General features: G+C 38.5%; 51 protein-coding genes (1 of these 51 cut by a window edge). 27 read left to right on the forward strand and 24 right to left on the reverse strand.

What is annotated here, in order from left to right; all coding sequences use genetic code 11:
- The first annotated feature begins 93 nt into the window (after positions 1 to 93).
- From ACYVFA_RS21495 to ACYVFA_RS21505, 3 genes are all read left to right on the forward strand, one after another.
- Positions 94 to 1,197 carry a vWA domain-containing protein gene (locus tag ACYVFA_RS21495; protein WP_460473924.1) on the forward strand — a complete coding sequence of 368 codons (1,104 nt, stop codon included), beginning with the start codon at positions 94 to 96 and terminating at the stop codon, positions 1,195 to 1,197.
- A gap of 101 nt (positions 1,198 to 1,298) precedes the next feature.
- A complete protein-coding gene (gene nth / locus ACYVFA_RS21500; protein WP_460473925.1) occupies positions 1,299 to 1,958 on the forward strand; it encodes an endonuclease III domain-containing protein in 660 nt (219 codons plus the stop codon).
- 28 nt (positions 1,959 to 1,986) lie between these two features.
- Positions 1,987 to 2,490, forward strand: coding sequence for an MOSC domain-containing protein (locus ACYVFA_RS21505; RefSeq protein WP_460473926.1), 504 nt, complete (start codon positions 1,987 to 1,989; stop codon positions 2,488 to 2,490).
- Here the strand turns inward: ACYVFA_RS21505 and ACYVFA_RS21510 are convergent.
- Together ACYVFA_RS21510 and ACYVFA_RS21515 are read right to left on the reverse strand one after the other, a co-directional pair.
- Positions 2,471 to 2,809 carry a translation initiation factor gene (locus ACYVFA_RS21510; RefSeq protein WP_460473927.1) on the reverse strand — a complete coding sequence of 113 codons (339 nt, stop codon included), beginning with the start codon at positions 2,807 to 2,809 and terminating at the stop codon, positions 2,471 to 2,473. The two genes, ACYVFA_RS21505 and ACYVFA_RS21510, sit on opposite strands and share 20 nt — an antisense overlap.
- Complete coding sequence (locus tag ACYVFA_RS21515) at positions 2,806 to 3,675, reverse strand: diacylglycerol/lipid kinase family protein (RefSeq protein WP_460473928.1); 870 nt, start codon at positions 3,673 to 3,675, stop codon at positions 2,806 to 2,808. The genes ACYVFA_RS21510 and ACYVFA_RS21515 overlap by 4 nt, the downstream gene beginning before the upstream one ends.
- 111 nt (positions 3,676 to 3,786) lie before the next feature.
- Here ACYVFA_RS21515 and ACYVFA_RS21520 point away from each other — a divergent pair, with 111 nt between their 5' ends.
- Positions 3,787 to 4,218: a YybH family protein gene (locus ACYVFA_RS21520; RefSeq protein WP_460473929.1), complete on the forward strand. Its 432-nt coding sequence runs from the start codon at positions 3,787 to 3,789 to the stop codon at positions 4,216 to 4,218.
- Here ACYVFA_RS21520 and ACYVFA_RS21525 read toward each other — a convergent pair whose 3' ends face one another.
- Positions 4,219 to 4,569: a LytR/AlgR family response regulator transcription factor gene (locus tag ACYVFA_RS21525; RefSeq protein WP_460473930.1), complete on the reverse strand. Its 351-nt coding sequence runs from the start codon at positions 4,567 to 4,569 to the stop codon at positions 4,219 to 4,221. It abuts the gene before it with no gap.
- 97 nt (positions 4,570 to 4,666) lie between these two features.
- Positions 4,667 to 7,243, reverse strand: coding sequence for a penicillin-binding protein 1A (locus ACYVFA_RS21530; RefSeq protein WP_460473931.1), 2,577 nt, complete (start codon positions 7,241 to 7,243; stop codon positions 4,667 to 4,669).
- A gap of 197 nt (positions 7,244 to 7,440) precedes the next feature.
- On the opposite strand from ACYVFA_RS21530, the gene ACYVFA_RS21535 reads away from it, so the two are divergent.
- From ACYVFA_RS21535 to ACYVFA_RS21545, 3 genes are all read left to right on the forward strand, one after another.
- On the forward strand, positions 7,441 to 7,869 hold the full coding sequence (locus ACYVFA_RS21535; RefSeq protein ID WP_460473932.1) for a hypothetical protein: 429 nt from the start codon (positions 7,441 to 7,443) through the stop codon (positions 7,867 to 7,869).
- An 832-nt stretch (positions 7,870 to 8,701) separates the two neighbouring features.
- A complete protein-coding gene (locus ACYVFA_RS21540) occupies positions 8,702 to 9,616 on the forward strand; it encodes an ABC transporter ATP-binding protein (protein WP_460473933.1) in 915 nt (304 codons plus the stop codon).
- Between the two features lie 38 nt (positions 9,617 to 9,654).
- Positions 9,655 to 10,995, forward strand: a complete 1,341-nt coding sequence (locus ACYVFA_RS21545) for an ABC transporter permease (protein ID WP_460473934.1) — start codon at positions 9,655 to 9,657, stop codon at positions 10,993 to 10,995.
- A 48-nt stretch (positions 10,996 to 11,043) separates the two neighbouring features.
- On the opposite strand, the gene ACYVFA_RS21550 is transcribed toward ACYVFA_RS21545, so the two are convergent.
- The gene (locus ACYVFA_RS21550; protein WP_460473935.1) at positions 11,044 to 11,670 is read right to left on the reverse strand and encodes a peptidoglycan DD-metalloendopeptidase family protein; all 627 of its coding nucleotides are present in this window, start codon (positions 11,668 to 11,670) and stop codon (positions 11,044 to 11,046) included.
- A gap of 147 nt (positions 11,671 to 11,817) precedes the next feature.
- Between ACYVFA_RS21550 and ACYVFA_RS21555 the strand changes: the two genes are divergently transcribed.
- On the forward strand, positions 11,818 to 13,602 hold the full coding sequence (locus tag ACYVFA_RS21555; protein ID WP_460473936.1) for an ABC transporter ATP-binding protein: 1,785 nt from the start codon (positions 11,818 to 11,820) through the stop codon (positions 13,600 to 13,602).
- 129 nt (positions 13,603 to 13,731) lie between these two features.
- On the opposite strand, the gene ACYVFA_RS21560 is transcribed toward ACYVFA_RS21555, so the two are convergent.
- The 4 genes from ACYVFA_RS21560 to ACYVFA_RS21575 form a co-directional block, all read right to left on the reverse strand.
- Positions 13,732 to 15,582, reverse strand: a complete 1,851-nt coding sequence (locus tag ACYVFA_RS21560; RefSeq protein ID WP_460473937.1) for a M56 family metallopeptidase — start codon at positions 15,580 to 15,582, stop codon at positions 13,732 to 13,734.
- A complete protein-coding gene (locus tag ACYVFA_RS21565; protein WP_460473938.1) occupies positions 15,582 to 15,992 on the reverse strand; it encodes an energy transducer TonB in 411 nt (136 codons plus the stop codon). The genes ACYVFA_RS21560 and ACYVFA_RS21565 overlap by 1 nt, the downstream gene beginning before the upstream one ends.
- A 36-nt stretch (positions 15,993 to 16,028) precedes the next feature.
- Entirely contained in the window at positions 16,029 to 17,639 is a 1,611-nt protein-coding gene (locus ACYVFA_RS21570) for a M56 family metallopeptidase (protein ID WP_460473939.1), read from the reverse strand.
- An 88-nt stretch (positions 17,640 to 17,727) separates the two neighbouring features.
- On the reverse strand, positions 17,728 to 18,099 hold the full coding sequence (locus ACYVFA_RS21575) for a BlaI/MecI/CopY family transcriptional regulator (protein ID WP_460473940.1): 372 nt from the start codon (positions 18,097 to 18,099) through the stop codon (positions 17,728 to 17,730).
- A 203-nt stretch (positions 18,100 to 18,302) separates the two neighbouring features.
- Here ACYVFA_RS21575 and ACYVFA_RS21580 point away from each other — a divergent pair, with 203 nt between their 5' ends.
- Together ACYVFA_RS21580 and ACYVFA_RS21585 are read left to right on the forward strand one after the other, a co-directional pair.
- On the forward strand, positions 18,303 to 18,647 hold the full coding sequence (locus tag ACYVFA_RS21580) for a transposase (protein ID WP_460473941.1): 345 nt from the start codon (positions 18,303 to 18,305) through the stop codon (positions 18,645 to 18,647).
- 215 nt (positions 18,648 to 18,862) lie between these two features.
- Positions 18,863 to 19,267, forward strand: a complete 405-nt coding sequence (locus ACYVFA_RS21585) for a DDE-type integrase/transposase/recombinase (RefSeq protein ID WP_460473942.1) — start codon at positions 18,863 to 18,865, stop codon at positions 19,265 to 19,267.
- 62 nt (positions 19,268 to 19,329) lie between these two features.
- On the opposite strand, the gene ACYVFA_RS21590 is transcribed toward ACYVFA_RS21585, so the two are convergent.
- From ACYVFA_RS21590 to ACYVFA_RS21600, 3 genes are all read right to left on the reverse strand, one after another.
- Positions 19,330 to 19,842: a photosynthetic reaction center cytochrome c subunit family protein gene (locus tag ACYVFA_RS21590; RefSeq protein ID WP_460473943.1), complete on the reverse strand. Its 513-nt coding sequence runs from the start codon at positions 19,840 to 19,842 to the stop codon at positions 19,330 to 19,332.
- Between the two features lie 79 nt (positions 19,843 to 19,921).
- Positions 19,922 to 20,803 carry a dienelactone hydrolase family protein gene (locus ACYVFA_RS21595; RefSeq protein ID WP_460473944.1) on the reverse strand — a complete coding sequence of 294 codons (882 nt, stop codon included), beginning with the start codon at positions 20,801 to 20,803 and terminating at the stop codon, positions 19,922 to 19,924.
- Positions 20,804 to 20,880: 77 nt separating this feature from the next.
- Entirely contained in the window at positions 20,881 to 21,339 is a 459-nt protein-coding gene (locus ACYVFA_RS21600) for a hypothetical protein (protein WP_460473945.1), read from the reverse strand.
- A 645-nt stretch (positions 21,340 to 21,984) separates the two neighbouring features.
- Here ACYVFA_RS21600 and ACYVFA_RS21605 point away from each other — a divergent pair.
- The 9 genes from ACYVFA_RS21605 to ACYVFA_RS21645 all read left to right on the forward strand — a co-directional run bounded on the left by ACYVFA_RS21605 (position 21,985) and on the right by ACYVFA_RS21645 (position 32,231).
- Positions 21,985 to 23,463: a peptide MFS transporter gene (locus tag ACYVFA_RS21605; RefSeq protein WP_460473946.1), complete on the forward strand. Its 1,479-nt coding sequence runs from the start codon at positions 21,985 to 21,987 to the stop codon at positions 23,461 to 23,463.
- Between the two features lie 101 nt (positions 23,464 to 23,564).
- Positions 23,565 to 24,341, forward strand: a complete 777-nt coding sequence (locus tag ACYVFA_RS21610; RefSeq protein WP_460473947.1) for a PASTA domain-containing protein — start codon at positions 23,565 to 23,567, stop codon at positions 24,339 to 24,341.
- 45 nt (positions 24,342 to 24,386) lie between these two features.
- Entirely contained in the window at positions 24,387 to 26,204 is a 1,818-nt protein-coding gene (locus ACYVFA_RS21615; RefSeq protein ID WP_460473948.1) for a T9SS type A sorting domain-containing protein, read from the forward strand.
- Between the two features lie 42 nt (positions 26,205 to 26,246).
- Positions 26,247 to 26,558 carry a rhodanese-like domain-containing protein gene (locus ACYVFA_RS21620; protein ID WP_460473949.1) on the forward strand — a complete coding sequence of 104 codons (312 nt, stop codon included), beginning with the start codon at positions 26,247 to 26,249 and terminating at the stop codon, positions 26,556 to 26,558.
- Positions 26,559 to 26,562: 4 nt separating this feature from the next.
- Positions 26,563 to 27,033: an NADH-quinone oxidoreductase subunit A gene (locus tag ACYVFA_RS21625; RefSeq protein ID WP_460473950.1), complete on the forward strand. Its 471-nt coding sequence runs from the start codon at positions 26,563 to 26,565 to the stop codon at positions 27,031 to 27,033.
- Positions 27,030 to 27,539: an NADH-quinone oxidoreductase subunit B gene (locus ACYVFA_RS21630; protein ID WP_130021207.1), complete on the forward strand. Its 510-nt coding sequence runs from the start codon at positions 27,030 to 27,032 to the stop codon at positions 27,537 to 27,539. The genes ACYVFA_RS21625 and ACYVFA_RS21630 overlap by 4 nt, the downstream gene beginning before the upstream one ends.
- A 136-nt stretch (positions 27,540 to 27,675) precedes the next feature.
- The gene (locus ACYVFA_RS21635) at positions 27,676 to 28,836 is read left to right on the forward strand and encodes a hypothetical protein (protein ID WP_460473951.1); all 1,161 of its coding nucleotides are present in this window, start codon (positions 27,676 to 27,678) and stop codon (positions 28,834 to 28,836) included.
- A gap of 214 nt (positions 28,837 to 29,050) precedes the next feature.
- The gene (locus ACYVFA_RS21640) at positions 29,051 to 31,264 is read left to right on the forward strand and encodes a TonB-dependent receptor (RefSeq protein ID WP_460473952.1); all 2,214 of its coding nucleotides are present in this window, start codon (positions 29,051 to 29,053) and stop codon (positions 31,262 to 31,264) included.
- Between the two features lie 94 nt (positions 31,265 to 31,358).
- Positions 31,359 to 32,231, forward strand: coding sequence for a glycoside hydrolase family 16 protein (locus ACYVFA_RS21645; RefSeq protein WP_460473953.1), 873 nt, complete (start codon positions 31,359 to 31,361; stop codon positions 32,229 to 32,231).
- A gap of 98 nt (positions 32,232 to 32,329) precedes the next feature.
- On the opposite strand, the gene rodA is transcribed toward ACYVFA_RS21645, so the two are convergent.
- Positions 32,330 to 33,604: a putative peptidoglycan glycosyltransferase FtsW/RodA gene (gene rodA, locus ACYVFA_RS21650; protein ID WP_460473954.1), complete on the reverse strand. Its 1,275-nt coding sequence runs from the start codon at positions 33,602 to 33,604 to the stop codon at positions 32,330 to 32,332.
- 1 nt (position 33,605) lies between these two features.
- Positions 33,606 to 35,585 (reverse strand): penicillin-binding transpeptidase domain-containing protein, encoded by a 1,980-nt coding sequence (locus tag ACYVFA_RS21655; protein ID WP_460473955.1) that lies wholly within the window; start codon positions 35,583 to 35,585, stop codon positions 33,606 to 33,608.
- Between the two features lie 210 nt (positions 35,586 to 35,795).
- Here ACYVFA_RS21655 and tsaE point away from each other — a divergent pair, with 210 nt between their 5' ends.
- From tsaE to ACYVFA_RS21670, 3 genes are all read left to right on the forward strand, one after another.
- Positions 35,796 to 36,200, forward strand: a complete 405-nt coding sequence (tsaE, locus tag ACYVFA_RS21660; RefSeq protein WP_460473956.1) for a tRNA (adenosine(37)-N6)-threonylcarbamoyltransferase complex ATPase subunit type 1 TsaE — start codon at positions 35,796 to 35,798, stop codon at positions 36,198 to 36,200.
- A 129-nt stretch (positions 36,201 to 36,329) separates the two neighbouring features.
- Positions 36,330 to 37,550: an alanine dehydrogenase gene (locus ACYVFA_RS21665; protein WP_460473957.1), complete on the forward strand. Its 1,221-nt coding sequence runs from the start codon at positions 36,330 to 36,332 to the stop codon at positions 37,548 to 37,550.
- 158 nt (positions 37,551 to 37,708) lie between these two features.
- Positions 37,709 to 38,113 carry a hypothetical protein gene (locus ACYVFA_RS21670; RefSeq protein ID WP_460473958.1) on the forward strand — a complete coding sequence of 135 codons (405 nt, stop codon included), beginning with the start codon at positions 37,709 to 37,711 and terminating at the stop codon, positions 38,111 to 38,113.
- Positions 38,114 to 38,118: 5 nt separating this feature from the next.
- Here ACYVFA_RS21670 and panC read toward each other — a convergent pair whose 3' ends face one another.
- The 8 genes from panC to xerD form a co-directional block, all read right to left on the reverse strand.
- A complete protein-coding gene (panC, locus tag ACYVFA_RS21675) occupies positions 38,119 to 38,961 on the reverse strand; it encodes a 4-phosphopantoate--beta-alanine ligase (RefSeq protein ID WP_460473959.1) in 843 nt (280 codons plus the stop codon).
- A gap of 65 nt (positions 38,962 to 39,026) precedes the next feature.
- On the reverse strand, positions 39,027 to 39,428 hold the full coding sequence (locus ACYVFA_RS21680) for a response regulator (RefSeq protein WP_460473960.1): 402 nt from the start codon (positions 39,426 to 39,428) through the stop codon (positions 39,027 to 39,029).
- Positions 39,403 to 42,948 carry a PAS domain S-box protein gene (locus ACYVFA_RS21685; RefSeq protein ID WP_460473961.1) on the reverse strand — a complete coding sequence of 1,182 codons (3,546 nt, stop codon included), beginning with the start codon at positions 42,946 to 42,948 and terminating at the stop codon, positions 39,403 to 39,405. The genes ACYVFA_RS21680 and ACYVFA_RS21685 overlap by 26 nt, the downstream gene beginning before the upstream one ends.
- Positions 42,949 to 43,386 carry a response regulator gene (locus tag ACYVFA_RS21690; RefSeq protein ID WP_460473962.1) on the reverse strand — a complete coding sequence of 146 codons (438 nt, stop codon included), beginning with the start codon at positions 43,384 to 43,386 and terminating at the stop codon, positions 42,949 to 42,951.
- A gap of 44 nt (positions 43,387 to 43,430) precedes the next feature.
- Positions 43,431 to 46,160, reverse strand: coding sequence for a PAS domain S-box protein (locus ACYVFA_RS21695; RefSeq protein ID WP_460473963.1), 2,730 nt, complete (start codon positions 46,158 to 46,160; stop codon positions 43,431 to 43,433).
- A 298-nt stretch (positions 46,161 to 46,458) separates the two neighbouring features.
- Positions 46,459 to 47,205: a PI-PLC domain-containing protein gene (locus tag ACYVFA_RS21700; RefSeq protein ID WP_460473964.1), complete on the reverse strand. Its 747-nt coding sequence runs from the start codon at positions 47,203 to 47,205 to the stop codon at positions 46,459 to 46,461.
- The gene (locus ACYVFA_RS21705) at positions 47,174 to 48,139 is read right to left on the reverse strand and encodes a 1-phosphofructokinase family hexose kinase (protein ID WP_460473965.1); all 966 of its coding nucleotides are present in this window, start codon (positions 48,137 to 48,139) and stop codon (positions 47,174 to 47,176) included. Before ACYVFA_RS21705 ends, ACYVFA_RS21700 begins: the two co-directional genes overlap by 32 nt.
- Before the next feature lie 24 nt (positions 48,140 to 48,163).
- Positions 48,164 to 49,102 (reverse strand): site-specific tyrosine recombinase XerD, encoded by a 939-nt coding sequence (gene xerD / locus ACYVFA_RS21710; RefSeq protein WP_460473966.1) that lies wholly within the window; start codon positions 49,100 to 49,102, stop codon positions 48,164 to 48,166.
- 67 nt (positions 49,103 to 49,169) lie between these two features.
- Here xerD and aroQ point away from each other — a divergent pair, with 67 nt between their 5' ends.
- Positions 49,170 to 49,595 (forward strand): type II 3-dehydroquinate dehydratase, encoded by a 426-nt coding sequence (aroQ, locus tag ACYVFA_RS21715; protein ID WP_460473967.1) that lies wholly within the window; start codon positions 49,170 to 49,172, stop codon positions 49,593 to 49,595.
- A 17-nt stretch (positions 49,596 to 49,612) separates the two neighbouring features.
- On the opposite strand, the gene ACYVFA_RS21720 is transcribed toward aroQ, so the two are convergent.
- Entirely contained in the window at positions 49,613 to 49,963 is a 351-nt protein-coding gene (locus tag ACYVFA_RS21720) for a LytR/AlgR family response regulator transcription factor (protein WP_460473968.1), read from the reverse strand.
- A gap of 364 nt (positions 49,964 to 50,327) precedes the next feature.
- Here ACYVFA_RS21720 and ACYVFA_RS21725 point away from each other — a divergent pair, with 364 nt between their 5' ends.
- The 3 genes from ACYVFA_RS21725 (at position 50,328) to ACYVFA_RS21735 (ending at position 56,069) form a co-directional block, all read left to right on the forward strand.
- Positions 50,328 to 51,428 carry an efflux RND transporter periplasmic adaptor subunit gene (locus ACYVFA_RS21725; protein WP_460473969.1) on the forward strand — a complete coding sequence of 367 codons (1,101 nt, stop codon included), beginning with the start codon at positions 50,328 to 50,330 and terminating at the stop codon, positions 51,426 to 51,428.
- A gap of 50 nt (positions 51,429 to 51,478) precedes the next feature.
- Positions 51,479 to 54,583 carry an efflux RND transporter permease subunit gene (locus ACYVFA_RS21730; RefSeq protein WP_460473970.1) on the forward strand — a complete coding sequence of 1,035 codons (3,105 nt, stop codon included), beginning with the start codon at positions 51,479 to 51,481 and terminating at the stop codon, positions 54,581 to 54,583.
- A gap of 193 nt (positions 54,584 to 54,776) precedes the next feature.
- Positions 54,777 to 56,069 carry a TolC family protein gene (locus ACYVFA_RS21735; protein WP_460473971.1) on the forward strand — a complete coding sequence of 431 codons (1,293 nt, stop codon included), beginning with the start codon at positions 54,777 to 54,779 and terminating at the stop codon, positions 56,067 to 56,069.
- A gap of 243 nt (positions 56,070 to 56,312) precedes the next feature.
- Here ACYVFA_RS21735 and ACYVFA_RS21740 read toward each other — a convergent pair whose 3' ends face one another.
- Positions 56,313 to 57,143 (reverse strand): hypothetical protein, encoded by an 831-nt coding sequence (locus ACYVFA_RS21740; RefSeq protein WP_460473972.1) that lies wholly within the window; start codon positions 57,141 to 57,143, stop codon positions 56,313 to 56,315.
- Positions 57,144 to 57,405: 262 nt separating this feature from the next.
- On the opposite strand from ACYVFA_RS21740, the gene ACYVFA_RS21745 reads away from it, so the two are divergent.
- Positions 57,406 to 57,671, forward strand: the 5' end (the start) of a protein-coding gene (locus ACYVFA_RS21745; RefSeq protein ID WP_460473973.1) for a sensor histidine kinase. The gene runs 1,570 nt beyond the window's last position; the window shows 266 of its 1,836 coding nt (coding positions 1-266); it begins with the start codon at positions 57,406 to 57,408; the stop codon falls past the right edge of the window.

Below are 57,671 nucleotides of genomic sequence, written 5' to 3' on the forward strand. Positions count from 1 at the left end.
AAAAAGTAGCGAATCTTAACATAGCCAAACTTTAAGCGGATAAAAAGCGTTAATATTATAGAGAGGTAATACAATACTAAATCACTGATTGTCATGCTTGGTTTTCGTTTTTCAGAATTCAAGCCCGAAATGAAGGGCAAAACTCAATTTGAGCAATTACTCAATATTTTTCAGCAATTGCTATTAATTACCGCCGGAGATGTAAGCCAGGCGCTTAGCTATATGAGCGATCTTGACCGCCAGTATCAACTCACGGATGATAATTATGGTATGGCTGATTTTATAGAAGATTTAAAGAAACAAGGCTATATCACCGAAGAAAATCAGGAAGGGCAACAATACCGGATCACAGCCAAAAGTGAGCAGAGTATCAGAAAACAATCGTTGGACGAAATCTTCGGTAAACTGAAACGTACCAAATCAAGCGGTAGCCATCATACACCATTTACTGGTGTTGGTGATGAATTGAGCAGTGACGTACGCGCCTTTCAGTTTGGGGATTCGCTGGAGCAGATTTCGATGACTGAATCATTAAAAAATGCTCAGATTAATAGTGGTATCGACGATTTTATGCTTCTCGAAAGTGATTTGGAAGTGACTGATCGGGAATCAAAAATACAGACCTCTACCGTATTAATGATTGACATTTCTCACTCCATGATTCTTTATGGTGAAGACCGGATTACGCCTGCCAAAAAAGTGGCTCTGGCGTTGGCTGAACTCATCCGCACTAAGTATCCGAAAGATACGCTTGACATACTGGTGTTTGGTAATGATGCCTGGCAGATTCAGCTGAAAGATATTCCTTATCTGGAAGTAGGCCCTTATCATACCAATACGGTTGCAGGTCTGGAACTGGCGATGGATTTACTGCGCCGCAGAAAAACCAAAAACAAACAGGTATTTATGATTACAGACGGGAAACCCACTTGTTTGAAAGAAGGCATCAAATATTATAAAAACAGTTTCGGCCTCGACCGCAAAATTGTCAATAAAACTCTGACGATTGCTGCGCAAGCCCGTCGGATGGATATTCCGGTTACTACTTTTATGATTGCCTCAGACCCTTATCTGAAACAATTTGTACAGCAGTTTACTCAGGTAAACAATGGGCGTGCGTATTATAGTAACCTGAATGGTTTAGGGGGATTTGTGCTGGAAGATTTCCAACGGAACAGACGTAAGAATATCAAGTAGGTGCGTATTCTTGAGCGACACTCCGGGAGCCTTGTTCCGGTTTTGCTTTCAACGATTAGTTTTTACTAATTTGGGAGATGTTTTAAAATTCACGACAGACAATGAATAAAAAAGAACGCTATAAAGCTTTAGTTACTTATTTTACCGAACATTATCCCCAGGTTGAAACCGAACTTCATTACACCAATCCTTACGAATTATTAGTAGCTGTCATTTTATCAGCGCAATGTACCGACAAACGCATTAATCAGGTTACACCCCGTTTATTTGAGCGTTACCCAACCCCGGAAAGTCTGGCAGATTCAACAGCCGAAGAAGTATTTGAATATATCAGGAGTGTGAGTTATCCTAACAATAAAAGCAAGCATCTGGTAGGTATGGCGCGTATTCTGGTAAATGATTTTAACTCAGAAGTACCAAATACGATTGAAGATTTGCAGAAAATGCCGGGTGTAGGCCGTAAAACTGCTAATGTTATTGTATCAGTCATCTATAATCAACCTGCGATGGCAGTTGATACTCACGTATTCCGTGTTTCTCATCGTTTGGGACTTGTGCCTAAAACTGCCAAGAATCCGCTGTTGGTTGAAAAAGAATTAGTAAAGCATCTGCCTAAAGATAAAATTGCAGTAGCTCATCATTGGCTTATTCTGCATGGCCGGTACGTTTGTATAGCTCGTGCGCCAAAATGCCCTGAATGTGAACTGAAAAGTTTCTGTCTGGCCTACGAAACCAAAGATTTCAAAACACCTTCGCTTTAAGATTGTTATGTTCTTTAAAATCAGACATATGGAAATTAAGAAGTTGATGAAAAACTTTGCCTTTAATGGTAAAGTAGAGTGGTTAAGCCTTCGTCCCGGTCCTACATCCAGAGGAATGTTAAAAGTTGTGGATGAAATTGAAGTAACCGAGCAAAAGGGAATAGAAGGCGACCGATATAAAGGTAATTCGCGCAACAGGCAAGTAACACTTATACAAGCAGAACATATAGAAACCGTAGCGAAGATGCTTCATAAAGAAAATATTGACCCTGCTTTGCTTAGGCGTAATATTGTAGTTTCGGGTATTAATCTATTAGCTTTCCACGATTCTACTTTCCAGATTGGAGACGTAGTACTAAAAGGTACAGGCTACTGCCACCCATGTAGCCGAATGGAAGAGAATCTGGGTGAAGGAGGATATAATGCCATGCGAGGGCATGGCGGTATTACTTGCATGGTGATGAAAGGTGGTAAAATAAAAATTGGTGATGAAGTATCGCCAGTTCCAGATTTTAGCCCCCTGCCTTCTTAGCTTTATAGCCTTCTTTCAATAAGAAAGCCAGAATTTTATCACGGTGGTCGCCTTGAAGTAAGATTTCGCCATCTTTGGCCGTGCCTCCACTGCCACATAGGTTCTGGAGTTTCTTTCTGAGAGTCTGTAAATCTTCGTCTTTAGCTATCACCCCTTCTACCCTGCTCACTATCTTGTTTCCGCCTTTTCTATCCAACCATATTTTCAGGTTTTGTTGTTGAGGTGCCAGGGTTTCAACTTCTTCTTCTTCGCCAAAATTAAATTCAAAATCAGGGTTGGTTGAGTATACCACTCCCTCACGGTGTTTCTTATTTTTCATATCATTACTTGCAGGCTTTTTTCACGAATACCTATCGTCAACTCATCTGTATCTAATCTTAGTGGTTCTCCGTCATAATGAATCAACAGATTTTCCTGTCCTTTTATTTTAAACTTAGCCCCCCGATAAGCTTCTGCATAGGCAGATTCATGAATCGTTTTATTGAACAATTTGGTCACAATCCCCGGCACTTCCCAAAGCGGTAGTGGGTTCAACAAAGTACAGTCAATAAAACCATCATCTATCTGAGCAATGGGTGCAATATAGGCATTATTCCCAAACTGGCGGGCATTGCCAAAAGTAATGCTGAATACTTTATACTCATTCCCGCCAAAATTGCATGGCAAAGGTTGGTAAGACCAGAACTCCTGAAAACCTGTTCTTACATAGTTGAGCATTCCACGGCCCTTTAGCCTTGAAAAAACTTCAGCACAATGCGCATCAAAACCTATTCCTGCCGTACAAAAAAATGGAATGTCATTCACATAACAAGTATCAATTGGTTTGACAGTTGCCTTATTCAATTGCTCAATCACCTTATCGGGTTTCATCGAAATACCCAACTCTCTTGCTAATCCGTTGCCTGAGCCCAGAGGCATAATACCCAAAGCAGTTTTACTACCAATCAAGGCCTTGGCTGTTTCGTTCACGGTACCATCGCCACCCATTGCTACAATATAAGGCACTTGTTTTTCAGAAGCTTCATGCGCCAGTTCAGTGGCGTGTCCGGCAGCTTTGGTTGGAATAATTTTCGCCTGATATTTTTTCTTATCTAATTGATTTTCAATCAGACTGATAATTGCCTGATGGTTTTTCTTTCTGCCTGAAAAAGGATTAACTACAAACCAGATTTCTTGCTTGCTCACAAATATGGGAATAAATTTATACTTTCGTACAAAGATAGTAACGAGGGCAAGAAATTGTCCTTTGAACGATTAAAACTCACTAAAACTTTATTAAGCAGCTAAACTATTCTTATGAAAGCAGTCATCACAGCAATCTTCTGTTTTGTATTTTCAATACAAATCCACGCCCAAAGCTCAAAAGATGCACAAGAGGTCTTAAAAGTATTAAATCGCCAGAATGAAAACTGGAATAAAGGAGATATCAAGGCCTTTATGAAAGATTACTGGAAATCTGACTCGCTGATGTTTATTGGCAAAAATGGCGTAATCTATGGATGGAAAGCCACTTTAGAACGTTACCTGAAAACTTACCCAGATCTTCCTACTATGGGTAAGCTTAAATTCGACATTCAGAAAACAGATTTTCATTCGCCTACCACGTGCTGGGTATTAGGGAAATTTCACTTAACTCGTCCGGAAAAAGGTGATGCTAGTGGATTCTTTACGCTTGTATTAAAAAAGATTGATGGTAAGTGGCTCATCGTTTCCGACCATACAAGCTAATCAGCTTGCTTTTCTGTATTTAGACATGGTATCTAAAAATACTTCTTTTCTACGACGCGAAAGACTTAGCTGGTGTTCGTCCTGTACCTTTACCATTAATCCCTCATGAATCTGATATCCTGTTACAAATTTCAGATTGACCATGTATGATTTATGTGTACGGAAGAAATTATAGTTGATGAATCGTTTCTCCAATTCTTTCAGGGTTTTTGAAACAATGAATCTTTCGCCATCCTGCAAAAAGATTTCTGTGTAGTTTACATCAGCTTTCAGAAAAAGCACCTCAGCGGGATTTACTTTCTTTTTACCGGCTAATTTAATTGGGTCGGATTTATATAGTTTTGTTTCCATTTGAATGGGAGTTTACGTTGTTCAAAAGCATTGACTCCCATTCACGGATAATAGTTGTAATGATTAAATATTTTTTATGAAAATATTTACAGCCATTCTATCGGTTATTTTTTGTAGTATCCCTATTCGGTTCTCTCTGAGGGAAGGTTATTATTTCTTGCTGAATAGTATTAGACGTATCTAAGCCCACAGAGGTTGAGTCCGAAACATTAATTCCTCCAATATCTCCTCCACATCCCTGATAGCTTTTCTTGATAGGTACTCCGGGCTTAGGGAACGGTCCTGCTTTATAACCCAAATTTTTATCAGTATAGACACTTTGCATAAACTTACCGAAAATCGGTAGAGCCGAGCGCGATCCTTCTCCCATACGTGTACGGAAGTGTATACTGCGGTCGTCGCCGCCTACCCAAACCCCACAAACTAAGTCTTTGGTGAAGCCCATATACCAGGCATCCGAATAATTGGAGGTAGTTCCGGTTTTGCCTCCGGCTTGTCCACCATTGCTAAATAAAGCACTGGCATATTCCCACAAACCTTGAGAGGTTCCACCTGGTTCTTCTACTCCACCCCTCAACATATATTGCATCAAAAATCCTGATTCAGGGCTAATGGCTTGACGCTTTTTGATTTCAGCCTCATAAATTACTTTCCCTTGTGCATCTTCAATTTTTGATATCAGAATAGGTTCAACATGCTCCCCTCCGTTGGCAAACACTGCATAAGCGCCAATCAATTCATACAGAGATACATCAGATGAACCTAAACCTATAGACAAAACTGGGTCAAGGGTATTAGTGATTCCTAATTTTTTGGCATATGCTACTGTTGTAGCAGGTCCTACCTCATCCGAAAGTTGTGCAGCTACTGAATTGATAGAACGCGCCATAGCACGGCGCAAAGTCATGCTGGCATAAGTAAATACTCCATCAGCATTTTTTGGTGCCCATACTTTTGCCTCTCCCTTTTCTATCCATTCTTTTTTGAATGGTTCATCTGTACGTCTATCACAAGGTGAGAGATTCAATGGCCCGTCAATCGCTGCGGCATATAAAATCGGTTTGAAAGTCGAACCTGGTTGACGACGACCCTGACGCACGTGGTCATATTTAAAATACTCGTGGTCTATTCCGCCTACCCATGCTTTAATGTATCCTGTATTAGGATCCATCGCCATCATACCCGTTTGTAGCAATTTCTTATAATGAATAATCGAATCAATCGGGCTCATTAAAATATCTTGTGCTGAGGCACCATCTTTCCCCCACACAAATACCTTGGTCATTTTCTTTTTCTCATACATATAATAATGTACCGAGTCGGGATTATTCTTAAATTTCTGAACAAGTTTTTTATAAATAGGGGTGCGCTTGGCCACTGTATCAATATATCCCAGAATCTCTTGTCCGCTTTCATAAATCCAGGGATTTCTACCTTTCCATTCCTGATCGAAAATCTTTTGCAGACGTCGCATATGGCTCGAAACCGCATTATCTGCATAATCCTGCATTTTCGAATCAATAGTCGTATAGATTTTCAAACCATCTTTGTAGAGATTTAAATCTATCTTGTTACTATCTGCCCAGGTTTCTATAAATTTCGCCAAAGTCGTTTTGAAATAAGTACCCCTATTATCTTCGTCAACTTCGGTATTCACATCAAGTTTTATTTCTGTCTGGCTTAAGGCGTCAGCCTGTTGCGGGGTAAGATCACCGTTTTTAGCCATCAACTGTAAAACCGTATTCCTGCGTTTAAGCGCATTTTTAGGATTTCTGATAGGGTTATATAAGGTTGTCCCTTTCTGTAAGCCCACCAAAACAGCCGCCTCTTCAGGAGCCAGCTTATCTGGTTCTTTGCTAAAATAGGTCAAAGAAGCAGTTCTGATACCATAGGCATTATTACCATAGTCGACCGTATTCAGATACATTGTCAGAATTTCTCCTTTCGTGAAGCGTTGTTCTAAACGGATAGCCGTAAGCCATTCTTTTGTTTTATAGACAATTGTACTAATTACCGGAACACGGTATAATAAGCCTCTCATTTCACTACGACGGGTACTATACAGGTTTTTAGCCAACTGTTGCGTAACTGTACTACCCCCTCCACGTTCACCCCCGGAAAAGATTCCGACTAATACTCCACCCATTGACTTTAAGTCTATCCCCGAATGCTCAAAAAAACGTTTATCTTCTGTAGAAATTAATGCTTTAAATAACCAGGGCGACATCTGAGCACTATCAATCGTCTGGCGATTTTCGGTAAAAAACTTACCTAACTCAATCCCATCGTTTGAATAGATTGTAGACGATTGCGCAATTTTAGGATTGGTCAGCTGCTCGATACTTGGCATACCACCGCAGAGCCATAGAAAATTGGTTTCTATACAGAACCAATAAAAGAAAATAAAGATAAAAATCCTTACGGCTGTTCTATAGATGCCTCTGATAAAAGGGAAGTATGGGCCTTCCGTATCGAACCTTGCTCGGAAAGCGCCAGTTATTTTATCTATAACTTTATAGAAAGAGATAAATACGAGTTCTACCCTTTTTTTTCCGAATATCTTAGTCAGGAGTATATAGATATGGTCAAAAAACCACCCCCATGCGTCGCTTATCTTTGTAGTAGCGTTTGTAAAAAATTGCTTGATAGAACCTATTAGATTATTTTCTTCCATATTTAAAGATTTCGACGAAAACCCAACAAATAACTCGATTCTACACCAAATAATCAAAAAACTTGAAAGGTTTTTTAGCCAATTTCCCATTTACTAAAAAACTCCCCCCAATTTTAAACAAAACCCCACTAAATCGCTTTTAATAGTATATTCAAAGCAAAACTTAGATTTACGATCCCAAAACTCAATTATCAGTCATGAATTTAATACCTGCAGACAAACCTTTAGAAAAAGAGATACTTCCTCTATTTACTAAAACCATCCCTTTTCAATTACCTGTTGAGTGGAAAGAGTTCATTGTTAAAGTAACGCCATTGATTATGGTTTTGCTTGTGCCATTATTTATTTTTGTCATTGGCCTCTCTCCATTTGCCAGCCTTTTCACAGCCTTTTTCGACAATATTTTATGGTCTATCAGTATATTATTGAGCGCCTTAGGTTTATTCTGTAGTCTACTTTCTATTAAAGGGCTATTTGATCGTAAGCGAGAGGGCTGGGTATGGTCTTATTATGCTTTTCTTCTATTTATCTTAAGCGATTTAGTTCACTTAGAGTTCTTCGATGCCCTTATTACTTTTCTCATATCTGGCTATTTCCTTTTTCAGATAAGAGAATATTATAAGTAATAGCTTATGTGAACAATTTAGATTAATATACTTTGGGAGCCAACAGCTCCCGTTTTTTCAGCATTTCAGTAAGCTATTTAGTTTTTATCGTATTTTAGATAACTTAAGCAAATAAGGAATTAAAATAGATGTCGAGTAAAAAAAGTGGTGAGAAGTTATGCAACAGCATCGGCGACCCGGTTATCTTTATCTCTTTGTACTATTACGTTTGCGAACGCTATAATAGCAGATTATGTTACCAAGTCCAAATTCTAGGGCTTTCAAGGATGAAGAAATCATAGCGATCTATTTTTTTGTGTGGCATTCCATAAAAAGTATAAGATTAAGTCTATGCATTAGTACATTTTAGCACATTAGAAAAATTAATTTCCAAAGTTACCAAACTATGAAACATTTGTAAGCTGCTTTAACCATTTTTCTACCATTTTTCCAAGTTTAATGAGTTGCTTAATTGAAGATTTAGATAAAAATGAGGCTACTCTTCCAATAGTTCTAACTGATTCAATGTCCATTATTACCTGCTCAGATTGTTTTCAACCGTAGTTTCATCTATCAGCCAACCCGTTGAATCTTTCTTTAACTGGTTACAACTACTAGCCAATATTCAAATGGCTTTCAAAGTCGATCAAGCAATGGACTTATTATGGAAAAATAGCTACTGCTCTTTGCATTTGGATGAACTTTTAATCCCTTATTCGCATATACGATCAATAGGTTCAGGAAATTTTAATTTTTAACGCCATTCATGAAAGAATAAATCCTTTTATATAGATTTCTTTATTACTTTTGATAAGACCTTTAACTTTGAGCCACTAAACCAACTAAAACTACCGTGAATAATATTCTCGAAGTACACAATGTTGTGAAACGCTATGCTAACCATACGGCTCTCAACGATGTAAGCATCAATGTTCCAAAAGGCGTAATCTTTGGTCTGCTGGGGCCAAATGGCGCAGGAAAAACCTCCCTCATTCGTATCATTAATCAGATTACCGGCCCCGACGAAGGCTATGTATTATTTGACGGGCAAAAGCTTCAACCCGAACATATCAAAGAAATCGGTTATTTGCCGGAAGAGCGTGGACTTTATAAAAAAATGAAAGTCGGTGAGCAATTGTTATATCTGGCACAATTGAAAGGCTTGTCAGAAAAACAAGCAATGGAAAAACTCAAAGAGTGGTTTATCAAATTTGATATTAAAACATGGTGGACAAAGAACGTGGAAGACCTGTCAAAAGGTATGCAGCAGAAAATCCAGTTCGTAGCTACTGTTTTACACGAACCACAATTGATTATTCTGGATGAACCTTTCTCAGGTTTTGATCCCATCAATGCCAACCTGATTAAAGACGAGATATTGGAATTGAAGAAAAAAGGCACAACCATCATTTTCTCAACCCATCGTATGGAATCTGTAGAGGAATTATGTGACAACGTGGCCTTAATTAATAAATCGCATAAGGTATTAGACGGCCCTAAGAAACAAATCAAAGAACAGTTTAAAACACATACATACAGTGTAGAATATCTGGGTGATTTAAGTGGTAAATTTGAAGATTTCGAAGTGATTAACACCACTATAGTTGAAGACAACTATAAGAAATCGAACATTAAACTGAAACCTGAGATTCCTGTCAATAGTCTAGTCAGACAATTAATTGATAAGGTAGAGATACGTACTTTTGGAGAGAATATTCCGAGTATGAATGATATTTTCATTTCGGCAGTCAATGAGATACCTCAATAAGATATTGATTTTCATTCTTCAAACAAGCTTACATTATCATGAAAAACATATTCCTCGTTTTAAAAAGAGAATACCTCACCAGAGTGCGCAAAAAGTCGTTTATTGTGATGACAATCCTCGGCCCACTCTTAATTGGTGCATTTTACGGCTTCATCGGCTGGACAGCCATGTCATCTATCAGCCTTAAGAAAGTAGAGGTGATAGACCAAAGCAATTTATTCAAAGATAAGTTTAAAAATACAGAAGAACTGGCGTATAGCTACTCTTCAGAAACCCTTGAAACTGCCAAGAAAGACTTCGCCAAAAGCGACTATGATGCATTGGTTTTCATCCCGAAAGACATTATGGAAAACCCGAAAGGCGTAAAGATTTTCTCGGAGAAAAGCCTTTCGATTGAGTTACAAAGTGGAATTGAAAAAACCATTGAAAACGAGATTGAGACCATCAAGCTTACAGAGGCTGGTATTACGCCAAAAGTATTGGAAGATGCTAAAATGAATGTTAATAGCGAGACCATCAGCCTAAGCGAAGAGGGTGAGAAAAGTAATAGCTCGGTAGCTGCTACGGTTATAGGCTATATCTGTGCTTTCCTGGTCTATATCACTGTATTTATTTTCGGTGTACAGGTGATGAGAAGTGTAATGGAAGAAAAAACGAGCCGTATTGTAGAAGTAATTATCTCATCTATCAAGCCTTTTGAATTGATGATGGGTAAAATAATTGGCGTGGCTTTAGTGGGTTTAACCCAGTTTACACTATGGATTGTCTTGTCTATAGCTATCACAACCGCAGCTACATCTCTATTTGGTGAAAAGTTTGCAGGGTCTCCACAACAAAGGTTAGAGCAAGTGCAGAAAAATATGCCGCAGGCTCAGGAAATAGAAAAACAGGTCAAGAAAGATCCGTCTAAGGGAGTGGGTATGTATGGCAAAGCCATGAAAGCCGTGCAGACTTTACCTTGGGTAACAATCCTGGTTTGTTTTATTTTCTATTTCTTAGGTGGATACCTGCTCTATAGTGCCTTATTCGGTGCAGTAGGCTCAGCCGTGGATAGTGAAACAGATGTACAACAATTCATGCTTCCTATTACGCTTCCCATTATTTTCTCGATTGCTATAGCCCAGTTTGTGATTCGTGAACCTGATGGCACCCTAGCCTTCTGGACATCCATGATTCCTTTTACCTCACCTATCATTATGATGGTACGGATTCCATTCGGTGTACCAGCTTGGCAGATTATTTTGTCAATGACCATCCTTACCGGAGGTTTTATCGGCACTACCTGGTTAGCTGCCCGCATCTACCGTGTAGGTATCCTGATGTTCGGCAAAAAACCGACCTTCAAAGAAATTGGTAAATGGATATTTTATAAAGGGTAAAACAAAAGAATGTGGCGCGAACCGGAAGTTTGTGCCACATTCTTTTGTTTACAACCCTAACAAAAAATCAGGATTCAAACAAATCTTCTGAAACTTCTCACTGTCGGCTTCAGCACAAACACCCGGAAAATCTCCTTGCATACCCAGCATATCAGTCATGACCTGAAAATGCAAATGCGGTGGCCAATCACCATTCACTGGATAATTGCCGATTTCCGCTATTTTCTCACCTGCTTGAATAGGTTTTCCCTCATACAACACGTTTAATGATTCTAAAGATAGATGGCCGTAAAGTGTGTAAAGGGGCTTATCCTCATAAATATGTTCCAGAATAATTGTCGGGCCATAATCACCGAAATGATTATTATGTCGGAAACTATGCACTTTCCCGTCAAGTGGTGCATAGACAGAAGTGCCCGCCTCTGCCCACAAATCAACACCTAAATGAATATTTCTTTGCACTTCGTTGGCACTAGAAAAATGTTCACTTCTCCGATAAATCACCCGATTCTCCATATAGCCTCCTACTCCCATCTTCACCCCTGCCGAATAGATTTTATCGAATACATATTTTGAAAATTTAGTAGTATCTACCAAATCCACCTCTCCTAATTCAGTATTATTAGCTGTAAAATCAAGCAGGATATATTTATCAATATCAATGACTTTGTGCATAGTTATCGGGCAACTTTAATTCATATACAATGATAATCATTAAATCATGATGCTGCGCGTGTTATTGGCAGTTTACACAATTATAACAGTCTTTTCAGGAAAATCTGCTAAAAAATATCGTCCTTTGCAATAGTTTTGTCATAACCTATGAATAATCCATACGTAAACCTCCTCCGCACTGCCTGGAAATATGCCCGTCAGGAAAAGAGCAGATATGTTTTTATATACAGCCTTTTCGTCATGGCTAATGTGGTAGCTGCGCTTAATCCGCTTTTATATGGCTGGTTTGTGGATAGTATTCAGCGGGATAGTTCCAAAATATGGGATAGTACACTACTTTACGGAGGCTTATTCTTATTATTAAAACTATTGGAATGGAGTTTTCATGGCCCTGCCCGTGTCATGGAAAGACACTTAGCCTTTAACCTGAGCAGAAACTTTCTCGATGAACTCTACCATCAGACGCTCCATTTGCCCATCCGCTGGCATCAGGATAATCATAGTGGGTCTACGATTAACCGTATCCGCAAGGCTTATGAAGCGCTGAAACATTTCTTTCAGGATGGTTTCATGTTTTTGCACGCCATATTCAAATTTGTGTTTTCGTTTGGGGCGATGCTTTATTTTTCACCTTTATTCGGTGGCATTGGTATCTTGATGGGGCTTTTTACTATCTGGGTTATATTCAAGTTCGACAAGCCATTCATTAAAGCCCTAGACGAAACCAACGAAAAAGAGCACTTGGTATCCTCTACCCTTTTTGATAGTTTATCCAATATCATTACCGTAATCACTCTACGTCTGGAAAAAAGAATGGAGTCTAGCCTGATGCAGAAGGTCAAGGAAGTGCTACCTCCATTTCGCAAAAATGTGCGGTTAAATGAGTGGAAATGGTTTGTAGCGGATACATTAGTAACACTCATCTACTGCGTAATTGCGATAGGCTATGTGTACCAGCACTGGACGCCAGGCCAGCCTTTTTATATAGGTGGTTTGGTTACACTTCTGGGTTATGTCATTCAGTTTACTAGTGTGTTTCATGATGTGGCCTGGCAATATACCAACATTGTGCAATATAACACTGATGTGCAAACAGCCAGAAGTATCGGAGAATCCTATCAGGAACACCATCGCCCGGATACTGTGCAGGACTTGCCGGAAAACTGGAAAAAGATTTCTATTTCAGGACTTAACTTCTCGCACAACGCCACCTATGAAGAAACCAAAACTGCGCATAGCCTACATAACCTGAATATCCAGATAGAAAAGGGCAAAAAGATTGCCTTTATCGGTGAAAGTGGTAGTGGCAAAAGCACCTTGTTAGCCCTTCTAAGGGGCTTGTATGATACCGAGCCTAATGTGAAGGTCTCTATAGATGGTGAGAATTATGATTCATTGGATATTATCTCTGAAACCATCACGCTCTTCCCGCAAGAGCCTGAAATATTTGAGAATACCATTGCCTATAATATCACATTAGGCCTACCTTTTGAAGAAAACGACATCATGAATGTGAGTGAAACAGCACATTTCAAAGAGGTTATTCAACACTTACCCAAAGGTCTGGAATCGAATATTCAGGAGAAAGGAGTTAATCTATCCGGTGGACAAAAACAGCGTCTGGCATTGGCTAGAGGCGTTCTGGCAGCGCGCTTAAGCGAAATCGTCTTGCTAGACGAGCCAACTAGTAGCGTAGACCCTAAAACAGAAGTACAGATTTATAACAAGCTCTTCAGGGAGTTTAAGGATAAGGCAGTGTTATCTTCACTACATCGCCTTCACCTGCTCACCAAATTTGACTACGTATATATCTTACAGAATGGCCGTATCATTGATGAAGGTACCTTCAAGCACCTGAAAGAAAATAGCGCGGTGTTTCAGGAATTATGGAAACATCAGGAGCATTTGCATCCATCCAATATAGTATCTTAATGAAAGCATTTCATCCAAACTGGGAATTGAAAACTATTTCAAACTCATAGCTTGATTAAAACATTAACGAAGACAAAGTAAACAAATCATGTTTACCTGTCTTCGCCAAATACAAAACCTAAAAACAAACTATTTCTTTGTATCTTTAAATGCAAGCTTTTTATTAATAATAATTACTCCTCCTTTACCTTTTTCTCCATAGCTTTTAGCAGCTTCTTGCCCTTTCAATACATGAATTGAGTCAATATCGTTAGGGTTCAGCAGGCTTAGGCCTTCTCTTTTTATTTCTTTTCCGTCAACAATAAACAAGGGTTCATTAACATCAGTAATCCCTCTTATCCTGAATCTCGCATCACTTGTTGGTATCTTGAACACATTAACACTTTTATCATCTCCTACCAGCACATCAACACCCTTATCATCTGGCATCTCGAATTTGATAGGTATGGTAAACATGACATTTACAGGCTCACCATTTTGCTTCCCTGGTTTCCAGCGAGGCATTTGTGAAATCACCCTTACGGTTTCTTCATCGCAGCCATAGCCAATTCCTTTCAGAACTTTTATATCACTGATAGAACCATCTTTTCTCACAAAGAATTTAACAAATACTTTTCCTGATATATTATTCTTTTCTGCTTCTAATGGGTATCTCAGGTTACTACTAATAAAAGCAAATAATTCTTTCATTCCACCCGGATACTCAGGGTTCTCATCAACAGATTCAAAAATCAATTCATCATTTCCCCAGGCACTTCTTTTCTCGGCCATTACTTTAACCTCTCCCAACGCTATATGTTCAGGTGATTTTGTTTCAAGCGACACATCCATTACAGTCTTCTCATATACTGGCACAACAATAGTTTTAAACCCTTTGAAACTAAAGCGTAATCTATCACTATCCGAAACACTCATTTTAAAATCACCTTTAGCATCAGTAGTAGTACCTTTATCTTTATTCAGTAGCTCAACAATCACTCCGGCTAAGGGTCTTCCATCTTCTGCCGAGGTTACTTTGCCTGTAATCGTTTTATCTTGTGTTTTATCTACTAATATCCTTTTTCTATCTATCACACCCACAGGCTCTTCAAACTCTACTCTACTCTCCGTCAGATCCGAGAGTTTTCCTTCTACCATACCCAATACTTTATTCTTAGCAATTGTAGCCGATGAAAATACTAGCATCAGAATAAATAAAGGGACAGATAAACCGTATTTCAACAGCATAATATTACGGGAGCGGGGTTTACTAAGCATCTGAATACGGCGTTTAAGGGTTGAATGTGTAAAGAACCTATTGGTTAATTGGTCGGGTTGCAGCCCAAATTCTTGTGAGAATAGTAGCATGGCATAATCTGCCTTTGAGTTTTCTTTTTGTGCCGCAATATCATCGGCTATAAACTCATGGATATGCTTAATGTCTTTTTTATATTGATACACCACCGGATTGAACCAGTTTAGAATCGCAATTACCTCAAAAATCATGACATCCGCCGAGTGCAATTGTTGCATATGTACGTGCTCGTGAGCCAGAATCGTATCCCGTTTTTTGAGTGTTTCATCTACAAAGCTGTATCCGAAGAAAGAAAAAGCGGTAAATTTCTCAAAATCCTTGTTCTTCAATACTACTATCAGTTGCAGCAAGGTAATAGACAGACGAATGCTGAAAATACTGATACCTATGATATATAGCCCTTCTAAAATATCTGCCCAGGTAAAGCTAACTCCTTTTGTCGGTCGGATCAGAATCATAGAGGGGTCATACAGTGTATAAAACACCTCATTGATTTCTTTGGTAATAAACCACGATTGCACCTGCTCGGAATACCATAAAGGAATACCGAACGAAAGCAAGGCTGATGCGACTAAATATGCCCGATTCAACTGATGAAAAGTTTCACCGAAAAGTACGAGCCGATAAAAAGAGTAAAAGAGTATTAAGTACAGATTTACCTGAACGAGATAAAATAAAAAGTCCATTATTTTGAGTTTTTCCTTTCTAATGCGAACATGATTGGTAATACCATCGACGTCCGCACCAGTTCATTGTCCCTTTTGCCTGGCACCCATTTAGGCATGGCTTTCACAACGCGAGTCACCTCTTCGTCACAACCATATCCTAAGCCCTGCATAATAGACGTATCGCTAATACTTCCGTCTTCTTCAATAATTAATTTAATTAATACTTTCCCTTGAATCTTCTTATCACGTGCTTGTTTAGGATATTTCAGGTTTTTACCAATGAAATCTAACATAGCAGGCATTCCCCCCGGAAATTCGGGGGTTTGGTCTACCTGCTCAAATAATTGTTTACTTTTATCTGCTTTTTGAGCAAAAGCAATAGTCACAGAAAACACAGTCATTGTCAGAATACAAAATAGCTTTTTCATAATTTTTTGTTAAAGATTTGAGTAATTTGTTGAACATTAATAATTATCATTCACGATGATAGCTCCGTCTTTGCCTTTTTTACCATATTTCTTAGTGGCTTCTTTAGGCGATAATAGCTCAACTTTTGCGTCTTCCACTACTATCGAATAGGCACTACCTTTAATGTAATTTAATTCTTCCCGGTTATGAATAATCAGCATTTGCTTTTTGCTCATCCAGAGGTCTACCCCAAATTCTGCCTGCTCACCATATCTATCAATAAGAGTCTGATTTTCTCCTATGAATTTCAGATAGGTGCTCTCATTTTCATCAAGGTTTTTATTGCTTTTCAAGAGAGCAGTGTAATCTTCCCAATAGAGTTTTCTGGCTCGACTTATAATCTGGTCGTCAATCACTATTACCCCCCTGAAAGCGGGGTCTATATTACTCTGATTGGCAACAATACCATACGACTTACCTAAGGTTATTCTCAGAAAAACCCTTGATTCAACAGGTTTCTTTCTTCTTTCGGCAGGTGTCCAATAGGGCATATTATAAAGCAAATTAGCCACTCTGCTATTATAATCAGGGCGTAATCCCTTATCAATCGACCATTCAGATAATATTCCTTCTTTGTCTACAACAAATGAAGCATATATATCGCCTTCTACTCTTTTGCCTTCCGGGTATCGGAAGTTTTTGGCAAAATATGATTCAAAAGCTCTTATTCCACCTTTAAACTCTGCTGGCAACAAGGTATTATCTTTTATCCTTCTTACATCCTGCGCCACTACAAAGTAGCCCATGCAAACAACTAACGGTAATATAAATATGTATTTGCTGATTACCCAAAGTGGTGTACGGGTCTTCATCATCATCTGAATCCTTTCTTTCAGCAATGAATCCTTAAAGAAATCGTTGCCTAAAGGAGTGGCATTCATTCTGAAATTATACGCAAACAAAAACTCTGCATACGGCACTTTTTGGTCTCCTTCCACAATGCTATCGGCAATAAATTCATGCAGACGTGTCAAGGCTGTTTTGTAGGATATTAGTAGCGGATTAAACCAACAGAATATATGTGTAAGTTCAATAAAAAATATATCCCAACTATGCCCCTGACTGATATGCACCTCTTCATGGTCGGTAATAATATTTCGGTTATAAAATATATCCTCTTTATTCAAAATCAGGAAATTGAAAAAAGAATACGATGAAAAAGCCTTGTTTGTCCGCAACAACCAATATTCGCGCCCACTACGTGTTTCTGACATATCTATCGGCTCACTATCGCGTAATAGAAAATAGATTTTTACCAGCGCGATGATAAATCGCAGGCTAAAAACCACCACTCCAGCCAGATAAATAGCAGAGACAATATCTATCCAGTTAAAGACATACTCATAGTTCTCACTAAAAACTGGTTGATAAACCACCTCTTTAATTGATTCGGCTGGCAATTCATTCAATGTCACAGGAAGCTTCTGCGAGAAAGTATAGTTATGCCGGATTTTCATCAAAGGCATCAGAAAAGATACTACCACAGATAGCAAAAGATACAAACGATTCGTTTGAAAAAAGGTATTTTTACGTAAAAACACCCAGTAAAAAGCATAGAAAGTAACCAGAATGAGATTCACTTTCAGAAGGTAGATTAGTACACTCATAATATCACAGTCGTTAAAATTTTTCGTGAATAGTACTTAATTAAACTTACCTGTAATAGTTAATTTATACCTACATAATAGACACAAATTATTGCTTTTTCATTTTTTCGATGAGCTTCAATATCTCATCTGCTTCCTGTACATCAATTTTCTTTTCTCTGACAAAGAATGAAAACATTTCTTCAACCGAATTTTCAAAATACCCTTCCATTAATTTTCCTGTTGCAAAAGATTTGTATTCTTCTTTACTTACCATCGAGAAGTATTCGTGAGTTTTGCCATAGGCTTTATGACCAATAAAACCTTTCTGCTCTAAAATGCGTACAATAGTTGAAACAGTATTATAGGCTGGGCGTGGCTCAGGAAACTCTTCTAGTATATCTTTTACAAAGGCGGGTTCACGAGTCCATAATATTTGCATTACTTCCTCTTCCGCACGGGTCAATTCTCTGAGTTCCATTGTTTTTCCGATTAAATGAATTTATATAAGGCCTTAGTACGAAACAAATGTATAACTAAATTTTTAGTTTCAAAACTATCTGCATAGTTTTTTTTAGGTTTTTAAAAATTATTTATCGCATCGGCATTACTACCTCTGATAATGAATAGGTCATTTGCTAATTGTGTCTAGTCCTGAAATAGCGTTACAATAAAAGTAATGTTATGAAAGAAACAATTGAAAACCATTACGTTAAGCGTACACAGAAAGATTACAGCTATGCTTTTAAATTAGCCGTAGTTCAAGAGGTTGAAAACGGAGAATTGGGAATAAAAGCCGCCGCCCGAAAATATGGTAACTTTGATTGGATAAATAAATCGACTCAAAAGATGCCAAAATCGAAAGACCAGAAACTGTTAGAATTAGAGCAGAGGGTACTTTTGTTGGAAAAGCAAAAGAAAGAACTGGAAAAGAAAGTTGAACAAGCGGATAAGAAAGCTATATTCTTCGATATGATGATAGATATCGCTGAGAAAGAATTCAAAATTCCTATCCGAAAAAAGTATTAACCCAATCAATCAATCGCTACAAAACTGAACAAAATGAAAGCTTGACAGGCTTATGTAGATTGCTTGGGATTACGAGACAGGTTTATTACCGTTCGATTCATATTAACACACGTACAAGAAAGTTAATTGACAAAGTACTAGGTATGGTTCGGGATATTCGTCTTCAAATTCCTCGAATCGGAACCAGGAAGTTATTTTATCTATTGTTGGACAAATTGAAACCCCTCAAGGTTGGAAGAGATAGATTATTTTCTATTCTGAAAGCTAACAATTTACTAATCAAGCCCAAAAGGAGTTATCACATCACAACGGATTCTCATCATCGTTTAAAAAAACATAAGAATTTAATTGAAAATGTAACGCCAGATAGGCCGGAGCAGATATGGGTTTCTGATATAACCTATATTGGTAACAGAACGAATCCTATGTATTTATCATTGGTGACGGATGCCTATTCGAAAAAGATTGTTGGGTATCATGTTGCCAATACTTTAGAAACAAAAGCATTCATAGAAGCTTTAAAGATGGCAATAAAAAATAGAACTTATAGAAAAGTAAGTTTACACATCACTCCGATAGAAGGTTTCAATATTGCAGTGAAGACTATCAGGAAATTTTAACTAAAAACTCTGTCTGGTCCTAAATAAGAGATACAACTATTCAGAACCAGACATATTTAAAATTAATTTCTCGGACGAGGTCTTGCTCCATTACCTTCTACTTTCGGACCATCGTGCGGAGGTTCTTTCATTTCGTTATGGCATGAAATACAACCCATTACTACCGGTTGACGGAATGTTTTCAGATTAGCTAATATCTCTCTGTTCAATTGATTGGTCATATCAAACATTTCGCGGGTTTGCAGATAATGACGAGGTTTTTCAGAAGCAAAATTGTTCATATCATGGCAGAACTTACAGGTTACGCCTAGTGCATGTCCCCAGCTATTCATGATGCTCAATACCTGCTCTGCCGATTTCCCTTTCAACACCTTGATATTCTTGAAAACCGAATCAGCCGCCATATTTTCTTTACCTCTGATTGAATCTTTATACATATTGATGTATTTCTCACGATCAGCCATTAAAGTATCTTTCCATACGATGGAGTTATTGTCTTTTTTAGAGGTAGAACTGATAGAAACGAACGAAGAAATGCCAATAATGATAAATAAAACCGGAATCAGTAATTTCATAGATGTAAATAATATTTAGAGTCGTAGTTTAAGAACGGCCGAAATTTAGTTAAAAATCCAGTATTTAACAGGCGCTGAATTAAAATTTCTTTTTCAGATAGGCTAATGACATCGCATAAGCTTCTTTAGCTCCGGCTTCATCATATTTCGGATTACTAGGATTGGCAAAGCCATGAACACCTGGAAAAATCTTGTAAGTCAGCTTTTTCCCGGCAGTTTTCATGTTGGTATCAAATTCTTCAATCACTTCTTTTGAGATACGCGTTTCTGTGGCAAATAAGCCTAATACATCCCCATTAAGTTTTTTCAACTGCTCAACATCGCGTACAGGCATACCATAATACATTACTGTACCAACAGTTTGAGGACCACCCAATAAGCCTGAACGCAAAGACCACCCACCACCAAAACACCAACCTACGTTAGCAATTTTAGCATTTTTGCCTGCATATTCCATACCGCCTTTCACGATATTCTCCAAACGGGTTTCATTCACGCCTGACATCAATTTACCGGCATCCTGCGGAGTACTTGCTACTTGACCATCATACATATCCAATGCCAATACATTCACATTTTCGCCTAGGTCTTTATAATAAGTATCCGATTGGCGTTTAATATAATCGTTCAATCCCCACCATTCCTGATACACAAATAGCCATTTATTGCTATTACCTTTGGCCTTAATAAAATAGCCTTTGGCATCCTTTCCATCTAGTGTTTTAAATGTAATATCTTGTCCAACTGCATCATAGTTCAACGGTAGCGGTGCCGGGTGTAATGCCTGAAAGGCAGGGTCAAGCGCAAATTGTTTCATACCATCTTTTTCAGGCTCTGAACCAGGCACAGAATGACAGACAGTGATTGCAGAAGCAGGAATTGCTTCTTCTGTTTTAATTACCGGAAACAACGCCCAGATACTCAATAAGAATACCTGAAACGTAATAATTGATTTAATCATTGCTAGAATTTATGGTTAAGTTTGATTACTCTATAATAACAGTTGAAATGGTATTTTGTTAAGTAAAAATCATTTACTTAAATCTGCCCATAGCTTTTTATTTTCGGACTATTCTCATCAAAAATCTCATAAATATCGGCTTCACTTTCTATCTTTATCCATTTATTTTCACTGCTATTAAGACAGAATTTTGTCGGCTTTATTAGAAACTTTCTTGACATGGCAAAATCAAAAAAGTACATTAAAAAATGGACTATTTCCTCCTTTTTCCCTTCTATATATCCTGTACAATGTAATATTTTACTAGTGTATATCAATAATTCCCATTGAAGTTCCCATTCACTTGACCTTCGTATCGCCCAGTTGTCAGGTTCAGCCACAAGACTAACTTCATAATTGCCCATACTCTTTCTTGCATAACAGATATGTAAAAAACTATCTATCTCCATTTCAAAACCCTCTCTTAAAAGTAAGTCTACTATTGTCCGCCATTTTGAATTATCAAAAAAGATCTCGAATTCAGATTCATGCCTCATACTTTAAAAACTTAACTTTTGGTTATAGTTAACGTGCTTAACTATAGATATTAACAATAAATCACACCAATATACGAAAACTCTAAACTATTATTGATGGGGATTTAATAAAGTAGACAATCTACTATTCTGAGCAGACATTTTAGGGATGATTTCTGTAACAATAGCCTATTCAACAGTATAGAGGAACAAAAAACAAGCCCCGCTAAAAGCGGGGCCTTTCTATTTTTATTCTAAGCAAAATTAAACCTTAAAACATAATATTTTATTCAACATAGACCCGTGTATCCAACAACACAGCCGCTGTCACTATCAATCTCTTACCTATAAAAGCTAATGTGATTAGGGGTTCTGATGAAGTGATACAAAAATAAGAATAATACAAATGCGAAACAAGGAATATCAGCGAAATTTCGCTATAATTTTTCAAACGTATTGAGAATGAATTTTCCTTTAATTTAAGACAAGATTTTAACTCATCTTCTCTACACATTTCTTCGCTTTTTTGACCTAAAATGTCGGCACAATTGAAGTTTTTTGGTTACAAATAGATGTATTTTTCTAAAATATGCGTTATTTACGGTAAAATTCTGATTATTAAAGTCAAAATTCCCTTATTACGATTCATCTTTAACTCTAAACCTAATGAGCGACAAAACATTATTTGGACACCCGAGGGGGCTGTTTGTATTATCTTTTACCGAAATGTGGGAGCGTTTTTCCTATTATGGAATGCGCGCCATCTTGCTACTATTTTTATTAGACAAAACCAGCGGCGGCATGGGGCTGAAAGAAGGAGAAGGCGGCGCTACCTATGGTCTATACACTTTTTCGGTTTATTTATTAGCATTACCCGGCGGTTGGTTGGCAGATAACGTTTTAGGGCAACGCAAAGCCATTTGGTATGGCGGCATCATCATTATGCTAGGGCATATAGTACTAGCATTTCCGTCTACCCAGCCCGTTTTCTTTTTAGGTTTAGCGATGGTGGCTATCGGCACCGGATTATTAAAACCCAATATCAGTTCAATAGTTAGTGAATTATACCCTGCAGGTGGTGCCGTGCGCGATGCAGCCTTCTCTATCTTCTATATGGGTATCAATCTGGGTTCTTTCCTGGGGATTACGATTGTAGGATACTTGGGACAAAAAGTAGGTTGGCATTATGGTTTTGGAGCAGCGGCAGTAGCCATGTTCTTTGGCCTAATCATTTATCGCTTTTTTGCGGCACCTTATCTGCAAGAGAAAGGAATGTATCCAAAGGCTGGTAAATCAAAAAACACTGATAATGTTTCTATCAAAGTACAACCGCTTTCATGGGTTTTGTTGGGCGCCTTAATTGTATTTCTTTTGGTGATGCAGTTTAACGGCACATTCAGCTGGGATACCAAGAAGAGTACGGCCACCTCAATGGGTGTTATCTGTGTGGCAGTCGTATTAGTCTATTTCGCTAATCTCCTATTTGCATCGGGTTTGACCAAAATCGAAATGAAACGCGTAGTCATTCTTTTCATTCTTTTTTGGGGAGCAGTATTATTCTGGGCTGGTTTTGAACAGCAGGGCTCTTCTTTACAAATCTTTGCCGACCGTCACTCTGAACTTCCTTTTGGTATGCCTTCAAGCTGGTTTCAGAATTTCAATGCCTTCTTCATTCTGCTTTTTGCACCGGTAGTAGGTGGCATCTGGGTATTTCTTGAAAGACGTAAGGCTAATCCGCCATTATTAGTAAAATTTGCCATTGCCCTATTCCTGGTGGCATTAGGCTATTATATCATGGTAATGGGGGCTAAGGTAGCAGTTCAGGGCTTAAAAGCCTCAGCTTTGGTACTTACTTTTACCTATGTTTTCCATACTTTAGGCGAATTATGTTTAAGTCCGGTGGGTTTAAGTGCCTATACTAAACTGGCTCCTAAGCAATTCTTAAGTCAGCTGATGGGTGTATGGTTTGTGGCTACGGCTTTGGGTAATCTGGTAGCAGGTCTATTTGCCGGAGGTTTCGACGAAGAAAACGTGCAACAAATGCCGGATATGTTTATGAGTATCGTTTGGTTCTGTCTGGCTGTAGGTGCTATTATACTAGTATTGCAGAAGCCACTGAAAGAGTGGACAGGCGGCATAAAATAAAATTCTTTGTATTTTCCAATAAATCCCTTTTTTTTGCATTGATTCTATAACAAAGTGACTGTTTCGCTTTGTTATAGAATTCAGAATGCAAACCTATTCAAATGGCAAAATTTAGTACAAGCTCACGAGCAGATATTTTCACGCATATTGGTATCATCCTGGCTATCTTTTTGATACTTTTCTTTAGTTTCTTCTTTTTGTACCTTCCCTGGAGTACAAATCATGGGCAATCTATTACAGTTCCCGAACTGAAAGGAATGTCATTAGAAGAAATGGAAAAAGCATTGGATGATCGTGACCTTGATTATGAAGTGAGCGACTGTACATTTGTGGCAGGTGCAAGACCACTTACCATCCTTACGCAGTTCCCCAAAGCAGGTTCAAGTGTAAAAGAAGGTCGTAAAGTCTATCTGACGATAGTATCTGAAACGGCTCCGATGGTAAAAATGCCTGATATCCTTCGTCGCTCGGTGTCAAGTGCAAAAAATCAGCTATTAAGTAATGGTCTGGTAGCAGGAGATATAGAATACATTGCTGCGCTAGAAGAAAATTCAATCATGAAAATAAAAGTTGATGGTCGTGAAATAACTCCAGGCTCAGCCGTTCCTAAAGGTTCAAAAGTAACCTTGGTTGTAGGAGATGGCTTAGGCGACCAGATGATTGAAGTACCAAATCTGATAGGTATGGCATCGGATGAAGCTGAAATACTGGTTTCAGGTCAAAACCTTTCTATCTCTATCCATTATGTGGGTGCAGTAGACGGTTCTGCTGACGGAACAATTGTGCGCCAAAGACCTGCGGCATCAGGAAATAAAATCCGTGCCGGAGACGTTATCGATGTAGATGTGGCGGGTACAGACCCGAATGCACCTAATTGATACTAACCATAGAATCCAAACAACGTGCAAAAGATTTATTTTTATATGCATATCTTTTCAGACAACAGACCTGTAAGCATTTGCAGGTCTGTTATTTTATTGCTGCTGATTTCTCTACAAACGGCTTATAGCCAAACAGTTCAGATACCTTTTTTTGATGATTTCTCCACCACTATAGGTCCTAACCCAGATTCTAAATTGTGGATAAACGGAGGCACCAGTATCAATAATACGTTCCCGCTCAATCAGCCGAGCAAAAATGTAGCCACTTTCGACGGGCGAAATGCTGTAGGTTTGCCTTATGATTATACCAATCAACTGGCTTATGGCCTAACAGATTCATTGACCTCACGACCAATCAATTTATCAATCTATAAACCTGCCGATTCCCTATACTTAAGTTTTTTCTGGGAGGCCAAAGGCCTGGGAGAATTGCCGGACAATGATGATACCCTGATGGTTTCGTTTCTCACCAGAAGTGGTGACTGGAAAACAGTCTGGAAACAGAATGGGGTAAGAAGTGATGTTTTTGAGCAAGACCTGATTGCTATTAAGGATACGTCTTTTTTTCATGCCAATTTCCAGTTCCGTTTTGCAACCAAAGGCCGACAATCCGGTGCTTTTGATACCTGGCATGTAGATTATGTATACCTGAATAAAAACCGGAATATCCGCGATATTTATACAAAAGATATAGCTGCAACCAGAATTACCTCGTCTTATCTTAAACGCTATACGGCAATGCCGATGCGGCAGTTTATGGTAAACCCTACTGCCGAAGTAAGAGATACCTTAAGAGCCGAACTATTCAATTTACAGGCAGATGCCAACTTCCCTGAATATTCCTGGAAAATACAGGATATAGTATCCGGTCGGGTTTATTATGATGCATCCGGTACTTCTTTCGGAAATTTACCTCCTCGTCTGACAGGTTCACGTCAATTGGTTTTTCCAACGATTACCAACTTTTCTTCGGCCAAAGCTATCCTGAAATTCCAGTTTACTGTAAAGACACTCGATGCCGTACAGCCCAACTTGCCCGGCTATAATCTTGCCTTAAATGATTCAGTTTCAACGCACACAATTCTGGACGATTATTATGCCTATGATGATGGGACAGCAGAAATAGGCGCAGATTTTGATCAGGCGCTAGGTAAAGTGGCTATTCAGTATATCTTGAGCAAGCCTGATAGCATCGGTGCTGTCATGATGAATTTCAGCCCTTATTTTAATAACCCATTTACTAAAGATACCGCAAAAATTGGTAAGCAGTATTTTATACTACAAATTTTAGAGAGTGCAAAAGGTAAACCCGGAAAAGTTTTACATCAGGAATCAGGAGATAGTGTATTTGTAGTTTATGGCAAAACGCCTAATTACTTTAATCTCTATAAATTAAAGCAAAATGTAGCCATAAAGGATACATTTTATGTAGCCTGGACCAAAGTAACACAGGAAGTAATTGCAGTTGGAGTAGATAAAAATACACCTCAGTTTGCTGATAAGATATTCTATAATGATGGAACCAACTGGATACAAAATACTTCGCTGAAAGGCAGCCTGATGGTTCGGCCCATAATAGCAACTAAGGCCTCAGGCGGTGGTAGTGGAAGTGTTTTGTCTACCGAAGAACCTTTCGGAGAACCCCTGGTGGTTTATCCAAACCCAACCTCAGGCGTGCTCAGATGGAACGTAACAGGTATTAAGCAAATCAGGATTTTTGATATGGTGGGCAGAGAGGTTTTATCCAGAAAAGTAGAAGGAAATGAATTGAATATCGGAAATCTCACAACTGGTACTTATCTTGTGAACTTTTCTGATGGCAGAAAGAATTTAAATCGTAAGATTGTGGTTGTAGATTAATACATGCCCTTATTATTTAATACATCCAAAACTGATATACTAATGGAGAAAAATTATGACATTACGGCCGAGCAACTAAAAGAAATGCTCGATAGCGAACAACCGATTAATCTGATTGATGTACGTGAAGATTATGAATATGAAGATGATAATCTGGGCGCAAAACTGATCCCATTAGGTGAATTACCTGATAGAATAGACGAGCTCGAAGAATTGAAAGGACAACCTATCTATTTACATTGCCGTAGTGGTGCGCGTAGCGGCAGAGCAAAAGAGTTTTTAATCTCTAAAGGCTTTGAAGATGTACACAATGTTTTAGGAGGTATTCTAGCCTACCGCGAATTAGAAAATTAATCTTATGTTATCCGACTTCGGTATAGTCTTACTGGCACTTATTTTTGCCGCCGTAGCCCTGATGCTGGTCTTTGGCATTTCGTGGCTATTGCGACCTAAAAAACCAACTGTAGAAAAACTTACTACCTACGAATCAGGAGAAGACCCCATTGGTAATGCCAATATCCGGTTCAATATCCGCTTCTATGTGGTGGCTCTTGTCTTCATTCTGTTTGATGTGGAACTGGTTTTCCTGTTTCCCTGGGCTACTGTATTTGGTAGCAAGGAGTTCATCGAACAAACTAACGGACAATGGGGTTGGTTTACACTGGTTGAAATGATAATATTCATTGTGGTACTGGCTCTGGGCTTAGCTTATGTATGGGCCAAAGGCCATCTCGAATGGGTAAAACCTGAAATAAAAGCCTCGAAATTCAAAAGTAAGATTCCGATGAGTATGTATGAGAATGTGAATAAAAAGTACGAAGAAAAATGAATTTCGACTCACTTGAAAAGGATGTACATATAAAGACGGGTGAAAGTGAGGTAATTCTTACTTCGCTCGACGAAATGGCCAACTGGGCAAGAGCCAATTCTATCTGGCCGATGGGCTTTGGTCTGGCTTGCTGCGCTATTGAAATGATGGCTACTTTCGCCTCTTCGTATGACCTTGAGCGTTTCGGTGTTTTCCCGAGAAACTCCCCTCGTCAATCAGATTTAATGATTATTTCAGGCACTGTTACCTTTAAAATGGCCGACAGAATCAGCCGTTTGTATGAACAAATGCCAGACCCGAAATATGTAATTTCCATGGGCAGTTGCTCTAATTGCGGGGGTCCTTATTGGGAACATGGATATCATGTAGTAAAAGGGGTTGATAGAATCATTCCGGTAGATGTATATGTACCCGGCTGCCCTCCTCGTCCAGAAGCCTTGATTGGAGGCATTTTAAAGCTACAAGAGAAAATCAAAACCCAGAAGCTCGCTGATTTGAAAAACTAAAAACAAAACATACAATCAGAAAGCGTGCTGTATTTTATACATCGCGCTTTTTGTTTTAATTTCTACCCTCAACAAAACATTTAGAAAAATAGTATATTGCGAAGTATTTCCGAACACTATACCTTTTGATGTCTTCATGAGAACTATTATTTATGCTATAACCATTGGCACAATCTGTTTCCTTGCATCCTGTTCTAAAAGCGGCACCAAAGCCCTCGAAAAAGGGAATTTTTACGATGCAGTCATGCAGTCGACTGAGAAATTGAAAAAGGATACAGATAACAGCAAAGCTGCCGCCGTATTGCCAGAAGCTTACCGAAATGCTCAAAACGAATTCCTGAGAGATATTGACCGCGCCAGAAATGCCAATCAACAATTCAGATGGGAAGCCGTATTAGACTATTATTCAAAACTAAATAATATGCAGAATGCCATCGATAAATGTATGGCCTGTCGTAGATTAGTTAACCCACAGAGTTATTTCAGAGAAGAAGACGAAGCCCGTGAAAATGCCGCTGCTGAACGCTATGCTCTAGGCAATGATTTAATGAAGTCTCGCCCGGGTACATTACCAAGCCGTGAATCGGCAAGAGCGGCTTATAGCCATTTTGAGCGTATTGCCTCTTTTGCACCAAACTTTAAAGATGTACAAAATCGTCTGGAAGACGCGCTGAATGCAGGCTCTTATCATGTAGTGCTTGAGCAACCTAAAATCAATTCTCGCCTTTATCAATACAGCAATGAGTATTTTCAGGGAAAAATAGATGAATTTCTTCGTACCAACAGACGCATGAATAAATTTGTCAGATTCTATTCCCCACAAGAAGCGAAGTCTGTTAAACTCAACCCTGACCAGATTGTGAGACTGGAATTCATAGATTTTGTAGTAGGCGAAACCAATGTAACCAATGACCGCCTGACTGTGATAAGCAAAGACAGCGTAAAAACAGGTGAAGCCACTGTGAACGGCAAAAAAGTGCCTGTCTATGGAAAAGTTCAGGCAAGAATCGTTCGTTCGCATAAAGCCGTTCGTTCACGGGGTATCCTATCATTAGAGATATTCGATTATCAGACCAACAAGGTTCTTTCAAGAGAAGAAATTCCTGGCGAATTTACATGGGTAAACGACTGGCTTACCTATAATGGCGATGAAAGAGCACTAAGTACGGCAGATAGAGCACTGGCACAACGCCGCGAAGAACTTCCACCTGCACCTCAACAATTATTCATTGAGTTTACCAAACCCATTTACGACCAGGTTACGAGCCGAATCAAGCGTTTCTACGATAGATATTAAGCCAACCAGATATTAATACTATTTAAAGCCACCTCGCACAAGGTGGCTTTTTTATTTGCTTTCCATGATATTCTTAAGTAATTCTTAGCAATTTAGCCATCTCAATATTATATTTTTAGGTTAACCTAAAAATATATTTAGTAATATTTTGAAATTTAATTTTATCATTCTAATTTTGAATCGTCCAAATAAGACACAATTAAATTAGGGCAATATGAGAAGATTATTTATTACTATTATTTATATAACCATTTACGGATTATTACCTGCACTTGCAGGAGAAATTAAGGGGACGATTGTCTCTAAAGATAAGTCCGTTAGTTTTGCAAGTGTCTTTATTGCCAATACCACTATTGGTACACAAGCCAATGAAGAAGGCAAATTTGTCATTGTCAATGCACCAAATGGCTCGCAAACGCTCAAGATTACAAGTATAGGCTATAAAACCAAAATGGTAAGTGTGCATGTTTCAGCAGAAAAAACCAGCAACTTATTGATTGAAATTGAAGAAGAAAATGCGCAATTGAATGAAGTAGTGGTGACAGGTACAATGAAAGAAACAACCATCAACGAATCACCTGCCCCTATTCAGATATTGAATCCCACCTTTTTCAGAAAGAATCCTACACCAAATCTTTTTGAGTCACTTTCGATGGTAAATGGTGTTCGTCCCCAATTGAATTGTAATGTATGTAGCACGGGGGATATTCATATCAACGGTATGGAAGGCCCCTATACAATGGTATTGATTGATGGAATGCCCATTGTGTCAGCTCTTTCAACCGTTTATGGATTAAGTGGTATCCCAAACTCAATGGTAGAGCGGATCGAAGTCATGAAAGGCCCCGCCTCCACCCTCTATGGCTCCGAAGCAGTTGGAGGCTTGATTAATGTCATTACCAAAAACCCTACTAAAGCCCCGAAATTCAACTTCGACTGGAATACAACTTCCTATCTTGAAAATAACTTTGATGCCAGTGTAAAAGCCAAAATCGGCAATGCCAGTGCCTTATTCTCAGGTAATTACTTTGTATTTGGCAATAGAGTAGATATTAACCACGATAATTTTACGGATGTTACCTTGCAAAACAGAGTATCTTTATTCAATAAATGGTCGTTCCAGCGCCCGCAAAATCGTGTATTTAATCTGGCAGCACGCTATGTATACGAAGATCGTTTCGGTGGAGAAATGCAATGGCAACGCCGCAATCGCGGAGGTGATGAGGTATACGGTGAATCTATTTTTACCAAGCGCTGGGAGCTACTAGGTAATTATCAATTGCCATTCGAAACTGAGAAAGTTACAATTAACTTCTCCATCAATCAGCATGATCAGAATTCTGTGTATGGTGTTACCAGATATTTAGCTGTGCAAAGAATCGCTTTCGGACAATTGCTATGGGATAAAAAACTGGCTAAAAACCATGATGCACTTTTAGGTGCTACCATCCGCAATACCTATTATGATGATAATACCCCAATTACTCAAACAATTGACCTAAAAAATACGCCTGACCGCATCTGGTTACCAGGTGTATTTGTACAAGACGAAATCAGTGCAGGCACTAAAAACAAGTTCTTACTAGGCTTGCGTTACGATTATAATTCTAAACATGGCGGCATCTTTACCCCGCGTTTCAACTGGAAATTTTCACCGGACAAAGACAATATCTTCCGTTTCAGCCTAGGAAATGGGTATCGGGTAGTCAATCTTTTCTCCGAAGACCATGCGGCCTTAACAGGTGCCAGAAAGGTAGTTATCAAAAGTGCTTTAAAGCCTGAGAAATCGTATAATGCCAATCTGGACTATCAGAAGTTCTTTACGTTCTCCAAAGGCTATGGCAATATTCAGTTTAATGCTTTTTATACGTACTTCTCTAATAAAATACTAGCTGATTACGACCAGGATCCAGAGTTAGTGGTGTATGATAACCTGAAAGGATACGGTATTTCTAAAGGTATCGCTTTTAACAGTGAGCTTGCCTTTACCTCCGGCTTAAAGGCTTTTATCGGGGGTACCTTAATGGAAGTTTATCGTGTAGAAAGCAATGAAATCCGAATCAATCAGATTCAAACACCTAATTTTACAGGTAATTATGCCATAAGCTATTCATTTGAAAAAGCTCAGTTAAGTTTTGATTTAACAGGAAATGTGTATAGCCCAATGCGTTTGCCCGTAGTACGTGAATATGGCGATACCCGTCCTGAATATTCGCCATGGTTTGGGATTCATAATATTCAGACTACAAAGCGTTTTAAAAACGGATTGCAAATTTATGGTGGCTTAAAGAACTTCACCAATTTCCTGCCGAAATACCCGATTTTCAGAGCCGATGCACCATTCAGTGAGCAGTTTGACCCAAGCTATAATTACGCCCCAATGCAACGTATCAGAGGCTTTATTGGCGCACGATTGAATATCTTTTAAGCTGAATTGGTTACTGCCTATATTATTTATGAATAGAATTGTTTTTTCTAAAGAAAAGGTGAGAACTTTACTTAAAACTCACCTTTCAATCTTTATGAAAAAACTCACAATGGTAGCATTAGCATTGCTATCTTATCTGCACACAAATGCACAAAAATCCAATCCTTTTGAGCCTGACTTTTCCATACCTGCAGCAATAGCAGGTATGAAACTAATCTGGAACGACGAATTTAATACCAATGGCAAACCTGACCCACAAAACTGGCGCTACGAAAACGGCTTTGTCAGAAATCAGGAAACACAATGGTACCAAGCAGATAATGCGACTTGTAAAGACGGCGTTCTACTGATTGAAGGTAGAAAAGAAGCCATCAAAAACCCTAAATATGTAGCAGGAAGCACCGATTGGCGCACTAACCGTGAATATTCTGAATATACCTCAAGCAGCATTCAAACCAGAGGATTTAAACAATTCCAGTTCGGACGCCTGGAAGTACGCGCCCGTATTGACACAGCAATGGGTTCATGGCCTGCCATTTGGACATTAGGTATAAGCAAACCTTGGCCATCGAATGGCGAAATCGACATTATGGAGTTTTATCGGGTAAAAGGTATACCCACCATCTTGGCTAATACAGCATGGGGAACAGAAACTCCCTACAAAGCCAAGTGGGACGACCAGAAAATACCCTTGGAATACTTTTTAGCCAAAGACAAAGATTGGCCTAAGAAATTCCATGTGTGGCGAATGGATTGGACTAAAGATTCTATCAATCTCTATTTAGATGATGAATTACTCAATACAACAGCCATCAGCGAAACCAATAACCCCGATGGAAGTAATGGCTTCTTGCAGGGACATTATCTATTATTGAACCTGGCCTTAGGTGGTATAAACGGTGGGAAACCAGTCAATAATCTGATAAAATATGAAGTTGACTATGCAAGAATCTATCAGCCAGAATAAATTTTCAAAAAAGCATAAACCCTTAAAATGAAAAAGGTACGCACCAAATACGTACCTTTTGTTTTCTCCATTTTCCGTTCTCCAATAATTCCAATCAGTTATACCTTATAACTCCTATGAGCATCTAATTTCAGAAAGATAAATAACAAAATAGTAAACGACCAAAGCGACGAACCACCATAACTCAGGAATGGCAACGGAATACCGATTACAGGCATCAGACCAATGGTCATACCAATATTTACCAATAGGTGGAAAAACAGAATGGAGGCCACGCAATAGCCATAAATACGGGCAAATTTGCTTCGCTGCTTTTCTGCCAGATTAATAATCCTGTTGAGTAGAGCCGCAAAGATTAATATCACAATCAAACTTCCAAGAAAGCCCCACTCCTCACCTACTGTACAAAAAATAAAGTCAGTCGATTGCTCAGGTACAAAGTCAAATTTGGTTTGCGTTCCCTGCAAATAACCTTTCCCAATTGCACCCCCAGAACTAATGGCAATTCTTGATTGTGTCACATTCCAACCTGCCCCTAATGGGTCAGAGTCAGGATTTACAAGAACTTGAATACGCTTTTGTTGGTGTGGTTGTAATACTTTATTGATAAAAAAGTCAGTACCAAATACAAACACTGAGGCAATCACAAATACAGCAATAAGCCTGAACATATTCTGTTGCGTTCGCTCATAACGTTTCAGAAACACATACCAGAACAATCCACAAAGGACCAGAATACCGGCAATGATATATAGCTTAGGGAAGAAGAGCGTAAAGACAAATAAAATGGCTAATGAGATACCCAAAGCCGGATAAATACCAGGTAAACCCTCTCTATAAAATACCGCAACAAAAGCTGCAAAAGTTAGAGCAGAACCCGTTTCTTTTTGAAGGATGATAATAACTGGGGGTAAAAACACCATAACTCCAGCCACAAAAGCATCACGGAATCTGGAAATATTTACGTTCTGTGTACTTAAATACCTGGCCAGCGCCAAGGCAGTAAATACTTTGGAAAACTCCGCAGGCTGAAATGAAAACGTTCCCACCTTAATCCACGATCGAGAACCTTTAATCTCGGTGGCGGCGAATATCGTTCCTATCAGCACTAGTATAATGATTCCATAAAATATATAGGCAAACGAATCATAGACCTTATAATCTACAAACAGGATTATTAGAATCAATAAAAACGAGGCGCAGATAAATATCAGCTGTCTACCCGCATTGTGCGAAAGCGATACAATCTCAATCGGATTCTCCGGATTATACACTGCCGCATAAATATTCAACCAGCCAAAAAATACCAGGGCCGCGTAGAGCCATACGGTTGTCCAGTCAATTCCTTCTCTAATATCAATGTCACGTGCCATATTACTTGGTGCTTTTTGCTGCGATAAGTTTTTCTTTTGGTGTTATAAATTCTGCTTTTACTGATTTCGGTGCATCTTTCTGCGGACTTTCTGGCACTTTGGCTGGTTTAGCAGGCTCTGTAGGTTTATTCACAGGTGGTTCATATCCTTTTGCAGCCATTGCTTCCACTGTTTTAATACTTGTATTCATTATCCTTTCTTTCAATGCTAATCGCTCTACTTTGCGCTTCAGATATTTCTCAATCATGAGCGTAGCAATAGGTGCCGCATAAGTTCCGCCAAAACCTGCATTCTGTACCATTACGGCAATCGCAATTTTCGGATTCTCACGAGGCGCAAAAGCAATAAATATCGAATTATCTTTCCCGTGTTTATTTTGTGAAGTACCTGTTTTGCCACAAATTGCAATGCCTTCTACAATTCCGGCACCGCCACCCACTGTACCACGCTCAACAGCATCCTGCATCCCGCCCACAATCGATTCAAAATGGATTGGGTTAATATCTGTCTGATGAACTTCTTTCAATGACTCATTGATCCCATGCGAATTTTGTCCAATGCCTTTTACCAAATGTGGGGTAATCCAATAGCCTCTGTTTGCAATGGTTGCGGCCAGATTTGCCATTTTCAACATATTGATAGAAACCTCTCCTTCACCAATACTTAACGAATAAATATTAGAGAACTTCCACTGTTGTTTACCGTAGCGTTTGTCATAATATTTCACACTAGGCAGTAAACCTGCTGATTCTGAGGGTAAGTCGATTCCCAGTTTTTGCCCATATCCAAATTTAGCAGTCATTTCATGCCATTTAGTAAGCATAATAGGCGCTTCTTTGAATGGATTGGTCTCACTTCCCATAGACATCGTCTTGCGGAAAACATTATAAAAATAAGGATTACACGAGAATCGAACCGCATTATGTAAATCATTCGGCGCTCCAGGATGGCTATGGCATTTTACAGGTGCGCCTCCCAGAGGAAAAGCCGTTGATGGCTCAATTGCGCCCATTTCCAAGGCCACTAAAGCCTGAACCAATTTGAAAGTAGAACCCGGCCGAAAGAAGCCCGTTGCTACGCGGTCATTCAATGGTTTATCAGGATTTTTATAAAGCTCTTTAAAATTCTTGGCAAACTGTTTACCCGATAATGCATTAGGGTCATAGTAAGGATATGAGCCCATCGCCAGAATCTCTCCAGTTTTAGGTTCAATCGCTACAGCACAGCCTGTTTTCCCTTGAAAAAGGCTATCGGCTAATTGTTGTACTTCTACATCAACTGTTGTAAAAAGGTTTTTTCCAATTACTGCCAAAGTATCATATTCTCCACTGGCATAAGAGCCTTTGTTCTCGCCCTTTACATTCATCATCGAAAACTTCACCCCTCTTCTACCCCGCAACTCCATTTCGTATTGTTTCTCCAGGCCTGTAATGCCTATATAATCACCACTCCTATAATACTCAACTGTCTGTGCCTCGTACGCTTTTTTACTGATTTCTCCGATATAACCCAAGGCATTAGCCATCGTTCGGGCTGGATAAGTACGAAAAAACGATAATTCAAAATTAAAGCCCGGAAAATGCACCATCGCATCCGATACCCGCGCATAATCTTCCTTCGATAATTGTCTTAAAAACAAAGAAGCTCTATTGCGTGAATAAGTTTTGGCAACATTCATGGTACTATCGAAATAACCTTTGGTTATCCCGAACAGGCTGCAAAACATGGTTGTGTCTATTTCCTTAACCTTGTAAGGCGTTACATACATATCATAAACATCCACATTAGCAACCAGCAATTTGCCATTGCGGTCGTATATCTGTCCTCTCAAAGGAATCTGAACTTCTTTTTTGATAGCATTTGTAGAACCGACCGTATGATAACGGTCATCAATCACTTGCAGATACAGCAGCCGCAGGAGGTAAACTCCGCAAACAATAAAAAAAAAGCTTAGGATAATCTGTTTACGATCCTGGAACATAGATTAAAATAGACAAAAAAGGATAATACGAAGGTAGGTTTTGCTGCCACATCTTTCGTCTAACAAAGTTCTTGAAAAAACAAGACAAAAACATAATTCTAGCAAAGAAAAAGAGGATTTTTTTTACGAAATTTATTTATTGGATGGAGATTGGAAATATTCTAAGGATTTATGCGATTTTTGCAATAGAATCAGAAAAATGGACGAAAAATGATTTATAATCTCAAAGATTTAGAAGAGATTGCGAAGAAAATTATCAGGCAGGCAGAGGATAAAACTATCTGGATATTTGCCGGAGAAATGGGTGCCGGCAAAACTACTTTAATTAAAGCCCTATGTAAAGAATTAGGTGTATTAAGTGCGGTGCAAAGCCCGACTTTCTCGATTGTGAATGAATATCTGACAACTGACGGGGAAACTATTTATCATTTTGATTTTTATCGTTTGAAACGTGAATCTGAAGCGCTCGACTTCGGAATTGAGGAATATTTTGATTCAGGCAATATTTGTCTTCTCGAATGGGCAGAAAAAATAGAATCTCTTTTGCCTGAAAATTGTTATACGATTCAAATAGAAGTTATTGACCAAAATAGCCGAAATTTGACTTTAAATTAATCCAAAGCTTAGCAACTGTTTGGGTTAAATTTTATGAATCAAAATGAGCGGTGCGCTGCTGAGCTTATTTTGATTCATAAAAGATTAACTCAAAAGTTTCTAATCAATTACCATAAAAGTTACTAACCTATGACAGGTCAATCTGTTTCTGAATTAGCACATAGTCAATCTGTACTTTATCCCCAAGAGTCTCCGGCAATGGTAAAAAAAGGTAAAAAAAGCCTTTTTATCGGTTTGCCAAAAGAAGTTTCTCTGCAAGAAAGCCGGATTGCCCTAACGCCCGAAGCGGTGAGTTTACTGGTACGGAATGGGCACGAAGTAACGATTGAAAAAGGAGCCGGAGACGGTGCCAAGTTTTCGGACAATGATTATAGCGAAGCCGGAGCAAAGTTGGTTTATACACCCGAAGAAGTTTTTGAAGCCGATGTGATTCTGAAAGTAGAGCCATTGGTAGAAAAAGAAATCGGTTATTTGAAAAACGACCAGACAGTTATTTCAACGCTTAATGTACCGAATCTTGATAGAAAATATTTTGAAAGGCTTAATGAGAAAAGAACCACGGGTATTGCATTTGAATTAATACAGGATAAAGTTGGCGGCCTCCCAATTATCAGAGCCATGAGTGAGATAGCTGGAAATACCGTTATGCTTGTAGCCGCCGAATTATTAAGCAGTGTGCATAATGGGAGAGGAATTATATTAGGTGGAATTACAGGGGTCCCTCCTACCAAAGTAGTGATTTTAGGTGCTGGAACTGTAGGTGAATATGCCGCCAGAGCCGCCCATGCCTTAGGAGCTGAAATAAAGGTTTTCGACCAGCATATTTATCGTCTGCAACGCATCAAATATACGATCGGGCAGCAGATTTACACCTCGATTATTGATTCCGAAACACTTTCGAAAGAGTTGGAAAGAGCAGATGTAGTGATTGGTGCTATGCGAGCAGAAGATGGACTAACGCCTATGGTTGTAACAGAGGAGATGGTCTCACGTATGAAGAAAAACTCAATCATCATTGATGTGTCTATCGACCAGGGAGGTTGTTTTGAAACCTCTGAAATGACGACGCATAAACAACCTACATTCCAGAAATATGGTGTAACACACTATTGTGTACCCAATATTGCTTCTCGCGTGGCACATACAGCAAGTATCGCCCTAAGCAATGTATTTGCACCCTTTTTATTAAAAACCGGCACAATTGGCGGCATTGAGGAAATGATTTTTGCCAAACAATGGTTTACTAAAGGAGTCTATTGTTATAAAGGTAGCTTAACCAACCTCCCAATAGCTCAAAGATTTAATTTAAGATATAAAGATTTAGGCCTGCTGATTGCAGCGAGGATGTAAAAACAGTGAATTTTGACTTAGTGAATAATTGTGCCGCATAGCGTACCATTGTGTACATCGTGGCAATTAAAGAAAGGCTACAAAACAATTATTCACTAATTCACCATTCGCTAATTCGCAATTAAAACAATCACCAATTCACTCAATTCTTAAAACACATGATCAATCATTCAAACGAAAATACAATTTTAGATGATGCTAATTCTCCGGAATTAGATAAGAAAATAATGGGTCGGGTATCGGAAGATTTCGTAATAGTGGCCGACCACCTGAAAGAAGCCTCTTATCAGATTCGCAAACGTGGGTTTTCTGAAAATCCGATTTTTGTAGTTACTAAAACACCTGTGGAAGTAGGACAATTATTATTCAGCCGTACAGATTTCAGCACCAAATTTGACTACAAAGCTTCTTTTCTGGACGAATTTGTTCAACGACAGTTGATTGGTGAAGAATCTATAGAATTATTCAAAGAAAACTATAAGAATCCTGAAGAATACTGCTGCCTTTTTGTGATTGAAAATGAATTTGCGGGATTCATTTTTGTACCATTCCCTGAAGATTAATTTTCTCAGAAAACTATATTATCAATCAGCCTTACACCGCCTAAAAACGCTGCAATACATATAGCTGTTTTGCCGGATTTGTTTGCTTGGCTTATGGGATTTAACGTATCAAAATCTGCGATTTCAAGGTACTCCAGCTCAAATTCAGGATAGTTTTTGAAGTATTCAGCAGCAAAAGCCTGTGTATCAGCAGAAGATTTTCCGATTTGCAATTTCTCTTTGGCTAATATTAACAATTGATGAATATGTGGTGCTAAAGCACGATCTGCAGCAGATAACCTCATATTGCGTGATGACATAGCCAATCCATCAGCTTCGCGCAGAGTTGGACAAGGGACAATTTTCAGGTCAAAACTTAAGTCACTCACCATCTGACGTATAACTGCTACTTGTTGCAGGTCTTTCAAGCCGAAATAGGCATGGTCCGGTTTTACAATATGAAAGAGCTTTGAAACAACAATTCCAACCCCATTGAAATGCCCCGGACGGAATTTTCCTTCCATCACCGTTTCAAGCGTATCAAAATCAAATTTGAGCTTGGGTAGAGCCGGATACATCTCTTCGGCAGAAGGTGCAAAAACCACATCACATTTTGCAGCGGCCAGCATTTCACTGTCTTTGTCTAATGTCCTTGGGTATTTTTTCAAATCCTCCGGATTATTGAATTGTGTGGGATTGACAAAAATACTACAAACCGTCAGGTCATTTTCCTTTTTTGATGTTTCAATCAAAGAAATATGTCCGTTATGCAAAGCACCCATAGTGGGTACAAAACCAATAGTTTTCCCTGCTTTTTGTTGAATCTTGAGATAATATTGTGTTTCTTCGATGGTGTAGAAAATCTGCATTCTGCTTTTGGATTATCAAGGCTTTGGCCTGATTCTGGTTATTTGCTCCAAATTTAGCAAATTCATTATTTCTTTACTAACATCTTCAACAAGTCGGCTGTAATAGGTTTGGCTATATAACCTATAATAATGGGATACTGCTTGGCCTTTTCTTTATCCACCGGATTAGCTGAAGACGAAAGAATTACCACTTTAGTATCAGGAAATTGCGGCAAAAGATTGTTTACAAACTCATCCAGAAATTCCCAGCCGTTCATAATTGGCATATTTAAATCCAGAAAAATCAATCCCGGATAATCCGCCTTCATATCTGCAGAATCATTCAGCAAATTGTTGTAATATTCCAAAGCTTCCTTGCCGCTCATAGCTGTTACTACTTCTTTGGCAAAAGAGGCTTTTTCAGTCACCATTTTAATGAGCATCAATGTAGTTACGTCGTCATCAATGCAAAGTAGTTTTTTTATCATTGCGTAATTTAAATTTTAGAATGAATTTGGTTCCAACATCAACTGTACTTTCAACATCTATGCTTCCTCCGAGGCTTTCGAGTTGTGACCTGATTAAATATAACCCCATTCCTTTGCTATTGGGTCTGTCATGGAATTTCTGATATAAACCAAATATTTTTTCTCTATGTCTTTCTAAATCTACCCCGATACCATTGTCCTCAAAAGTCAATATAGCAAATTCTCCTTTATATATTGTGCTTACCCATATACCAAGTGGCCTTGAATAAGATCTGTACTTGATGGCATTCGTCAATAAATTGAGCAGGATGCTTTCCAGATAAGTTTCATTAAAAACTACTGAAGGCGCACTTTCAAAATCTGTGATTATTCTTGCCTCTGATTCCACTACCAGATTTTCGACCTGTGTAATGACTTGATTCATGATTCGCTCGAATGATATATGCTTCTGCTCAATTGAATCACTATCTCTGATGATAAGAATTTTCACCAGATCATTAATAGTATCATTTAACAAGTGTGTCGAAGTTCTGAATCCCTGAATAATCTGACTTAATATCGGATTTTCAATCGGTATATCGTCAATAATATTCAGTAGCCCAATCAAATTAGATAATGGCGCTTTAAAATTATGGGAGGTAATATATGAGAAATGCCGTAGGTCTTCATTACTGTTATTTAATTCTTTTATTAACTGTTCTGTTTCAATCTCCCTGTTTTTTCGTTCGGTTATATCTCTCTGGATGGCGATCCAATGAGTATAATGACCTGTGCTGTCAGACATTGGTGAAATAGAAATATTTACCCAGAACTCCTCACCATTCTTTTTATAGTTTATTAATTCTAACTCGCAATGCTCCCAATTGTTTAGTGCAGCTCTCAATTTATCTAATTCTTCTCTGCTTGTATTTTTGCCTCGCAGCAATCGTGGAGTTTTGCCCAATACCTCTTCACGGCTATACCCTGTCATTTTTGTAAAAGAATCATTCACGTAAACTATCACAGGGCCTGGCTCACCAATTGGTTCGGCATCAGTTATCAACACTGCATCAGTTGCATTTGTAATTACTGACTCCAGCAACTTCAATCGATTTTCTTCTTCTTTCTGGCGTGTGATATCCTGCATGGCTCCAATAATTCTGACTGGATTATGGTCACCATCTACAATAATAAACCCTCTATCCAATACATATTTATATGAACCATCAGCACATCTGAATCGATACTCCACCTGAATATTTGGTTGTCGTTTTTCGAAAATTTCATTGAGGGTATCAGTTACTTTTCTCAGATCTTCTGGATGTATAATTCTCTTCCACCAATCCTGTACATTATTGACCTCTAAGTAGTCTGATGAATATCCAAAAACTTTATTAATACCTTTATTATAGATGATTTTATCTTTGATGATATCCAGATCCCAGATAGTATCACTTGTGGCTTTCATCACAATATCATATCGCTCATTTGATTGTTTTACTTTCTCACTTGCTTCTCTGTTTTCAAGCAATACTCCTACCAGATTAGCAGCACGTTCAATAAAACTGATTTCATGTGGTTTAGGTGATTTCTTGCCAGAATAATATGTGGCAAAGCTACCGATTACCTCTCCGTCACTCCTTTTAATAGGTATCGACCAACAAGCATTAAAATAATGCTCTTTGGCCAGATAGCGAAAACTATTCCAGAGTGAGTCATTTGTAATATCTGTTACAATTACAGGTTTGGCCAGATACATGGCCGTTCCACAAGAACCTACTGCCGGGCCGATTTCCAATCCATCAATACTCATTATGTATTTAACCGGAAGCGCATCTCCTGCTAAATGATGCATGGTTTTTCCATCCTTCAATTGCACAATTGAACACAATGAGTCAGGAATTAAATCTTCTATATCATCTATCAGTTTTTCTAAAATAATGTCTAAAGAAATCCCTTCGGTGGCATTCAGGGCATATATTCCCTTTTCAATAGCCAGAATGGTCTCCTGATATTTTCGGGTTGTGATGTCCTGCATCGCTCCTAAAATCCTGATAGGCTCATTGTTTTCATAGATGATAAATGCCCTGTCATTCACGTATGCATATTCGCCATCGGCTTTAAGGAAGCGGTACTCAGAGGAACACTGGTTTTTTGAATGGTCAAGAGCATCAGCAAGCATTTGAGTAGCCCGCTTTTTATCTTCCGGATGCAAATGATTTTCCCAGAAATTCATATCCAGGTATTCGTTGACAAAAGGATACCCGAAAAGTTTCTGATAGCCATTACCCGATATAAAGGTTCTTTTGGTTCTCAAATCACAATCCCAAACGGCATCGCTTGTAGCCTGCGCCACGGCTTCATAACGTTCATTGGTTTGTTTAAGCTTTGTTTCGTATTCTATTCGCTTTCCTATATCTCTCGAATTCGTCACAATGCCTTCAATAGCAGGATCATTGAGCATATTAGTAATGGTTGTTTCTAACCATACCAGTTTACCATTGCCATGCCTGAAACGGTAAGGAGCTATGCTAACACTCTTATGATAATTAAGTCCGTTAGTAGTTTTTTGCATACGCTCTATATCATCCTTATGAATATAATCGTACACATTCCGATAGAGCAATTCGGCGGGCTCATAACCCATAATAGTTTCGTGGTTAGGGCTTATATATCTGAAATTGCCATTTCTATCTATAATGGTCATTAAATCTGCTCCATCTTGCACCAAAGCTCTGAATCGCTGTTCACTTATTTTGAGTGCGTTTTCAACTTCCAGTTTTTCAGTTATATCAGTCGCTAATATCAAACGAGCTTTCTTGCCAGCAAACTCAATCAGATTTCCTTCAATTTCTACATAAATCTGTTCTCCGTTTTTCTTCAGATGTCGCCAGATTTTCCTACTACCTTTTCCGTGATTCCTGATTTCATGAATCGCCTCTATCACTTCCGGAATATTCTCTTTCGGGCGAATCTGTAAAATATTCATTTTCAGAAATTCCTCCTTCGAATAACCATAATGCTCGATAGCTGCCTGATTGACATCTAAAAATTGTAAGGTATTGATTTCATAGACCCACATAGAAACGGGATTCAGATGAAAAAGTTCTTTATACTTTTTCTCTGATTCCCTCATTGATATATTTATCTTGCGCCGTTCAATACTATAAAGGGTACTTTTGGTAAGCAAAGATGCATTCAACTCGTCTTTCAAGAGATAATCTGCTATACCCAACGATAAGCTTCTGACACCAAAGTCTTTATCTGCATAGCCTGTGAGCACTATAACGGGTATCTCATCAGCAATACCCAATGCTTCCTTCACAAGCATTTCCCCACTCCCATCAGGCAGAGTAAGGTCAAGCAAAATTACGTCAAAAACAATGCCCGTCAGCAGTTTTGCTTTCATCTCAACTAATGTTCTGACATGGTAAATACAATGCGGAAACGCTTCTTCTGATAGATATTCTTCTATCAGAAAATAGTCTCCGGCATTATCTTCTACTACCAGAATATTGAGTTGTTTCGTAAATACTGTCATTTAATTCATGAGGGCTTTAGGCAAAGTAACAATCGACACCCAGAAATTTTCAATAGAGGTAACAACTTTCAGAAAATCGCTGACATCGATGGGTTTTGTAATATAACAGTTTACATAGTTTTTATAGGATTGAAAAATATCTTTTTCGGATGAAGAAGTAGTAAGCATAATAACCGGTATATGCTTAATATTTTCATTCGATTTTACTGCAACTAATACTTCATGCCCGTTCATTTTAGGCAGATTTACATCTAATAATATCAAATCTGGTGTTGGGGCAGATATATAATTTCCTTTTTTCTCTAAAAACTGCATTGCTTCCCAACCATCTCGTACTGTACTCAGTTCGTTGGCAATTCTGCTTTCCTGTAATGCTTCTGTAGTCAGAAAAATATCACCTTCATTGTCTTCAACTAATAATATATGTATAGGTTCCATAAATATACAAGAGAGTTAAGGGATTTATATTCAGTGTTCAGCAATTATTTGTTAATGATAAAATGAAAAGTACTACCTTTTCCATATTCCGACTCTACCCATATCCTGCCATTGTGGTTTTCAATGATTTTCTTACAAATGGCTAATCCAATACCAGTTCCCGAATATTCTTCTTTATGATGCAGCCTTTGAAAAAGCACAAATATTTTCTCAAAAAATTGAGATTCTATACCAATTCCATTGTCAGCCACCGAAAACTGCCAGCTTTTATGATTATCTGTTGCTGTGATTTTAATATCTGGTTTTTCCTCTTTTTTTCTGTACTTGATTGCGTTGGAAATAAGATTCTGCATAACCTGAAGTAAAGGTAATCTTGCACCATAAATGGTAGGTAAATCCTGCCATTTAACCTGTACACCCTCTTCGTGCCAGATATTTTTCTGCACTATTTCCTGCACCACCTCGTTCATATTTACCCAATCCAGTTCATATTCATTCCTGCCTATTTTCGAGTACTCCAGAAGATCCAGAATAATAGTTCTCATTCTGGCTGCTCCGTCTACTGCAAAATTTATATATTGCTTGGCTCGATCGTCTAGCTGGTCTTTATACTTTTTATCTAATTGAGTCAGAAATCCCGTAATCATCCTTAAAGGTTCCTGCAAATCATGAGATGCAATGTAGGCAAATTGCTCTAACTCGGCATTTGTTGATGCCAGTTGCTCAGCTCTTTGATTCAGGTTCAGGTTTAAGGCTAAAAGATGTAATTCATCTCTCTTTTTTTGAGTAATATCCTTAATCTGTGCGACGAAATGGAGAGGTTCGCCATATTTATGCCTGACTAACGAAACCGCCAGATGCACCCATATCACGTGTTTAGCTTGATGAATATACCTTTTCTCCATCTGATATGTTTCTTTGGCTCCGTCAAGCACCTCATTCATCAATTTGAGGTCTAAATCCAGATCGTCTGGATGAGTAATATCCTGAAAAGTCAACTCTTTGAGTTCATCTTCGGTATAGCCAATCATCTGGCATAGACTTTGGTTCGCAGTGAGAAATCTACCCACTAAATCTACAATAGCCATTCCTACTGCTGAATACTGAAACGAGGCTCGAAAGCGCTCTTCACTATGAATCAACCGGTCTTGCAAGGTTTTCTGTTTAGTGATATTTCTTGAATAACAAGCCAGACCAGTTATTTCCAGATTATCTCTTATAGGATTAATACTTACTTCAATCCACGAATTTTCGACTCCCAGCAAGCCTGAGATGTAAGATTCTTCTTTGAAAGATTCACCAGCTAACCCCCGTAGGTAAAGTGTCCGCCAGAACTCAATAAATCGGCGATCAAAGAATTCACTCATTAGCAGATTATCTCCAGATACTAATAAGATACCCGTTGATAAACGCATTGACTCAATAAAAGCCTTATTGCCTGCTATAAGCCTGAAATCTTTGGTTACACTCCATATAAGATCTTCTGTATTATTAATGAGTGCTTCCTTATCTCTTCGCTCAAATTCTTTCTCCTGCTCTGCTAAGACTTTGGTACTTACATCTCTGAAATTATTGACAATGCCTTCAATACTTGGCTCATGTAGCATATTAATTAATATACCCTCTATCCATCGGTAATTTCCATCTTTATGTCTGATTCGGGCCACTTGCCCTAGCACAGGTACGCCTGGTTTTTGCATCATTTCCATCCATGCTGCCTGCACATACCTGGCATCATCGGGATGCGTAGCCGAAAATAAATCTAGTGTAGCAGATTCCTCTACGGTATAGCCCAGCACCTTTTCGATAGATGGAGAAATGTATTTGGGGATACCATTAAGTGATAGGATTGCTACCCCGTCGGCACCGTGTTCTATTAAGGATGAGAAACGCTTCTCTCTCAATTCTTTGTCTTCCTCTGCCCTCTTTCGTTCTGAAATATCATTAATAAACGTACTGATTCTTCCATCATGCTCACCACTACTCGTTTTATAAAAGATTGAAGAAAACTCACAAGGAAAATGTCTTCCGTTTTTATGAACTGCCGTTAACTCACCTCTCACCCTACCTGTCTTGTTTCTTTCTTCCCTGAATTTACTGATAGTTTCCGTTTCATAGACTATTATATCATGCCATTTTAATTTTCTAAACTCCTCCAAAGTATAGCCAAACATCTCGCAAGAAGTCTTGTTGGCATCTTGAATAGTCCCGTCTTTTTCGCTGAACAAAAAACCCTCCAGAGCATTCTCAACAATATATTGATACTTTTCCTCACTCTCACGAAGCGCCAATTCGGTTCTTTTGTTGGCTGTAATATTATAAGATGAAACGAAAGCACCTATAATATTCTGCTGCCTATCAAAAATAGGTTTGAATTTATTGAGAAAAAAGATGATAGACCCATTAGGAGCAATCACCTCAATTTCAGTCGAAATATGCTCGCCATGTAATACTCTTTCATAGATTTGTTTCAACAACTCAACACGTTCTGGTCTGGCGTATGATAGAACATTCTCACCTTTTTCTATTTTAATACCAAAATATTTATCGTAGAGCTCCTGAAATTGAAGATTGCAGGTTATTATTTCCAGATTCGTATTTACTACCAGCAAACACTCATCGGTATTAATCATTAAGAGATGGAGGCTTTCTTCTAATTCTTCTAGACTTTTGGGCTCATCTGAAGAACCAAAAGAAGGCTTTTGGGCTGAATTTCTCTTTCTTAGGCTTTCATTTTGGGTGATTCTGTTGCTCATCAGCGTTTCTTTTTTCATTCGATAGCAAAAGGTTTTTATACCTGCCAATAGCTAATACGTAAATAGGTACCAACCCGGACCATCCATAAAGAACATTCCGTGCCAATAAATTACATTCCTATTCACTCAGAGCAATGTCAGTCTTTAGCTGTTGTATGAATGATTACATTCAAAACGCAAACGACGCCTTTGTAATCTCAATTAATTGAAAATCTACTATTGTGTTACGTTACAGAAACCAACCAGCAAAAATAACGCTAATCTCTATATGTAAACATTTGAAAAAATTACTGATTACAAGGTAGCAAACATTATTTTATTTATCAACAAAATTCTTCAATAAGTCTAAATCATCGGTACCTATAAAGTCTACACCCAGCTTTTTCAGGGTCTCAAAACTGAGGATTGTATTAGGTGTTCCCCAGATTCTCACACGCTTTCCCTTCGCATGATTAGACATCACAAAGGCTCTGATATTCTGGTAAGTTTCTTCTGATAATTGCTCTTTTCCAGGCCAGTACTTACCAAAATCCAGAAAACTGGCGCTTACCATATCTACTCTTTTATAGGCTTCTTCAGAATACTGAATGTTTCTTCTTCCATCAAAAAAGAACAGTTTATCATATTGCCCGAATTCCTCCGGCTTAGGCATATCTCCGCTTATCGTAATATGCACGTGCTGTAAATCTTTTTTGTTACGCTTCACCATTTTTTCCAGCTCGGTCATTATCAGCTTGCCCTCTTTTTTCAAATCGAGTAAAATATATAACTCTTTTTTATCTGAATAAGCATACCCTTTATTAGCCTTAATTTTAGACAATAAAGGCTTCCAGTATAAAGCTTTGAAGGTGCGTTTTTTGGTAATATCCTTCTCATCATGTGCCACATACAGCTTGCCACTTTTGATATACAAATCGGCCTCAATAGAGTCAAATCCTAAATTGTAAGCAGCAAAGAAAGGCTCTTTCTGCTCATAGTCGTTGTGCGAATGTAGCAATTGGGCAAATGCCTGATTACAGAACAGTACTAAACTAAAGATTACGAATCTGATATTTTTCTCCATAAGTATTTAACCATTTTAAGAGTTTAAGTGCATCTTCTTTTTTAAATAATTGTGTTCCTTCGTTCATTGTAGCCGCAGAACCACAGGCTACACCCCAACGGAGCATTTCCGATAATTCTTTACCTTCTGCCAATGCCCATACCATTCCGCCTACCATGCTGTCGCCAGCACCTACTGTACTCTTTTTCTGCACAGGTGGTGCCGGAATATGTTCACATATATCTTTGGTCACTAAAACTGCTCCCTGTGGTCCCATTGAAACGACCACAACTTCACATTTGCCTTTGCTGATAATCTCTCTGGCAGCATCATCTACTTCATTGATTTCCAGTGATTCTTTTTTTACCAGTTTGGCTAGTTCTCCAACATTAGGCTTTAAGAGAAATACGCCCTCATCCATGGCTCTTTCAAGTGGTACGCCCGAAGTATCAACAATCAGCTTCGAACCGATTTTATGAGAAATAGCGGCTACTTTTTCATAAAAATCATCTCCCAAACCCGGTGATAAACTTCCACTGGCTACCAGAAAATCTGGTCTGGCTTCTTCTACAGCTCTTAGTATCTCTTGCGATTCTTTCTCTGTGATAGCAGGTCCGGGCATACCGAAGCGATATTGCGCATTGGTAAGGGTGTCTACTGCTATGAAATTCTCCCTCGTCCAGCTTTCAGTTTTGATAACTTGGTAATCAATCCCCTCTTTCTTCACCAAATCTTCTAATAACTCCCCAGATGCTCCACCGACCGTAAAAATAGCCAAAGAACTACCTCCCAGTCGAGCAATGGCTTTTGAGACATTGACTCCTCCCCCACCGGCATCGAAATGAGGTGGTTCGCATCTGATTTTCTGTTCAGCTACCAATCCGGCAAACTTTGTACTTTTATCAATGGCCGGACTGACCGTCAAAGTAAGAATCTTATTTTCATTTTTTTTCATAGCCTATGAGATTTAATGATTTCTTTATTGTCGCCTAATGGCTTTAGCTTTATTCTGCGGAAGCCCTTCTCTTGGATGATAACTTTTGAGTGTTTCTTGCAAAAATGCTCTGTCCAGGTGTGTATAGATTTCAGTAGTTGTAATTGATTCATGCCCCAGCATTTCTTGTACGGCTCTTAAATCTGCCCCTCCTTCAATCAGATGAGTGGCAAACGAATGACGAAAAGTATGTGGTGAAATATTTTTGTGAATCCCTGCCCGCTCAGCCAGTTCTTTAATAATCAGGAAAATCATAACTCTTGTTATTGCCTTACCCCTACGATTCAAAAATACAATATCTTCGGCATCCGATTTTATATCCAAATGATTTCTGATGCTTTCTAAATAGATTTTAGTGTATTTGATGGCATCGCGGCCAATAGGTACCAGACGCATTTTATTCCCTTTTCCTACTACTCTGATAAAGCCAATATCAAAATAGCAATTGGTCAGTTTTAAATCAACCAGTTCAGAAACCCGCACACCACAACTGTATAAAACCTCCAGAATTGCCCGATTTCTTGTACCCTCCGGTGTAGAAACATCTATCATTTCCAGCATTTGTTCAATTTCGGGAAAAGAGAGTGTATCAGGTAATTTTCTACCTGTTTTAGGGGCTTCAATCAACTGTGTCGGATCTATCTGGATTATATTTTCAAGTGCCAGATATTTGTAGAAAGATTTGATTCCTGATAAAATTCTAGCCTGTGATGTAGGTGTTAATCCAAATTGGTTAATGTATTCGAGGAAATCTGATATGTCTCTCTCGGTAATAGCTTCGGGCGCAGGTGTATGAGCTTGCATGGAGGCAAACTGGCTTAATTTTTCAACATCTCGTAGATAGGCCTCAATGGAATTTTCAGACATAGAGCGTTCCAGTCTCAGGTAGTTTTTAAAATGTTGAATGTAGATGGGCCAATTCAAAACCGTAAATTTTATCAGTAAACACGAATCGTTTTTGTAACTTGCCGTAAAAATACTGAATCATTCGATGAAAAAAATAATTATTATCAACGGCCCTAACCTTAACTTGCTTGGAAAAAGAGAACCACATATTTACGGAAGTCAGACATTTGAAGATTATCTGGCAGAATTGAAGGAGATGTTTTCAACGGTTGAGCTTCACTATTATCAATCAAACCATGAAGGAGGAATTATTGACAAGATACACGAAGTAGGCTACGGAGGAGTGGAATTTGATGGATTGATTATCAATGCAGGGGCTTATACACATACTTCTATTGCCATTGCTGATGCCCTATCAGCCATCAAGACACCTGCAATAGAAGTACACATTTCAAATATTCACGCCCGTGAATCTTTCCGTCATCATTCATATTTATCAAGCAGATGCAAAGGCATGATTTGTGGATTGGGCATGAAGGGTTACGAAATGGCCATTCGTTATTTTATATGATGGTTTTTTAACGAGTCTTAAACCGCCATTTTCAAACATGCCAGTTTCTGAGCCAGGGCTTCTTTTCTACGGCGAGCTACCAATACAGTTTTATTGTTAGCTAATTGCACAGTATCTTCTCCACAAGTATTCACATGATTGAGGTTGATGATAAAAGAGCGGTGCGAGCGAAAAAACGAAACATTGGTGGCTAGTCTTTCTTCTAGTTTCTTCAGATTAGTAGCTACATATATCACTTTTCCTGTATTGAGGTGAACTTTTGTGTAATTGATATCCGCTTCCATCAAAACGATGATTGAAGGGTTAAATCTTTTGTGTCCGCCTACTCTTACAAGGTTGTTAGTTTTAATATCAAGATTTGCTTTCATAGCTTTACTATTTAGGTGGTTTTTGAATTACTTATCCAAAATTAAGTAGCCCTAAGGCACCCTCCTACCCAGAATAAGTATCTGGCAGTTTTAGCTTTTTAAGTGGCGGATTTAGCTTCAAATCTGGTAATTTCTGCTCATAATACGTTTTTTAATGAATAGTCGTCAAAAACGACGAATTTGTCGTTTATTTATAGTTACAATCACTTAAATCACTTACTTTCGTAAAAAAAACCATTATTTTTTCGTTTGTATTAATAAAAAATTAAATGTCTTAAGAGAAAATTAAATTATTCTGAATACTATATCGATTTACACTTAACCTAAATTACTCACCCTATTTAAAAATAAGCTAAAAATTAAGATGCGTACTATACTTACTATTATTGCAGTTGTTGTTGTGCTTGTGCTTGGCAAAATATTCTTTTTTAATAAACCAGAAGAAAAAGGTGCAGGTGGCCCAGGGGGAGCAGCAGCTGGCGGAAGAGGTGGAGAAAAAGGTAAAGGTGGCCCGGGTGGTGGAGCTCCGACAGCCGTAAATATATTTGTAACGAGTTTTGCCACACTTGATAACGCAGTGACCTCACCGGGTACTGTTTTCCCAAATGAAGAAGTGCAATTAATGCCGGAAGCAGCCGGAAGAATTGTAGCCTTGAATATCAAAGAAGGGAGCAGAGTAGCAGCTGGACAAATAATTGCTAAAATTAAAGATACTGATTTGCAGGCACAATTGAAAAAAATCAATTATCAGATCGAATTGGCCAAACAAACCGATGCGCGTCAGAAAAAATTATTGGAAATCAATGCGATTAGTAGAGAAGAATATGAGATTACTTCTAATACATTAAATACATTGGACGCCGATAAAGAGTTTTTGGAAACAAGCATTGAAAAAACTGTTTTGAAAGCTCCATTTGCAGGAAAAATAAGCTTCAAAAACGTGAGCCAGGGAGCCTATGTGAATAGTACAATCTCTTTGGCTACATTGGTACAGACCAACCCTGTAAAAATTGACTTTACAATTCCTGAAAAATATTCAACACAAATCAGATTAGGAAGTAATGTAAAGTTTGAGGTTGAAGGCCAGGCAATCAGTTACTCAGCCAATATCGTGGCTATTGACCCAAAAATAGATCCGAACTTACGTACTTTGAAGGTCCGAGCGATTGCACAAAACCCAAACGACAGATTGATTCCGGGGATGTTTGTAAAAGTAACAGTTGATCTGGATATTTCACAAGCCATTATGGTACCTACCGAATCGATTATCCCAGTATTGAAAGGTAAGAAAGTCTATGTGATGCAAAACGGCAAAGTAGCTGAAAAGATGGTAGAAACTGGCTTGCGTAACGATAAAAATATTCAGATTACAAGCGGCCTTACTTCGGGCGATTCTTTAATTGTAAGTGGTATTATGTCAATCAAGAAAGATGCTCCTGTAAAAGTAAAACAGGTTGTAAAATAAGAGAGTAATAGTGCCTCCGGTCATGAATTAACAATGAAATTTACGAAATTATGTCTATATCAACCATTTCCATTAAACGCCCGGTACTTGCCATAGTGATGAACCTTGTCATCATCCTATTTGGTGTGATTGGTTATACGTTCCTGGGTGTACGGGAATACCCGTCTATTGACCCGCCTGTGGTGTCAGTCCGTACCGCTTATGCTGGTGCTAATGCCGATATTATTGAGTCTCAGATTACCGAGCCACTTGAAAAGAACCTGAATAGTGTAGAAGGAGTTAAATCTATCAGTTCTTCCTCGAATGTAGGTACCAGCCAGATTACTGTTGAGTTTGAGCTGGGAGTTGATATGGAACGCGCGGCTAACGACGTACGAGATAAAGTATCAGGTGCTGTACGTCAATTGCCACAAGATATTGATGCGCCTCCAACCGTATCTAAGGCCGATGCGAACTCTGACCCTATTCTGAGTATGCTATTGCAAAGTGAGGCACGTTCTCACCTGGAAATTAGTGATATGGCCGAAAATGTGGTAGCACAACGCTTACAGACCATCCAGGGAGTAAGCTCGGTAATGATTTGGGGGCAGAAAAAATATGCTATGCGCTTGTGGATGGATCCAAGTCGTATGGCAGCACAGGGTGTAACTACACAAGATATCAAACAAGCGCTTGACCGTGAGAACGTAGAGTTGCCTAGTGGTAAATTAGCTGGTGATAATACCGAATTAACTGTAAAAACAGTTGGCCGTTTCAAAAATGAGACTGACTTTGAAAATCTGATAGTAAAAACGATTGGCGATAAAATCATTCGCTTTAAAGATATTGGTACAATTCAGTTAGGTCCTGAAAACGAAGAAACCATTCTTCGTCTGAATAGCATTCCTATGATTGGTTTGGCTATTGTTCCTCAGCCAGGAACCAACTATCTTGAAATTTCGAAGGAAATCAAAAAGAGATTAGAAGAAATCAAGAGAGATTTACCGAAAGATTATAAGATGGATATCTTGCTTGATAATACCGTCTTTATCGAAAATTCGGTAGAAGAAGTGGGCGAAACTTTATTAATTGCGATTGGCCTTGTGGTAATTATTATCTTCTTGTTTTTCCGTGACTGGATTATTGCAGTAAGACCTTTGATTGACATTCCGGTTTCGTTAATCGGAACGTTCTTCGTAATGTATATATTAGGCTATACAGTCAATGTATTAACTTTATTGGCTATCGTACTAGCTACTGGTCTTGTTGTAGATGATGGTATCGTTGTAACGGAGAATATCTATAAAAAGATAGAAGAAGGAATGAAGCCAATAGAGGCTGCCATTAAAGGAGCAAATGAAATTATATTTGCCGTAATTTCTACCTCTATTACGCTAGCGTCGGTATTCTTGCCTGTAATCTTCATGCAGGGTTTTGTTGGTAAACTATTCCGTGAGTTTGGTATCGTACTTGCCTCAGCCGTATTGATTTCAGCCTTTGTATCCTTGACGCTTACACCTATGCTGAATGCTTATCTGGTCAGAAAAACTCATAAGCGTTCGTGGTTCTATGAAAAAACGGAACCTTTCTTTGAAAATATGATTAATGGCTATCGCAACCGCCTGACAAGCTTTATGAAAATACGTTGGGTAGCGATTCCAATTCTGTTTCTAACTCTAGGTATTGCCTGGTTCTTTGGAAAAGGTATTCAACAAGAGTTAGCACCATTAGACGACCGTAACTGGTTTCGTGTTTCGGTTACAGCACCAGAAGGCTCTTCTTTTGAATATATGGACAACTATGTATTAAAAATGAGCAAAATGCTGGAAGACTCTATTCCTGAAGCTAAAGGGATTATGACTGTAACTGCACCAGGCTTTTCAGGCTCTGGCTCTCCAAATACAGCATTTGCTCGTATTGCCCTAAAAGATAAATCTGAACGTAAGCGTACACAACAAGAAATTGTTGATGTAGTTACCAGAAAATTAAAAGCAATGCCAGATGCCCGTTCATTTGTAATTCAACAGCAAACAATTGCAGTTGACTCTCGTGGAGGTTTACCTGTACAATATGTAATTCAGGCACCTGATTTTGAAAAATTGCGTGAGTATATGCCAAAATTTATGGACGAAGTGGCCAAAGATCCAACTTTCGTAGTAAATGACATGAACCTGAAATTTAATAAACCTGAGTTAGAGGTATCTATCGACCGTGAGAAAGCCAAAAGTATGGGAATATCGGTGGCAGATATTGCGCAAAATATGCAGTTAGCTTTTGCCGGACAGCGCTTCGGATACTTTACAATGAATGGCCGCCAATATCAGGTTATCGGGCAGTTTGACCGCGCTAACAGAGATGAGCCGCTTGATTTAAAGAGTACATTCGTAAAAAACAATCTGGGCGAATTAATTCAGTTGGATAATATCGTGAAGACTGAAGAACAAAGCAGCCCACCTCAGTTATACCACTACAACAGATACATGAGTGCTACCGTGTCTGCAGGATTAGCACCAGGTAAAACCATCGGTGACGGAATTAAAGCAATGGATGCTATCAGAGACCGTTTGCATGATGAGTCAATCAGAACAGCGCTTTCAGGTTCTTCACGTGACTTTGCAGAAAGTTCATCCAATACACTATTTACTTTCTTATTGGCATTATTATTAGTTTATCTTATTCTAGCAGCACAGTTTGAAAGTTTTGTCGACCCATTCATCATCATGCTTACTGTACCTCTGGCGGTATCAGGTGCGATGTTCTCATTGTGGTATTTCAATCAGACCCTTAATATTTTCAGCCAGATTGGTATGATTATGTTGATTGGTCTCGTAACCAAAAACGGTATCCTGATTGTTGAATTTGCCAACCAGTTACGGGAAAAAGGAATGGAGCTGAAAGAAGCTGCGATTGAAGCCGCTGCGATGCGGTTCCGCCCTATCTTAATGACTAGTTTGGCTACTGTACTTGGTGCTGCTCCAATTGCCTTTGCGCTAGGTTCAGCCGGAAAAAGCCGTATGTCAATGGGTATTGTAATTATGGGTGGTTTATTGTTCTCATTAGTATTGACTCTATATGTGATTCCTGCTATTTATACTTTCTTATCGCGCAATAAAGACTTTGAGCGCATGAAACAGATTGAGAGAATTGCCCACGAATCAGAACATGAAATGGTATAATATATTCAGGGAGGTGCTTATCGGCGCCCCCCTGATTTAAATATAATTATCATAAAACTGAATTAATACATATTACAGCACAAATTGCCCGATTTACAATCAGGCAAGTCAATAAAATCGAAGCATCATTCCAGAGTAGTTTCATGAGGTCTTTTTTAACCTAACCCAATGAAATTATTAAAAATATAACAACGTGAAAAATTATTTTATTCTTCTATTATTTGTTGCCCAGACCTCAATTGCACAAGAAATACTAACCCTTGAAAATGCTGTCAGTATAGCACTCGAAAAAAATTACGATGTAAAAGTTGCCGTACTTCAACAAACGGTAGCAGAAACGCAGGTTTTTAAAGGAAATGCAGGTATGTTGCCACGCGTTGATTTTAATGCCAATGCCGGAACTGCCTTTAACGAAGTAAAACAGGTATTAGCTAATGGAAGTGAAACCAATCGCTTTGGTGTTAACTTAACACCCTCAGCCAACGTAACCTTTGCCTGGACACTATATGATGGCAAACGAATGTATGCCATCTATGACCGTCTGAAAAACCAAAGCGAGTTAAGCCAGATTCAGACACGTATAGCTATGGAGACTACAATGGCTAATGTAATGGCAGCATATTATGAAATTATGCGACAGAAACAGACAGTATTGTTTCTGGAAACTATTATTAAATATTATCAGGAAAGGTTGAATATTACAGACCAACGCTGGCAGTTTGGTAAAGGTTCTAAGCTGGATTATCTCCAGTCAAAAACTGATTTAGGTACACAAACCAGCTTATTAGTACAAGCCAGAACTGACTTAAAAAATGCAAAGGTAGCATTGAATAATTTTTTAATAAGAGAGCCGAACATGGACTATGATGTGCAGGAAGTAGTAGCACTTACCTTCGATCCCTCGCAGGAAGAGCTTCGCAACAGAGCACGCACAGCCAACAAAACCTTACAAGCTTTCAGAAAAGCTACTGATATAACCCTAATCCAGCAAAGAGAGGCACAAGGGCTTAAACAACCAAGAATAACTCTTAATGCGACCTTAGGTTACCAATTGAGTAAAACGAATGCCGGCCTCTTTTTATATAACCAGAACTATGGTTTGTCTCCCGGAGTTGGTCTAACCGTACCAATCTTCAACGGTCAAATCATCCGCAGACAGATTCAGACCTCAAAAATCAATACGGATATTGCCAAAACACAGGAACTAGACTGGATTACACAGATGGAAAATGATCTGGTAAGAGCTTATAATCAATACCAGACTGATAAAGAGATTCTAAAACTAGAAGAAGAATATAACAAAGTTGCAGAAGAAAACATGCAGATTTCATTAGAGAAATTCAGATTAGGTGGTTCAACTATCTTAGAGATAAACGAAGCACAACGGAGTTTAAATACCTCATTAAACCGTCTGACTAATGCACGTTATAATATCAAGATTTCTGAACTACAATTGCTACGTTTGAGTGGCGAATTGGTGAAGTAATAGTATCTAATATAAAAAAAGAACCTTCTGAATAATTTTCAGAAGGTTCTTTTTTTATCAACAAATCAATTGAAAATTCTATCGTCTATTTTTGGGAGGCAATGGTATCAAAACAGTTTTGCCATTCACGCGTGCTCTCTTTAAGGTTTTCTTTCTTGGGTCTGGTGTGGCAAAGGTAGCTAGTGAGCAGCCGACTAAAATTAAGCATATCAATATCTTTCTCATGAGTTTTCCGATTTTAAATTAATTGCAATTCGAATAAGTATATAAGTACGAATATTTTTCATTTTCTACTTTATCTTGTGATTCTTCCTGTATCACATGATTATTTTCATTGTATTTGCGAGTCAATGAAGCATCCCAATAAAGACGAGAAGTAGAAACAATGTTTTCCCAGTTTTCATCGTAGTAGGTAGATGCTTGTACGGTATTAATCATTAAGTTGGACGGGCTAAAATTGAGCGGATTCGAATAAATCATATCGTCAGTAAACAGTGTAGGATCAAAAAGGTGTCCCTTTACTGCCAGATCAAAATACTTTTTAGATTTATCCGTTTCATGACTTTTTATCTCGTATACATCTAAAACTTTACCATCATAAGACACAATTTCCTTTGAAAATAATCCCCCTGGACCATTGTATTCATAACTGGCTGTCAGACCGTATCTTTGCGTTATCATACTCGAAATACGCTTTTGAGCATCCATCTTAATCGTAAATTGGTCGTATAGTTTCCCATCTGGCTCTTTAAAATCAATTTTTGTCAATACGCCACTGGCATCATATATATAATCGTCAACATAACCTTCAGAATTGATAACTTTTAATAAATTACCCGCTGTATTATAAGTAAATTTAACACTGAGTTCTTCCGGTTTGCCATCATTCATATAATTGTAAAGTATCTCAGTTAAACGACTATTAGCGTCAAACTTATACGTATAACTTCTGCCATCATACGTAGTAAGTTTCTGAATCTGGCATACTTTAGCCACAGGCGTTTCGGGTTCTGTTTTAACCGTTTTACAGGCAATGGCAAATAAAATAAGAATGGAGTAGACAAGTTTTTTCATGGGTGTAAAGCGTGTTTAATAATAAAATTTAAGGTATGAAAGAAAAGTGTTGTTTTGGGTTACACTATTTGCTTATACAGGTTTAATTCTTTGATTTTCCAGATTTATAACAGAAAATTCATCCGTTTGTACTAAATTTCCATAGATTCCGAAATCATGCCTTCGGTTCTGAACACTTATAGGTTGATGTGACAAAATTGAGTAGAATTATTAGCCTTTTCAATAAGGCAATTGCCCTATTTTTAACCTTTAATAGCCATTTATGAAGCCAAAGCTACTCTGTTTGGTGTTGTGTATGAGTTTACTGTCACTAAGCTCCTATGCTCAGCAGATTGATTATTTTAGAGATGGCAATAAACAATTACCGGCAAAGGTGATTGCAAAAAAACCATTTCAGCCATTAAAAGGCAATCTCATTAATTTCGGAAAAGACAGTGCGAACCATTGGCTAAGAGCGCGTATACAAAATAAGGGTGCCTACTACGAAAAATACTTCTTTGAAGTAGCATTTGTATGGCTAGATTCAGT

The sequence above is a fragment of the Emticicia fontis genome, assembly GCF_054779675.1.

Excerpts from the sequence above, each read along its gene's own strand:
- ACYVFA_RS21665 (WP_460473957.1), top strand. The coding sequence starts at position 36,330 with ATGACAGGTCAATCTGTTTCTGAATTAGCACATAGTCAATCTGTACTT.
- ACYVFA_RS21615 (WP_460473948.1), top strand. The coding sequence starts at position 24,387 with ATGCATATCTTTTCAGACAACAGACCTGTAAGCATTTGCAGGTCTGTT.
- ACYVFA_RS21680 (WP_460473960.1), bottom strand. The coding sequence starts at position 39,428 with ATGATAAAAAAACTACTTTGCATTGATGACGACGTAACTACATTGATG.
- ACYVFA_RS21705 (WP_460473965.1), bottom strand. The coding sequence starts at position 48,139 with ATGAAAAAAAATGAAAATAAGATTCTTACTTTGACGGTCAGTCCGGCC.
- ACYVFA_RS21520 (WP_460473929.1), top strand. The coding sequence starts at position 3,787 with ATGAAAGCAGTCATCACAGCAATCTTCTGTTTTGTATTTTCAATACAA.
- ACYVFA_RS21655 (WP_460473955.1), bottom strand. The coding sequence starts at position 35,585 with ATGTTCCAGGATCGTAAACAGATTATCCTAAGCTTTTTTTTTATTGTT.
- ACYVFA_RS21605 (WP_460473946.1), top strand. The coding sequence starts at position 21,985 with ATGAGCGACAAAACATTATTTGGACACCCGAGGGGGCTGTTTGTATTA.
- ACYVFA_RS21560 (WP_460473937.1), bottom strand. The coding sequence starts at position 15,582 with ATGGACTTTTTATTTTATCTCGTTCAGGTAAATCTGTACTTAATACTC.
- ACYVFA_RS21550 (WP_460473935.1), bottom strand. The coding sequence starts at position 11,670 with ATGCACAAAGTCATTGATATTGATAAATATATCCTGCTTGATTTTACA.
- ACYVFA_RS21670 (WP_460473958.1), top strand. The coding sequence starts at position 37,709 with ATGATCAATCATTCAAACGAAAATACAATTTTAGATGATGCTAATTCT.
- ACYVFA_RS21700 (WP_460473964.1), bottom strand. The coding sequence starts at position 47,205 with ATGGAGAAAAATATCAGATTCGTAATCTTTAGTTTAGTACTGTTCTGT.
- rodA (WP_460473954.1), bottom strand. The coding sequence starts at position 33,604 with ATGGCACGTGACATTGATATTAGAGAAGGAATTGACTGGACAACCGTA.
- ACYVFA_RS21600 (WP_460473945.1), bottom strand. The coding sequence starts at position 21,339 with ATGAGGCATGAATCTGAATTCGAGATCTTTTTTGATAATTCAAAATGG.
- ACYVFA_RS21635 (WP_460473951.1), top strand. The coding sequence starts at position 27,676 with ATGAGAACTATTATTTATGCTATAACCATTGGCACAATCTGTTTCCTT.
- ACYVFA_RS21570 (WP_460473939.1), bottom strand. The coding sequence starts at position 17,639 with ATGAGTGTACTAATCTACCTTCTGAAAGTGAATCTCATTCTGGTTACT.
- ACYVFA_RS21695 (WP_460473963.1), bottom strand. The coding sequence starts at position 46,160 with ATGAAAAAAGAAACGCTGATGAGCAACAGAATCACCCAAAATGAAAGC.
- ACYVFA_RS21495 (WP_460473924.1), top strand. The coding sequence starts at position 94 with ATGCTTGGTTTTCGTTTTTCAGAATTCAAGCCCGAAATGAAGGGCAAA.
- ACYVFA_RS21545 (WP_460473934.1), top strand. The coding sequence starts at position 9,655 with ATGAAAAACATATTCCTCGTTTTAAAAAGAGAATACCTCACCAGAGTG.
- ACYVFA_RS21510 (WP_460473927.1), bottom strand. The coding sequence starts at position 2,809 with ATGAAAAATAAGAAACACCGTGAGGGAGTGGTATACTCAACCAACCCT.
- ACYVFA_RS21565 (WP_460473938.1), bottom strand. The coding sequence starts at position 15,992 with ATGAAAAAGCTATTTTGTATTCTGACAATGACTGTGTTTTCTGTGACT.
- nth (WP_460473925.1), top strand. The coding sequence starts at position 1,299 with ATGAATAAAAAAGAACGCTATAAAGCTTTAGTTACTTATTTTACCGAA.
- ACYVFA_RS21625 (WP_460473950.1), top strand. The coding sequence starts at position 26,563 with ATGTTATCCGACTTCGGTATAGTCTTACTGGCACTTATTTTTGCCGCC.
- ACYVFA_RS21740 (WP_460473972.1), bottom strand. The coding sequence starts at position 57,143 with ATGAAAAAACTTGTCTACTCCATTCTTATTTTATTTGCCATTGCCTGT.
- aroQ (WP_460473967.1), top strand. The coding sequence starts at position 49,170 with ATGAAAAAAATAATTATTATCAACGGCCCTAACCTTAACTTGCTTGGA.
- ACYVFA_RS21530 (WP_460473931.1), bottom strand. The coding sequence starts at position 7,243 with ATGGAAGAAAATAATCTAATAGGTTCTATCAAGCAATTTTTTACAAAC.
- ACYVFA_RS21595 (WP_460473944.1), bottom strand. The coding sequence starts at position 20,803 with ATGATTAAATCAATTATTACGTTTCAGGTATTCTTATTGAGTATCTGG.
- panC (WP_460473959.1), bottom strand. The coding sequence starts at position 38,961 with ATGCAGATTTTCTACACCATCGAAGAAACACAATATTATCTCAAGATT.
- ACYVFA_RS21720 (WP_460473968.1), bottom strand. The coding sequence starts at position 49,963 with ATGAAAGCAAATCTTGATATTAAAACTAACAACCTTGTAAGAGTAGGC.
- ACYVFA_RS21645 (WP_460473953.1), top strand. The coding sequence starts at position 31,359 with ATGAAAAAACTCACAATGGTAGCATTAGCATTGCTATCTTATCTGCAC.
- ACYVFA_RS21725 (WP_460473969.1), top strand. The coding sequence starts at position 50,328 with ATGCGTACTATACTTACTATTATTGCAGTTGTTGTTGTGCTTGTGCTT.
- ACYVFA_RS21580 (WP_460473941.1), top strand. The coding sequence starts at position 18,303 with ATGAAAGAAACAATTGAAAACCATTACGTTAAGCGTACACAGAAAGAT.
- ACYVFA_RS21620 (WP_460473949.1), top strand. The coding sequence starts at position 26,247 with ATGGAGAAAAATTATGACATTACGGCCGAGCAACTAAAAGAAATGCTC.
- ACYVFA_RS21590 (WP_460473943.1), bottom strand. The coding sequence starts at position 19,842 with ATGAAATTACTGATTCCGGTTTTATTTATCATTATTGGCATTTCTTCG.
- ACYVFA_RS21640 (WP_460473952.1), top strand. The coding sequence starts at position 29,051 with ATGAGAAGATTATTTATTACTATTATTTATATAACCATTTACGGATTA.
- ACYVFA_RS21630 (WP_130021207.1), top strand. The coding sequence starts at position 27,030 with ATGAATTTCGACTCACTTGAAAAGGATGTACATATAAAGACGGGTGAA.
- tsaE (WP_460473956.1), top strand. The coding sequence starts at position 35,796 with ATGATTTATAATCTCAAAGATTTAGAAGAGATTGCGAAGAAAATTATC.
- ACYVFA_RS21555 (WP_460473936.1), top strand. The coding sequence starts at position 11,818 with ATGAATAATCCATACGTAAACCTCCTCCGCACTGCCTGGAAATATGCC.
- ACYVFA_RS21575 (WP_460473940.1), bottom strand. The coding sequence starts at position 18,099 with ATGGAACTCAGAGAATTGACCCGTGCGGAAGAGGAAGTAATGCAAATA.
- ACYVFA_RS21730 (WP_460473970.1), top strand. The coding sequence starts at position 51,479 with ATGTCTATATCAACCATTTCCATTAAACGCCCGGTACTTGCCATAGTG.
- ACYVFA_RS21610 (WP_460473947.1), top strand. The coding sequence starts at position 23,565 with ATGGCAAAATTTAGTACAAGCTCACGAGCAGATATTTTCACGCATATT.
- ACYVFA_RS21535 (WP_460473932.1), top strand. The coding sequence starts at position 7,441 with ATGAATTTAATACCTGCAGACAAACCTTTAGAAAAAGAGATACTTCCT.
- ACYVFA_RS21525 (WP_460473930.1), bottom strand. The coding sequence starts at position 4,569 with ATGGAAACAAAACTATATAAATCCGACCCAATTAAATTAGCCGGTAAA.
- ACYVFA_RS21505 (WP_460473926.1), top strand. The coding sequence starts at position 1,987 with ATGGAAATTAAGAAGTTGATGAAAAACTTTGCCTTTAATGGTAAAGTA.
- ACYVFA_RS21685 (WP_460473961.1), bottom strand. The coding sequence starts at position 42,948 with ATGACAGTATTTACGAAACAACTCAATATTCTGGTAGTAGAAGATAAT.
- ACYVFA_RS21690 (WP_460473962.1), bottom strand. The coding sequence starts at position 43,386 with ATGGAACCTATACATATATTATTAGTTGAAGACAATGAAGGTGATATT.